General features: G+C 44.6%; 44 protein-coding genes and 4 pseudogenes (1 of these 48 running past the window's edge). 31 read left to right on the top strand and 17 right to left on the bottom strand.

All coding sequences use genetic code 11. From position 1 onward, the window contains the following. From JCM10914_RS05770 to JCM10914_RS05670, 23 genes are all read left to right on the top strand, one after another. Nucleotides 1-4,290: the 3' portion of a phage tail tape measure protein gene (locus tag JCM10914_RS05770; protein ID WP_036717158.1), read on the top strand. It extends 1,734 nt beyond the left edge of the window; 4,290 of the gene's 6,024 nt are visible here — the last part of the coding sequence; its start codon lies off the left edge, out of view; it ends in the stop codon at nucleotides 4,288-4,290. 47 nt (nucleotides 4,291-4,337) lie between these two features. After that, entirely contained in the window at nucleotides 4,338-5,432 is a 1,095-nt protein-coding gene (locus JCM10914_RS29820; protein ID WP_023958467.1) for a phage tail spike protein, read from the top strand. Between the two features lie 5 nt (nucleotides 5,433-5,437). Beyond that, a complete protein-coding gene (locus JCM10914_RS05765; protein ID WP_231638533.1) occupies nucleotides 5,438-7,855 on the top strand; it encodes a phage tail protein in 2,418 nt (805 codons plus the stop codon). Between the two features lie 25 nt (nucleotides 7,856-7,880). Next, a complete protein-coding gene (locus JCM10914_RS28780) occupies nucleotides 7,881-8,315 on the top strand; it encodes a PAAR domain-containing protein (RefSeq protein WP_148300182.1) in 435 nt (144 codons plus the stop codon). A gap of 32 nt (nucleotides 8,316-8,347) precedes the next feature. Then, nucleotides 8,348-8,959, top strand: coding sequence for a phage tail domain-containing protein (locus tag JCM10914_RS05760; RefSeq protein ID WP_023958464.1), 612 nt, complete (start codon nucleotides 8,348-8,350; stop codon nucleotides 8,957-8,959). Between the two features lie 15 nt (nucleotides 8,960-8,974). Then, nucleotides 8,975-9,610 (top strand): hypothetical protein, encoded by a 636-nt coding sequence (locus JCM10914_RS05755; protein ID WP_023958462.1) that lies wholly within the window; start codon nucleotides 8,975-8,977, stop codon nucleotides 9,608-9,610. Nucleotides 9,611-9,621: 11 nt separating this feature from the next. Next, a complete protein-coding gene (locus tag JCM10914_RS05750; RefSeq protein WP_036717156.1) occupies nucleotides 9,622-10,260 on the top strand; it encodes a phage tail domain-containing protein in 639 nt (212 codons plus the stop codon). A 12-nt stretch (nucleotides 10,261-10,272) separates the two neighbouring features. Beyond that, nucleotides 10,273-11,427, top strand: coding sequence for a hypothetical protein (locus JCM10914_RS05745; RefSeq protein ID WP_023958458.1), 1,155 nt, complete (start codon nucleotides 10,273-10,275; stop codon nucleotides 11,425-11,427). Nucleotides 11,428-11,447: 20 nt separating this feature from the next. Then, on the top strand, nucleotides 11,448-11,990 hold the full coding sequence (locus tag JCM10914_RS05740) for a hypothetical protein (RefSeq protein WP_023958456.1): 543 nt from the start codon (nucleotides 11,448-11,450) through the stop codon (nucleotides 11,988-11,990). 83 nt (nucleotides 11,991-12,073) lie between these two features. Beyond that, complete coding sequence (locus JCM10914_RS05735; RefSeq protein WP_023958454.1) at nucleotides 12,074-12,691, top strand: hypothetical protein; 618 nt, start codon at nucleotides 12,074-12,076, stop codon at nucleotides 12,689-12,691. 13 nt (nucleotides 12,692-12,704) lie between these two features. Then, a complete protein-coding gene (locus JCM10914_RS05730; protein ID WP_023958452.1) occupies nucleotides 12,705-13,052 on the top strand; it encodes a hypothetical protein in 348 nt (115 codons plus the stop codon). A gap of 35 nt (nucleotides 13,053-13,087) precedes the next feature. After that, a complete protein-coding gene (locus tag JCM10914_RS05725) occupies nucleotides 13,088-13,660 on the top strand; it encodes a hypothetical protein (protein WP_023958450.1) in 573 nt (190 codons plus the stop codon). Next, on the top strand, nucleotides 13,661-14,326 hold the full coding sequence (locus JCM10914_RS05720) for a hypothetical protein (RefSeq protein ID WP_023958448.1): 666 nt from the start codon (nucleotides 13,661-13,663) through the stop codon (nucleotides 14,324-14,326). 3 nt (nucleotides 14,327-14,329) lie between these two features. Then, nucleotides 14,330-16,573, top strand: coding sequence for a hypothetical protein (locus JCM10914_RS05715; protein ID WP_023958446.1), 2,244 nt, complete (start codon nucleotides 14,330-14,332; stop codon nucleotides 16,571-16,573). 53 nt (nucleotides 16,574-16,626) lie between these two features. Next, complete coding sequence (locus tag JCM10914_RS05710) at nucleotides 16,627-16,935, top strand: hypothetical protein (RefSeq protein WP_052019655.1); 309 nt, start codon at nucleotides 16,627-16,629, stop codon at nucleotides 16,933-16,935. Between the two features lie 137 nt (nucleotides 16,936-17,072). Beyond that, nucleotides 17,073-17,807 (top strand): discoidin domain-containing protein, encoded by a 735-nt coding sequence (locus tag JCM10914_RS05705; protein ID WP_023958444.1) that lies wholly within the window; start codon nucleotides 17,073-17,075, stop codon nucleotides 17,805-17,807. 70 nt (nucleotides 17,808-17,877) lie between these two features. Next, the gene (locus JCM10914_RS28775) at nucleotides 17,878-19,050 is read left to right on the top strand and encodes a hypothetical protein (protein WP_023958442.1); all 1,173 of its coding nucleotides are present in this window, start codon (nucleotides 17,878-17,880) and stop codon (nucleotides 19,048-19,050) included. 30 nt (nucleotides 19,051-19,080) lie between these two features. Continuing rightward, nucleotides 19,081-21,081 (top strand): hypothetical protein, encoded by a 2,001-nt coding sequence (locus tag JCM10914_RS05695; RefSeq protein WP_023958440.1) that lies wholly within the window; start codon nucleotides 19,081-19,083, stop codon nucleotides 21,079-21,081. Between the two features lie 31 nt (nucleotides 21,082-21,112). Then, nucleotides 21,113-22,933 carry a DNRLRE domain-containing protein gene (locus JCM10914_RS05690; RefSeq protein WP_036717152.1) on the top strand — a complete coding sequence of 607 codons (1,821 nt, stop codon included), beginning with the start codon at nucleotides 21,113-21,115 and terminating at the stop codon, nucleotides 22,931-22,933. A gap of 66 nt (nucleotides 22,934-22,999) precedes the next feature. Further along, nucleotides 23,000-23,446, top strand: coding sequence for a holin family protein (locus JCM10914_RS05685; protein ID WP_023958436.1), 447 nt, complete (start codon nucleotides 23,000-23,002; stop codon nucleotides 23,444-23,446). Nucleotides 23,447-23,451: 5 nt separating this feature from the next. Next, on the top strand, nucleotides 23,452-24,423 hold the full coding sequence (locus JCM10914_RS28265) for an N-acetylmuramoyl-L-alanine amidase (RefSeq protein ID WP_023958434.1): 972 nt from the start codon (nucleotides 23,452-23,454) through the stop codon (nucleotides 24,421-24,423). 84 nt (nucleotides 24,424-24,507) lie between these two features. Beyond that, a complete protein-coding gene (locus JCM10914_RS05675; RefSeq protein ID WP_036717150.1) occupies nucleotides 24,508-25,137 on the top strand; it encodes a DUF1796 family putative cysteine peptidase in 630 nt (209 codons plus the stop codon). Between the two features lie 166 nt (nucleotides 25,138-25,303). Beyond that, on the top strand, nucleotides 25,304-26,122 hold the full coding sequence (locus JCM10914_RS05670; RefSeq protein ID WP_023958432.1) for a hypothetical protein: 819 nt from the start codon (nucleotides 25,304-25,306) through the stop codon (nucleotides 26,120-26,122). 13 nt (nucleotides 26,123-26,135) lie between these two features. Here the strand turns inward: JCM10914_RS05670 and JCM10914_RS05665 are convergent, their stop codons facing one another. Beyond that, on the bottom strand, nucleotides 26,136-26,726 hold the full coding sequence (locus JCM10914_RS05665) for a hypothetical protein (RefSeq protein WP_023958430.1): 591 nt from the start codon (nucleotides 26,724-26,726) through the stop codon (nucleotides 26,136-26,138). A 164-nt stretch (nucleotides 26,727-26,890) separates the two neighbouring features. Then, nucleotides 26,891-27,733 (bottom strand): AraC family transcriptional regulator, encoded by an 843-nt coding sequence (locus tag JCM10914_RS05660; protein WP_023958428.1) that lies wholly within the window; start codon nucleotides 27,731-27,733, stop codon nucleotides 26,891-26,893. Between the two features lie 125 nt (nucleotides 27,734-27,858). On the opposite strand from JCM10914_RS05660, the gene JCM10914_RS05655 reads away from it, so the two are divergent. Next, on the top strand, nucleotides 27,859-28,854 hold the full coding sequence (locus tag JCM10914_RS05655; RefSeq protein ID WP_023958426.1) for a Gfo/Idh/MocA family protein: 996 nt from the start codon (nucleotides 27,859-27,861) through the stop codon (nucleotides 28,852-28,854). Between the two features lie 34 nt (nucleotides 28,855-28,888). Next, nucleotides 28,889-29,829: pseudogene (locus tag JCM10914_RS05650) on the top strand (aldo/keto reductase). Between the two features lie 124 nt (nucleotides 29,830-29,953). On the opposite strand, the gene JCM10914_RS05645 reads toward JCM10914_RS05650, so the two are convergent. The 3 genes from JCM10914_RS05645 to JCM10914_RS05635 all read right to left on the bottom strand — a co-directional run bounded on the left by JCM10914_RS05645 (nucleotide 29,954) and on the right by JCM10914_RS05635 (nucleotide 31,537). Next, entirely contained in the window at nucleotides 29,954-30,547 is a 594-nt protein-coding gene (locus JCM10914_RS05645) for a TetR/AcrR family transcriptional regulator (protein ID WP_023958420.1), read from the bottom strand. A gap of 81 nt (nucleotides 30,548-30,628) precedes the next feature. After that, nucleotides 30,629-31,081, bottom strand: coding sequence for a VOC family protein (locus tag JCM10914_RS05640; protein ID WP_023958418.1), 453 nt, complete (start codon nucleotides 31,079-31,081; stop codon nucleotides 30,629-30,631). Between the two features lie 138 nt (nucleotides 31,082-31,219). Then, on the bottom strand, nucleotides 31,220-31,537 hold the full coding sequence (locus tag JCM10914_RS05635) for a hypothetical protein (RefSeq protein WP_023958416.1): 318 nt from the start codon (nucleotides 31,535-31,537) through the stop codon (nucleotides 31,220-31,222). Nucleotides 31,538-31,671: 134 nt separating this feature from the next. Here JCM10914_RS05635 and JCM10914_RS05630 point away from each other — a divergent pair, with 134 nt between their 5' ends. Further along, nucleotides 31,672-31,953 (top strand): GNAT family N-acetyltransferase, encoded by a 282-nt coding sequence (locus tag JCM10914_RS05630; RefSeq protein WP_023958414.1) that lies wholly within the window; start codon nucleotides 31,672-31,674, stop codon nucleotides 31,951-31,953. 166 nt (nucleotides 31,954-32,119) lie between these two features. Further along, the gene (locus JCM10914_RS05625; protein WP_023958412.1) at nucleotides 32,120-35,062 is read left to right on the top strand and encodes a PAS domain-containing protein; all 2,943 of its coding nucleotides are present in this window, start codon (nucleotides 32,120-32,122) and stop codon (nucleotides 35,060-35,062) included. A 135-nt stretch (nucleotides 35,063-35,197) separates the two neighbouring features. Here the strand turns inward: JCM10914_RS05625 and pepF are convergent. Further along, nucleotides 35,198-36,999: pseudogene (pepF, locus tag JCM10914_RS05620) on the bottom strand (oligoendopeptidase F). A 515-nt stretch (nucleotides 37,000-37,514) separates the two neighbouring features. Between pepF and JCM10914_RS05615 the strand changes: the two are divergent. The 4 genes and pseudogenes from JCM10914_RS05615 (at nucleotide 37,515) to JCM10914_RS05600 (ending at nucleotide 41,739) form a co-directional block, all read left to right on the top strand. Then, nucleotides 37,515-39,462 (top strand): annotated as a pseudogene (locus JCM10914_RS05615) (DNA mismatch repair protein MutS). Between the two features lie 44 nt (nucleotides 39,463-39,506). Beyond that, a complete protein-coding gene (locus tag JCM10914_RS05610; protein ID WP_023958406.1) occupies nucleotides 39,507-40,025 on the top strand; it encodes a GNAT family N-acetyltransferase in 519 nt (172 codons plus the stop codon). 123 nt (nucleotides 40,026-40,148) lie between these two features. Then, entirely contained in the window at nucleotides 40,149-41,012 is an 864-nt protein-coding gene (locus JCM10914_RS05605; protein ID WP_023958404.1) for a class I SAM-dependent methyltransferase, read from the top strand. Between the two features lie 4 nt (nucleotides 41,013-41,016). Then, entirely contained in the window at nucleotides 41,017-41,739 is a 723-nt protein-coding gene (locus JCM10914_RS05600) for an RluA family pseudouridine synthase (protein WP_023958402.1), read from the top strand. Nucleotides 41,740-41,899: 160 nt separating this feature from the next. Here the strand turns inward: JCM10914_RS05600 and JCM10914_RS05595 are convergent, their stop codons facing one another. The 11 genes and pseudogenes from JCM10914_RS05595 to JCM10914_RS05545 all read right to left on the bottom strand — a co-directional run. After that, nucleotides 41,900-42,331 carry a MarR family winged helix-turn-helix transcriptional regulator gene (locus tag JCM10914_RS05595; protein WP_023958400.1) on the bottom strand — a complete coding sequence of 144 codons (432 nt, stop codon included), beginning with the start codon at nucleotides 42,329-42,331 and terminating at the stop codon, nucleotides 41,900-41,902. Nucleotides 42,332-42,675: 344 nt separating this feature from the next. Further along, nucleotides 42,676-45,099 (bottom strand): DNA gyrase subunit A, encoded by a 2,424-nt coding sequence (gene gyrA / locus JCM10914_RS05590; RefSeq protein WP_023958398.1) that lies wholly within the window; start codon nucleotides 45,097-45,099, stop codon nucleotides 42,676-42,678. An 11-nt stretch (nucleotides 45,100-45,110) separates the two neighbouring features. Further along, nucleotides 45,111-47,088, bottom strand: a pseudogene (gene parE, locus JCM10914_RS05585) (DNA topoisomerase IV subunit B). Between the two features lie 75 nt (nucleotides 47,089-47,163). Continuing rightward, the gene (locus JCM10914_RS05580) at nucleotides 47,164-48,153 is read right to left on the bottom strand and encodes an ABC transporter permease (protein WP_023958394.1); all 990 of its coding nucleotides are present in this window, start codon (nucleotides 48,151-48,153) and stop codon (nucleotides 47,164-47,166) included. After that, on the bottom strand, nucleotides 48,146-49,114 hold the full coding sequence (locus JCM10914_RS05575; RefSeq protein WP_023958392.1) for an ABC transporter ATP-binding protein: 969 nt from the start codon (nucleotides 49,112-49,114) through the stop codon (nucleotides 48,146-48,148). Before JCM10914_RS05575 ends, JCM10914_RS05580 begins: the two co-directional genes overlap by 8 nt. Before the next feature lie 35 nt (nucleotides 49,115-49,149). Continuing rightward, a complete protein-coding gene (locus JCM10914_RS05570) occupies nucleotides 49,150-50,007 on the bottom strand; it encodes a GDSL-type esterase/lipase family protein (protein WP_023958390.1) in 858 nt (285 codons plus the stop codon). Nucleotides 50,008-50,169: 162 nt separating this feature from the next. After that, the gene (locus JCM10914_RS05565; RefSeq protein WP_023958388.1) at nucleotides 50,170-50,952 is read right to left on the bottom strand and encodes a CAP domain-containing protein; all 783 of its coding nucleotides are present in this window, start codon (nucleotides 50,950-50,952) and stop codon (nucleotides 50,170-50,172) included. A gap of 232 nt (nucleotides 50,953-51,184) precedes the next feature. After that, on the bottom strand, nucleotides 51,185-51,646 hold the full coding sequence (locus JCM10914_RS05560) for a GNAT family N-acetyltransferase (protein ID WP_023958386.1): 462 nt from the start codon (nucleotides 51,644-51,646) through the stop codon (nucleotides 51,185-51,187). A 139-nt stretch (nucleotides 51,647-51,785) separates the two neighbouring features. Next, nucleotides 51,786-53,651 (bottom strand): ABC transporter ATP-binding protein, encoded by a 1,866-nt coding sequence (locus tag JCM10914_RS05555; RefSeq protein ID WP_023958384.1) that lies wholly within the window; start codon nucleotides 53,649-53,651, stop codon nucleotides 51,786-51,788. Next, complete coding sequence (locus tag JCM10914_RS05550) at nucleotides 53,648-55,426, bottom strand: ABC transporter ATP-binding protein (protein WP_023958382.1); 1,779 nt, start codon at nucleotides 55,424-55,426, stop codon at nucleotides 53,648-53,650. Before JCM10914_RS05550 ends, JCM10914_RS05555 begins: the two co-directional genes overlap by 4 nt. A gap of 458 nt (nucleotides 55,427-55,884) precedes the next feature. Next, the coding region (locus JCM10914_RS05545) for a dynamin family protein (RefSeq protein ID WP_036717146.1) at nucleotides 55,885-57,671 on the bottom strand (1,787 nt) is incomplete at its 5' end.

Raw genomic sequence — 57,671 nt, 5'->3', positions numbered from 1 at the left:
AGAGCACTTGGTGTAATCGGCTTAGTACTATCGGCAGGTTCTATGATTTATTCCCTATTTAATCAGGTAAGTAACAGCGCCTCCAAGAGCACGGAGGAATTCGAAAATCTAAATCAAAGTGTCACAGAGTCAGCGCTAAATATAGCACAGCTCCAGAGCTTAAACGAGCAGTATAAAGCGGGGAATCAATCGCAGGAAGAATTGTTATCGATTCGTCAGCAAATGGCTGGTATAATGCCAGGAATAATTTCTCACTATGATAATGAAGGTAATGCTGTTCATAAAACTAGTGAAGAAATCGATAAGTTAATTGAAAGAGAAAAGGAATTACTGGTTGCTAAACAACGAAGTTTGTCTCTTAAAGCATCAGAGGCATTAACTGACCCAGCAAAAGATATTGATATTGCGAATAAATCTATAGAGAAAAATCAAAAGAAATTTCAAATAGCTAGTGCTAATAAACAAGCAGCTGAATATATGAGTTTATTTTTGCATGATAACCAATTACAGTTAGATCAGATGCATTTACAGGAAAATCGAGATAAGTTAAAGGAAATGCAGAATGGTATAATAAATATTTTCAATGAGAATGGTCTTGGCAAAAACGAAACTAACAGTTTTAGACTGGATATTGATTGGGGCAACAATAATATACACGAGTTTGTTGAGCAACTGAATTCAGAATTTGCTTCAATTGATGAAACCATAAATATTAATAAAGCTAAGATTGAAGAATCCAAATTAGAATTCATTGAATCTTTCAGTATCATTAATCAAGATATATTAAATAATCCAGGGATTGATAATCCAGTATTACAGAATCTGCTTAACAAAATTGCAGAGGATTACATAAACTCTGTAGATATATCTGAGAAGAGCAAAGACCAAGTAATAGGAAACTATCGAGCTCTCTCCAAAAATATAGTTGATGCTATTGGCTCTGAGAAAATAGATCTGGACAAGATGATCGAAACAGGAAATTTCGAGGAGCTTAAATCAATACTGAATTCAGTATCAGGTGAACTTTTTGATGTTAATGAAGTAGTTAAGCTTTTTGCCTCCTCTACTGATGACTCAAGTAAAAAGATAGATGTACATAATGATTCTTTGAATCAAGTAAAAGCTGCCTACGATGCGTCCTCTGAGAAAATATCCCTATACAATAAACTCCTTAGAGACAATTCATCCGAGACTGGATTAAATGCTAGAGAAGTAACGGAGCTAATAAACAAAGACCAGTCCTTAATTAAGCTATTTGAAACTGAAAATGGTCATATCAAACTCAATACTTCTTTAGTCAAACTTAAAAAAGACGAAGAATTAAATGCATTTAATAAAATTAGTGAGGCCAGACGAAAAGATTTAGAAAATCAGAATAAAAATCTAAAAGATAAATTGGCAGTCTGGGGCATTGAAGTAGATGCCATAACAACCGTCGCTGAATTAGAAGCAGCTAAAGCTAAATTGCGTGAGAATGAGCCTTCCAATTGGCAAGATGTTCACTCGGATAGTGTAGGAAGAAATATGAGCGAGGACCAATTATCCGCATTTAATAGTAAAAACAGAAATTTTTTCAGGGATGCTGAAAAGTATCTTAATCAAATTTACGAGAAAAATAATTATTTCAAGCTATTGACAGCTTCGCTCGATGACAATGTTGGTTCAAGTTCTAAGAGTGCTGCAACTGGCCTATCAAACGCGAATAAACAATTATCAAATAACAACAAAGAGCTTACTAAAACACAACAAAAGCTAAAAGAAATTGATATTAGTTTCGGTAACATCCACTCAAACAAGAACAAATATAACAAAGGATCCCAAGAATATAGAAATCTTCTGAATAATGAAGTAGCTCAATTAATCAAGCGAAAAGCTCTTTACGACGAAGCGATTAAAAACCCTGGAAAACTTATATCCAACACGGAGCAAGGGTACAAACCGACTAAGGAAGAATTGAGTTCTGCTAAAGACGAAGCAAAGAGCAAATCAAGAGAGTCCTCTGACAACATCTACAAACTACGGACTGAAATCGTAGAAAGTACCATTTCTCAATCTAATAACAAATTAGAAAAAATCGAGAATCGTATCAGCGAGTCCAAGAACAATCAGTCCGGCTATAATAATCTGTCCGTCGAATGGCGAAAAGAAGAAATGTCGCAAATTAGTTATCTTGGACAAAGGAAAAAAGAACTAGCCGCTCAAAATGAAAAAACTGAAAAACTGATTAAGGAATATCAACTTACAGGCGGAGAATTCAACCAACAAATTGATAAAAACAATCTAGAAATAGAAAAAATTGAAACTGAAATTCAAGAAAAACGGTACGCTGTCCTTATAAGCAGCCTTGATCAATATGAACAAAAACGCAATCAGGCTTCACTAAAGATTGATGCATCTCAAACCAGAAGCTCCTTACTCGACTCTGCTTCTCCTGAATTCCGCAAAGAACTTGAGGAGCAGCTCAAATTGAAGCAAGAAATTAATAAGAGTAATGAAGCTGAGATCAAAACCATACAAGAAAAGTTAAAAACCGCCAAGCTTCTCCCTAAGGATGTGGCAGCACTTGAAGAAAGAATGCAGTCACTCGAAGGACACAAACTATCCATTCAAGTCGAAATTGATGATGTTAAGAACGATATCATTTATAGCCAACTTGAAGAATACTCCGATAAGATCAAAGAAAAAGATACGGAACTTAAAGTCATCCAAGATAACCTTCGTAATTTAGAAAAAGGTACGCCTGAATATACACAAGAATTATTAAAGCAAATCCCCCTCATTCAAAATAAAATCAACCTAAATCAAGCCGAGATCACGTATCTAGAAACGCAAGCCAAGCGAACGGATATTAGCATTGCCCAACGAAAAAAATTGAACCAATTGCTAGTTGAGGCCAGAGAAACAAACCGTTCCATGCTGCATGAAGAGAGATCCGTTCGATCAGAGATAACCGATGGAATTATCGAAGACTACAAGAAAGCCATTAATAAACAAAAAGAGTTTGAACTTTCCGCTATAGACGAAAAGATGAAGGCCGAGGAAGAACGCCATAAACAAGCGATTAAACATCTAGATGATGAATATCGAACGTTTGAAAAGCACATTAATGCCAGATTGAAGGCTATGGATCGAGAGAATGCTTCGGACGACTATGAAAAAGAACTGGGTAAGAAACTCAAGGAAAGACAAGAAATTATTGACAAGATCAATGTCCTGCAGCTTGACAATTCAATGGAGGCCAAAGCTAAGCGTAAAGATCTTCAGGGACAACTAGATGCCAAGAACGAGGAAATCGACGAATTTAAATTACAACGAGATCGTGAGACGGCTAAGCAAACCCTTCAAGATTTATTGGATGATCGTAAGGAATATCTGGATCAAGTTCGCAGCCATGAAGATGATCAATACGAACAATCACGCAAGAAAAATGAACAAGAGAAAAAAGATGTTGAACAGAAGTATAACGCCATGCTGAATGACGAGAAGAATTTCTATCGAATTAAGCAAGGACTCCTAAGCGAAGACAAAGCGATTGTCAAATCAACAATTGAGGAAATAAAGCTATTTTATACTGGATTATATGCTGAACTCGAACGGGCACTGGTGAATTACAGGACCATCTCGCAACAAGAGCACAATAATATAAGAAACAGTCTCGATCAAAGTACCGGTAATCTCGATCATTATAATAACGGCAACTCAGGATCGTCTAACAATAAGCCAAGCCCCAGTGATTCTACCATACCCAAAGAGATTTTAAATGACTGGGAAACGTATTTGAAGAATAAAGAAGCGGCATCGAAACACCAGAATGACAGAAAAAAACATACAGCAGGCTCATCCGAGTATGTAAGGTTAACCAATGAAATAAAAAAACTAAGTGAAATAAACCAACGACTGCGGGATAGTCGCAATTTCGTAGATGGCACTTACGATAATTTGAAGGGACTAACAGGATCATCCATTTTCAACGCAGCTACAGGTGGCTTGACCCCTGCCTGGGGTTCGGAAGGTAAGTTCCTGCTAGCGCATGAAAAAGAATTGATATTAAATAAATCCGATACGTCCAATCTTCTGAAAATTGTCGACTTTACTAGGAAGATCATTGACTCCATCAAAGGAAATTTTAATCAAGATGCTATCAAATCAACTTCCACTTCTACTCAAACTGACAACAGCATTAGAATAGATCATGTATCCATTCATGCTGACCAGCAGGATACCGGTAAAAGTCTCCTAGAAAAGTTTGAAACTGCACTTAGTACAAAACTTAAACACAGAACAATCTAAATATCACAAAGCTTCTCCCCTCTTCTTCAAAGAAAGGAGTGTTATCCTTGATAGGCGAAATAGACTATAGTCTAAAACCAGTCAAACCTCAATATTTCATTGCTAAACCTAATCGCGAAATTATTAGCAAGTTAAGCGAAGCTTATAATGTCAATCGAACCAATAAATTAAATGATGTGGATGAGCTCTATCTTACTGTGCCGTATCAATTGGATGTTAATCATAAATTAATTAACAATAAAAATATAAATGATTTAAGAGAACGGTATTTAATAAAAGTAGTTACCGATAACCAGACCGATTGGTTCATAATTAATGAAATCAATGAAAATTCCAGCGATTCAGAAACCTCCAAAACCATTCGCTGCCTTTCCTTAGCGCATGAATTAACAGATAAAGCCATCCGAAGGTATTTAGGCGAGTCTTATCATGCCAGGCAAGTATTGAACGATCTGACAGCTAACACGACCTGGACACCTACCTATATTGATGCCGATTTTCAACTAACCTATAGAACTTTTGATTTTCCTTCTACCAACGTTTTGGATGCCATCTTTTCTGTCGCCGAAACTTACAATGCTATTGTACATTTTGATACGGATAAACGGGAAGTCAGCTTAACTAAACCTGAATTAACCGGCTTAAATCGTGGATTGACCTTTTCTTACGGTAAATACTTAAACAGCCTGGGCAAGACGGTACAAACCGATGAAATGGTTACGAGGTTAACCGCCAATGGAAGTGATGGGTTAGGAATTCAGAAAGTTAACCCCACTGGTCAGAACTATATCGAGAGCTTTGGTTATTTTATGTACCCGTTCGAACGAGATCCCCAGCGTAATGTTCTATCCTCCAGCCATCATATGAGTGATTCGTTGTGTCATGCCCTGCTCGATCACCAAGAACTCGTTGAAGCTAATTCAGGATTGTTCAACACCCATTACACAGAACGCCAAAAACTTCAGAACCAATTACTTCAGCTAGAAAGGGATCTGCAGCGTTTACAAAGAGATGAAGCTAATGTAACCAGCACTATGATCTCCCTTCAATTCGATGGCAAAATGTTCTTCGAGAAATATGTTCATCAAGCTCCAGTCAGAGATCGTTTACGATTGATCAAACCTACGCCTATGCAGTCATGATCAAAGTGGATAACACAACAGGTGTGGCCGTTAGTCTGGATGGACAAGCCAGATCCGTAACTTCAAATCAGTGGGTGCTGCTTGGTAAAATTAAAGATCAATCAAGCTCGCAAGTAATGATTAGCGGTGGTAGTACAGGTGTTTTTATACAGTTGGTTAACATCAGTCTTGGAGAATACAATACGAACAATAATGATGCTGCTATTGTTGATCGATACAGTTTGGATCATAAAGAGAACCAGGTGAAGTTAAAGGAACTTGAGATTAGTGTTATGACCGCATCGATCGAACAGATTAACGATGAAATCGAAAAACTGCAAGAGAGGCTACTTGCTGAGCATAACTTCACCCCAGAACAACTTCAGGAATTGAATTATTTTGTTATTGAGCGAGAGTTTAACGATGATACCTACGTTGACGAACAAGATCTCTATCAGGCAGCATTAGATAAATTCAAAGAAATACAACAGCCTCAACTGTCGATTGATATCGATATTGTCAATTTTCTTGAGATTATCGAAGAACAACGAAACTGGAGCAAACTTCAGCTTGGTGACTTCGTCAACATCAAATATGAGCCTACCAATACTTATGTAACCGCCAGAATAACGGAGATCGCTTACAACTACGAGAATTTTAACATCAATCTGACTCTTTCCAACGCCAAAAGCGTGAATGATGAATCCACCCGAATCGAGAAGTTCCTCAATGATGCCAAGAATACAGCTGTTGTAGTCGATCTCAATAAGACCAAATGGGGTAAGGCTGTCGTCGATACCTCAGAGATGAGTAAGCTATTTGATCACTTTTGGGATAAAGTAACGAATGACATCAATATGGCATCGAATGAATTTGTAACGATCGACCGCAAAGGAATTACGATCATTGATCCCAATGACCCTCTTCGATTCCTTCGCGCTACACATGGTGTGCTTGGTTTAACCCGTTCCGGAGGGCTTCGTTATGAAACTGCCATTACGGCTGACGGATTAATTGCAGAGATGGTGCTCGGCAAAATCATTCTCGGTCAACGCGTAGTCATTGGCGATACCACAGGCGTATTCACGATCGAGGGCTCTAGGCTCATGATCGATGATCGCTGCGGCCGCGAGGTTGTTAAGCTTGGCTTATTATCAGAGCAGCCTGACAAATTCGGATTCTATCTGAACCGATACGAGTCATCCAATTGCAGTGATACAAACAAAGTCAATCGCGTATCCATCACTGCTGACGAAGGCTTTATTATCGAACGATTCAGAAATGGTATTGCAGAGAAAACATTCGGTACTACGCTCGATGGCGATTTATTTATAAAAGCCGGTGTCAATGATCAAGTATTCACGATTGATAAGAACGGATTAGCGTTAGGTCATAGTATATGGGATTATGCTCCTTTCCGTGCGGATTATGACGGGAATGTATGGATGTATAAACTATATGCTGAAGAGGCTGAAATCACAAAAAGTCTATTTAAAGATGGCCATATCGAAGGTTCGTCGCTGACACTCAAGGATAGTAAAGGCGGCATCATTCAAATGTTCCCGGAGTACGGACTGTGGTTCGGAAGCGATAAGTTCGACGATGCCCCTGCCAGCATTAGCATGGATGGTACGGCTAAGTTTAAAAAGGGCCAATTCATTGGCCCTAACGGAAATATACTCATTGATGCTGAAGCTGGTTACATTGACATGGATAATCTCGATATTATCAACATCGGCAAACTCGTTGCAGAAACTTTACAGGTGAATACGATTCTTGCAGACCAGTCTTATATTAATGATCTAACTGTAAACAAGGTGAAGACCCTTCCTAAAGATACAAATATCGGAGAGTATGTTGATTATATCGAGATTGAGGACAACTATATCCGATTCATTACTGCAAAAGTCGATCAGCGTGAACATGCTAAAGACTCTCGGGGCCGAGAACTATATTGGCAAGACAACGAGAAAAAGATACTGACTACAGAAGTAACAGCCATTAAAGCTTATGCCTATAGTTTTAGACCGGATGATATAAAGATTAAGCAAGAGATCAGTTTCACTGATAGTGGTAATGACGCTGAACCTATTCGTAAGCTAGGTACTGGAGACGGTGGTGCCAATGACCGCGCCAAAATGGTTGAAACGAAGTATCGAGGTGGATTCAAACAAGAATATAAAGCGAGTAATAACAGCAGGATGAGAAGCATCGACCTGTCGGATAATGGCATTAAGATTATTTCGGAAGAAAATCCGGTAACGGTAGAATCCAAAGATGTGACGCTGGAAGTCAAAGCTGGTACAGCCAAAATCGTCCATTCTTCAGGCTCATTCATCGAGATCGCTCCTAATGGAGCAATCAACATCAAATCAACAGGTGCCATGAATTTTGAAGCTGGCGGTAACATGAAATTTACTGCGCCGAGAATTGATTTGAACTAATTCAGTAGACGGAGGTGTCAATTATTTGGCAGGAATAGCTACACACGGATCTGCTTCGGCTCCTGTTACAAAAAGGAATTACGTTTCATACGATGTATATAGTTATGATGATTTTTACGGTTGGAATTATAGCTATTCAGGTTATAGCGATGCAAGGATAACTAGCTCAGGAGTAAACGCTAACTCAACGGTTTATATTAATGGACGTTCTATTGCAACTGTTGACAATCCATTATCGGAGAACTGGGTAGCTACTTCTATTCCTTCCAATAATAGCTACACTGAATATCGAAATATCAATCCTAATCGAAGTGGAACTGGCCAAGGTAGAGTAACTACCGGAAGTTCCAATGTTTTCTCAAATCATAAAGCCGTTGCCAAAATCGGCTCCCAAGTGACAACTTGTCTTGGGGAATTAACCACTATAACAACTGGCAGCTCGAATGTATTTACAAGCTGACATTTACAGTCGTTTAAAAGGAGGTGATACATATGACTATACGCGATGCACTCTATTTTTCTTACGCCGGCAAAAAATCAGTAGATTATGGAATTATCAATGTAACGATGAGCTCTGGCATGTATGAGGAGTCTCTGGCACCATCTAGATCCATTCAGGAAGTATCCATCAAGGGGCGTGACCGCCCCTATTTTCAAGGAATCAAAAAAGCCCCCCTCAAATTTAACGTCTCTTTTGCGTTTGAAGATACTTGGGATACCCAGAGAATCAGAGAGGTTACCAGATGGCTAACCGAACAAGACTACTATCAGGAATTATACTTCACGAATGATTGGGGACGTGATCCTGAAAGAATATTTTATGCCTTGTTTGTAGATGATCCTGTACTTATACATAACGGAATTCGTGAAGGCTATGTTAATTTGACTGTGCGCTGTGACAGTCCCTACTCTTATTCCCCCATATTCACTTCCCGTTTATACAAATGGGATCAACAAAAATATAATATAGATGTCAACGAATTCAACGTTGGTGATAGAACCTCAACCATCGTGGATATTGATGATCAGCTTATTTTGAACCCGCACCGTACGAAATGGAGTGACTACGCTCCCACAACGCAATGGTCTGGTTTAAATCCTTAGAGAAAGGAGCCTATCATGTCAACAACAACGAACAAATTAGGCTTAACGAAGCCTGAATTTACAGATGAAATTGAACATACGATACTCGCTCTAGCTAACAATTTTCAAACAATTGATGACGATTCCAAAACCTATGTAGATGCCCCCCCTACTTCTGGGGTATGGCCATCCAAGCATATTTTACATGCCAACCAACTCTCGATTGGTGGTTATCTTGGCTGGGTTAATATTCGATCAGGTACAGCAGCTCCCATCTGGAAAAGCTTGACTTCCTATAGCAACGGCACCGTTATTGTTCCTAACAAGGATAATGGGCATTTCTATACTTGCATACAAACAGGGTACTCCGGTCTAACCGAACCCATCTTCCCTGTCTCTAATAGCGGCGAAGTTCAAGACACGCGAGGAGCGAATCAATGGAATCCCAACCACTACTACAGTATTAATGATATCTCATTCCCAACCACGGATAATGGTCGTTTCTACGTCTGTATCCAAGCGGGAGAATCCGGTGATGTAGAGCCGAATTGGGTCATTGTCGATGGTGCGACAACCTATGACAAAAATGCGGTTTGGGCAAGCTACCGTATCGCCAAATGGAGGGAAAGTGGTACAGCCGTTCTGTATCGCCCCTTTGGAAAGATTGATTAAGGGGTGATGAAATGGCTAATTGGCTTGCGTTAATAAATCTTAAAGGGGACTATACCTCCCCTGCACTTGATCTCCCGTTGCGAGCGGATGGAGTTATTAGCAAAGTTCTTTGGCAATCCGAACAGCCTGCCGGAAGTCAGATCATGGTCCAGACCAGAGTCAAGCTGAACGGACATGACTGGAGCGATTGGAAAACTTGTGTGAATGGTGGGCCCTTCCCCGATTTAAATGATGATAGTCACCTTGACAATCCGCAATACATGTTTCGAATCTTATTCAAGACTGCCTCGTACCAGTTTAAGGCTCGCTTTAAGTCCATTCAATTCGAGTTCGAGCCCGTGCTCGTGTTTAACAACAAAGGTGACTTGGATTGCAGTCCAGAGATTTGGATAACCAAGTATGAGAACGGAGATTTCTCCATACAGAACTTATCGCACCATTTTAATGAATTCAAGTTCACTGAATTAATTGACGGAGAAACATTGTATGTTAACAATGAGACGGAAGACATTGAAACCACACTTCCCGTTACCTATCGCTATCGCAACTTTAATGATAACTATCTCCGTTTTCCGATTGGCAAGAATGTACTCCGCGTTGATGGCAAAGCGGATATCAAATTCAGGTATCAATTCAAAACACTTCAGTGAGGAGGTGATATTTTGCCTGATTTAATCACTCAATTACAGTACAACGATCCTTTAACCATTATCGCTAGAAAAGGGACCATAGAGGATCCTTACGTCGATAGGACTGATTCCCTTCCCGTCATTAATGGTCTTATTACGCTCTTGGAACTGCCTTCCCTCCAGGATCGGGTTAGCATTGCCGGCATGATAGAGGTTGATCAAGAGATTTTTGAACAACGTAAGACAATAGAAAGCCATGAGTTCTTGGTGAACTATGCCAACGGGACGGTTCAGGTTCACCCTTCTATGGAAGGCCGTACCTTGCTATGCCGTTTCAAAGGGCGCGGCTTAATTATGTATCCAGCCAGCAGAATATATGCTTTGGTACGGCGTCATCCGGATGTTGTCGTTACGCTGCAAGACTATATTTCAGAGATCGAGCAGAAGCTTGCCGAGAATCAATCGCTGATCGGTAAGGTAGAACAGCTCATTTCTGAAACCAGAATAATTATCGATGAATCGCGGAAGTCAACGGATAATGCTAACCGGGCTGCAGATGAAGCAGATCGCGCCAGAGACCAGGCGATGGATGCTTATCAAACAACCAGGTTGGTGTTTAAGCCCACGGTGGCAGACATGAAAGAATTACACGCTACTTATCCCTATCCATCCGTTGGCTGGACCGTTCAAACCTATAGCGATGGTGTTCGCTATCGATATGATGGAATCCAATGGGTTCCCATTGATATCTTCGGCGCTAATCTCCTGCCTGTTAATGAATTCAGAGATGGGCTGATGTCGGTTGCGGAGCACGTTAAGTTAAAATCCTTCCCCTATGAGCTCAAAGAACGAATTGTTGTCTTCTGCCTGCCCTCTTATATTTTCCAAGGAATTCAGGACGTTATCGTCCCTTTCCCATTTGATGGTGAGATCACTTCCGTTCATGCTATATGTAAAGTGCATGGCGATACGGAAACTGAAATCAGCATCGAGAAGAGCAGAAACATAGTGGACTGGACCAACATCTTAAGCAATAACTTGCACTTCCGGGCATTAAGCAATTTTGACGATAAGTCGGTCTCTCTCACTTCAAACAAGGTGATACAAGGAGACATGTTCCGTGTAAATGTCTTGAAGCAAGGCGTAAATATTCAAGGAATCACGATTGAATTAAAAATAAAAATATAAATACAGAGGAGTTTTTCACAATGGCTACACCCGTTATTACATGGATGAATAGTACACACACGCAAACCATAACAGCACCATTTGATTTTGGCGTCATTGATGCTGGTGACCTAGGGCCAGCTTACCAATTTAACATATGGAACAATAAGGGCCAAACCACCGATGTTTCAAAAATGGAGGATTGTACCATCACTACCCGCGATATGTCCGGCGGTCTGGGCAATACCATCGGCAACGAAGTCGAGGTTGTTAAGAACAATTGGTTTCACGCTCAAGTAGACTCATTAGGCGAAACAGATTTGGATCAACCGACTTCCATTATCGGTAAGGATGCTTCCAAACCCATTGGAACGACTGGCCAGACAACCAAGGATCATACGGGAGCTACTTATCCAACTCCATTTGTCCCGGCAGCTAGAGAAATTCTAGGTGTAAACAACAATGGTGATCGTGTAGATGCCGCAGGCAACTATGCTACAGTAACCCTGCGAGCAGCCGTTCCGCTCGATGCCAAAAGCGGCAAGCAGCAATTTAAAATTAGGGTCTCCTACCGGTATGTCTAAACCAGCCATACGGTAAATTTGTTGGACAGGTACATTATGTACCTGTCCTTTTCTATACTCACAATACAATGGAGGGTACGTGCATGATTCTAGGCGATCGAAAATATAATCACTCCCCTGTTCCAAACCAATCCTTTATATGGATTGCAGATTATTACGACAACTCATTCTCTTCAGAGTTCGACTTCGAATCGAAAAAACCAAACAACTTCTATGATATTGATAGAGAAAAATTAATCCGATTTGGGCTCATTGGTGAAGGATCTCAGGTGTTCTTTGACGTCGCTAACGGGATCTTCAACATGAATGGACACCGAATTATGATCTCCTATTCAACGGAGACCACAGAGTATCCATTAACAGGTAGAACATTTCTATACAATGATATTATCACCTACAAAGAAGCAGTATCGGATGCCGATCTATTCACAAGAAAGGCCGCCAACGGTAGGTTTAATCATAGCATCACTTCATATAACATCGGCTATAAAAAGAGAATGGAACTCGAAGAAGTTATCATTTGCTTTCAAAATATATTAACGATCCCATTCAATGAAGCATTATATCTCCAAATCAAAATATCAGCCAACCAAGATCTCAAAGGATCCTTAATCATCCGCCGTGACGGACTGATTGCCGATAAGATACCCGCTCCGTTAATCAAGGATATGGCAGGCATAGTTAATTGGGAAATTAAATAACGAGGTGAACATAATGAATTCATTTTATACTGACGAGTACAAGCGTGTCTGGGGGAATCAGACGATCAACGGCGAAGTTGAGATCATTACAGGTGCTAATGACGAACTGAACATTTTTACGGACACCGAATCTTATACGCTTACTCTTCGCCCTGGTAAGTACCATACTGAATATACAACCAATGTTTCAGCACTAGTTGACGAACTCAATCATCAAATCTCAATAAGCACCTTACCCATCGTGGCCTTATTGGGTGGTTATCATAAAGATGAAAAGTACAATATTGTCGTTCTCCAAATGACGAACGGCAAAGAGATCGTGGATGTTACTGGCACATTTTTTGATAGTTATTTTGCTTAAGACAACCAAATTACTTATGAAAGTAGTGAGAAAACATGGCTACTCAAGAAATTGCTATCCCGCTCGATTTTTCCAGAGGTTCGTTCGATAACGTTGTATACGAAAATAATCAGCTGCGTTTGATTCAAGATACTCAAGATGATGCCGGCCATGGCGTTTATCGCAATACGGGTAGTTGGATATCAGAAGTGATTGTCATTAAAGATAAAGTTACTTCATTCAGGCGCATAGCACGAAATGTAGCTACCAAAGGGAGCGGTTCGTATAAAATCTACACCGCCTCTTCTCCTGACCGAGTGACATGGAGCCCATGGACTGAAATCGATTATGCTAACGGCGGAATATTCACACCAGTTGATCAATACGCCAAAGTGAAAATTGAATTGTTCGCAAGTAAGGTATCAAGTCACTTTACAGTTGATGACTTTACTACTCCAGATAAATATACCAATCCGTATGTAAATAGCGCGAATGGAGTTTTGGAGTTAAATCAACAATACTTTCTTATTGGTACAGAAGATATGAATTGGAATGATGAGGGGAAGTTGTTTAGCACGAAGGTTAATAAAAGTAAGTTTAAAGCTATTGATAGAATTGAGGTGGTTTAGATGCCGATACCAGCAACAACAGGAATCTTGCGATCAAGGATTCAAGATTTGTCGATAGGAGATTATATCTATGGCTTTTACGACAAAAGTATATCTACATGGGGAATCGGCGAGGCCAAGGGAGTCGAGTATCCATTGGAAGGTATGCCAGCAACATCTTTTGATACTGGATATTTCTATTACATCAAGGTCGACATCGGTCTTCTAGTAGCTGATCGCATAATTCAGAACACACAATCATGGAACACTCTTAACCAATCAAGTAAAGTAATTCAGGGTAGAACGGAAGTGTTTGGAGGGGTGAAGGGAAGCTTTCGTTCTCTCACAGGAGGAGTTGCTTATTCGGATGTGAATGGTAATTTATCACTGTCGGATATGGGTCTTGGTGGGTGGCCTAGTAACAACGAGTGGGATAAATACATCGTGAATTTCCCAACAGAAAAAATTCAATTTGGGAAAACATTAGATGATGTGTTTAATTGGAGTCCATTGTTTACGTGGACACAAGATACTCCCACAATTGGATTGGTAATAGGGTCTACTACAGTAACGAATGCATTTAGGACGTTTAGAGGAAGAACTACAGTCAATCATTTTAGTGGAAATCTTTCTAATAATTCTGCTTCAGTCGGTTTTCGACCAGTTTTTGAATATAAGGAGGTGTAATTTATGGCTACAATAGGTCAATCTTTAACTGCTCCTGAAAGTGGTTGGAAGCGAATGAACGCCGATCATCAACTATTGTCATATATGGGGACATGGATAACGCAAACTAATCCTGCATATTCAGGTGGAACAAATAAACACTCTAACAATGCAGGTAATAAGATATCTTTCACTTTTAGAGGAACAAAACTGAGATATATCGGACAGTACAACACCACATCTCAAACACCGTCATCTATATCGATAGACGGTGTGACAGAGCAAATCACATTTCTAACCAATACGCTGATTAATTCGGCGCTAGTATATGAGAAAACAGGGCTGAGTGACGACATTCATACAGTTGTAATAACTATAAACTCTCCCAATGAGAATCAGTCAATACAAGGCATTGATATTGACTCTAATGGCCGCCTTCTTCATCCCGACGAAGTAACCAAAATCAAAGACCTTCAAATTGGTAAACGTATCCGTTGCAATTATTCTGTGATCTCTACAAATACAGTAGGCTCTTTTAGTGGACTTGGGCAAGAAACGTCAGATTTCATTCCAGCTACAAGCACATCTATACCTAACGGAGACTTCTACTTGATTATGGTTGAAGACTTCAACAGAAAGAAGATTTTAGTGGCTGATCGTAACATACAGAACTCAATATCGTGGGATACATTGAATAATAATGGACTAGCTACCGGCGCATGTATTAAATTCAATCCAGTTGGTGTATTGTCTGGATATGAGTCTGGCAAAGTGATAATTACTGATAACGGATATGTCACTGGAAGCTATGGTGAATATCAAGGATGGAGAGCGTTCGATAGGAAAAATGGTAATGGCGACAAATGGACGAGGCGAATATCAGCTAACGATCCTGCCGAGCTAATCATCAGATTCAAAGATGATAAGCAGATGATTACTGCTTTATCAATAACTCCTCCACCATCTATATCGTCAAGCCCAACAGAACACCCCAAACATTTTAAACTACAAGGATCAGATGATGGTCATAAGTGGAGAGATATATTCGAAAATAGCAACGGTATCGGTGGCGTGAAAACGAGATTTGCTTTTAGGAATAGTCAAGGATACTCCTACTATCGCTTTTCTGTATTGTCATCGCAAGGTGGAAGTCAAATGCAAATTGGGGAGCTGGAATTCGAAAGCGAATCTATTGGTTACGAAGCATCTATGCGCCTTCTCACTGGTGGTACTTCTGCAACAGATGACAAAAACGAGTGGGATAAGTATATTGTTAATTCAACTTTAAACAGTTCGATTACGGCAGGAGATAATAATGTCTGGAATTGGAGAGGCATATTGTCATGGTCATCTACTACACTAGCGACACATGCAAGCCAGAGAGTTTTAAGAGGCGACAAGACGAACAATTATTATTTCAGTTACAATGCAAACCAAGTATACAATACTTGTGGTTTTCGCCCAGTCGTTGAAATTAAAATATTGCCGCAAATTAAATCTTTTATCTTAGCGAATGGCGAGTATATGAGGTGGGAGCCTGGGAAACCAGAGACAAAGCCGTACAGCCCTGACACTATAATACCTAAGATGACTTCAAACACTGCACCTTATGGTTTGGCATTTGCAGATACAGAGTATGGTACTGGTTCTGCCCCTTGGAAGGCGTTTGATCAGATTGATAACAATGAAGGGTATACAACGAAGAATGGAAGTACCGTTGGCTTTCTAGGGTACATTTTCGACATACCTTTATATATTGGGAAGTACGTCATAAGAAGCGTTACTAGTGCCTACTTGATTAGAATGCCTAAAGTCTGGACATTTGAAGGCTCCAATGATACCACCAATGGAAGAGATGGGACTTGGTTTACGCTGGATACCCGCACGAATCAATCTTGGTCAAGTGGGTTTATGGATATTGAATTTACAATCGATAATCCTCAAAGATTTAAAGCTTATCGTCTGAATTGGACTGAAAATAACGGTAATGCTAGCTTTACAAGCATAAATGAATTAAAGATGTACAGCTATACTCCACCTAAATCAGCAATTCCGCCCAAATGGGAAACAGTATCGACAATATTGCCTAATGTGGACACTTTTATAAGTGAAGGAATGGATGATTTATCAATATTGGATAGGAAGCCAACATCAATCACCATTCCAATGGATGACAACACTTCATCAGGCGAGGTGTTAGGTAGAGGTAAAATGTACAAAGAGCGACTTAATAAATATATTGATATTAAGAAAATTAATGTGAAGTAGGGCTTGCCCCTCTACTTCTTTTTTGTTCTTTCCTAAAAAGGTTCTATCAAGAAATGGATGGTGATGAAATGGCTTACTTGTCTAATGTTAATGCCATACCAGAAATGACAAGTGATACTGCGCCTTCGGGTGGAGCAAGTGCAAGCTCAACTCAAAATCAAGCATGGATTGCTTTTAGTAATGCAAATGATTGGAGAACGGCGAATGGTCAAACTGCGGGTTGGATAAGATATGATTTTACAAGAAAGATCGTCATATCCAAATACTCAATTAAACCTATACAAGCACGGGTGGAGCAAGTGCAAATCCTAAAGACTGGACATTTGAAGGTTCTAACGATAATACAAACTGGGTCATTCTAGACTCTCAGACTAATCAAACAGGATGGGGTTCGAGTGAAAGGGAATATATATTTTCAAACAGCAAAGAGTACGAAAAATACAGATTAAATTTTTCCTCAAACAACGGTCATGCTACTTGGACAGGAATAAATAGACTTATGATGTTTGAATATTTCTATGATCAGAAAATCTTACTTTTAAACGAACATAAATTAAAATCTATTGTTGAGTATAATTATTCAGAGAGCTTAATCCCAGATATGACGGTATATTCAAATGCCATTGGTACAATAAGAGCATCTACAGAGGGTGGTTCTGGTTATGAAGCTTGGAGAGCCTTCACAGACAGCAATCAAAATTGGGGTTCTAGCACTACTGGATACCCTCAATGGATTGGCTTTACATTTAATGATCTAACGAAGGTTAACAAATATGAAGTTACTAATGGTAATGGTACTCTCAGCACCAGATATCCTACATCATGGACATTCGAAGGTTCGTTAGATAACCTTGAATGGACAGTATTAGATAGTAGAAAAGGTGAGTCTTGGACAGGGGAAAAAACAGCACGAGAATTTGAATTTATAAATAGTAAAGCGTTTAAAATTTACCGTTTAAACATCAGCTCTGGAAATAACACAATCTCTATAGGAATAAATCGAATTAAGATGTTTTACAAGCCGCAACCTACTCTAATTACAATCAATAAAATGTCACCTACAGAAAATGAATTTTTATCATATGGTATGGAGTCATCGAATGTCAAAACTCTAATTTCATTCGATACAGTGAGAAGTATAGAATTGGAAACGAGTCAGTTTGGTTCTGGAAAGGTATTTGAACATTCAGTTGATTTATCAAAAAGAAGAACGAAAAAAATATTACTTCTGTAGAATTAAGCTCACTAGTTATTTTTATAATATAAATGCTTGTTTATTCAATCAGGAAGGTAAGTGAAAGTGAATGACAAAGACAAGTTATTCGTCAATATATGGTAGTGGAAATCGAAGATCGCTAATCTATTCGACAAGTACATCAGGGTTACTTAATGCAAACGCACCAGATCCTAACAATCTAATTGACGGAGAAATAGGCACAAGTAATACTAATTCGATTTATTTTATATCGAATGTTTTGAACGGTTCGCAATATATTACTTTTGACTTTAAAGTTCCTATGCTAATTAGCGAAGCAAAAATATACATGAGTAACTTTACACAATGTGGAACATGGCAATGGCAAGGGAGCACTAATGGAGTTAATTATGATGATATTGGAGCAACTTTTGTATGGGGTGGCTCGAATGTGACCACTGTACAAACTTTGAATTCGAATACTACTTGGTATAGGTATTATCGGGCGAAGGGAGTTAGTGGAGTTACTTCTAGTAATCCAAGGACTCAAGAAATTGAATTTAAAGCATATATACCAACTAATAAATTCTTACTTTCGTCAGAAAATAGTAAATACTATTCTTTAACCCCTGAGTACAAAGGAAAAAGTACGGTAATTCCAAATATGACATCTAACAATACGCCAAGAGGCAGAGTGTTTGCAAGTAGTATTAATAGTGTTAATCAAGATGCTTGGTATGCTTTTAGCCAAATAACAGGAGGTTGGTATTCGGCTATTAATTCAACCACTGGATATTTAGGCTATGAGTTTAATGATAGCATAATAATTAATAAATATTCATTGCAATTCAGTACTACGGCAAGACCTGTCAGTTGGTTATTTCAAGGCTCTGATGATGGTGTCATTTGGGTTGATTTAGATTCTAGAGTAGATCAGGCTACATCAACTGGCATTGAATACTTTTACGAGTTTGAGAATATAAACATATACAAATTATACAGAATCAATGTAATGTCTATCAGTTCTGGCTTTTCACAATTTGCCATTCAATATTTCAAAATGTTTGAATATATCCCACCTAAACTAATATTATTGGACGATCTAAGTGAAGAGAATTTTATTAAGTATGGGATGGACAAGGAAACAAGTATCGATACATATAGTCCAATGAATACGCAATCATTTGCGGTTGACCAAAGTGAAACACTAGGATCTGGCAAAGTCTTCAAGCAAACTATCGACAAATCAAAATTGCCGATCAAGAATGTGAGCATTGAGTAAAATAATTGTTTTAGAAAGGAGAGAAAGTCATTGAGATTGGTGTCAATAATTCCAATAATGACCTCTGATTCTCAAGAAGGTTTTGTAGTTACTCCATCAAATGGGCGTAATGCATTTGATGGGAATATACAATCTCCTTATCGATCAGCTATAACACCAACCCTGCCAGGGTATCTAACTATCACTTTTCCGAGAAAGTTTTATGTTTCTCGTTACGAAATTGTTTTGGGTCATTATGATGCATTAAGCCCAAGTATAACTAGTATGAACACTTGGGATTTTGAAGGTCTAGTTAATGGAAGCTGGATAATCCTCCATAGCGGCAGTAACCCTAGTGCGAAAAATAATCTAACTTTCAATATAACACCAACTTTAGTTGAAGCTATACGGATAAAATGCAAAACCAAACATGGAAATAACTCCTGGGGTGTTGATGAACTCATCGTATATCAAGCTGTTTATGACGAAAAAACACTAGTCTTTCATGAGGGTGTTTATAAAACCTATTTGTTTAGTTCCTGGGAGGTTCTAGGCACATCTGTTAGTGAAAGCGATTATCTTTCTAATGGGATGGATGACATTTCTATAATCCCTGAACAAGCATGGGTAACGTTAACAGGGGATGTTGAGCTGTGTCATTGGACTGAAAGCCCTTATAGAACAGAAGCTTTATTTAATGTCGAAACCACTTTTTTTACAATTGCCGAAGAATGGGAAAATCAAACCATTCAAATAATTGAATACACCGACGATCCAAACCAAATGGAATCTTCCATCATGATGGAAACTGAACCATTTGGTTTTTATGATGAATTCAAAGATACAATGGATGTCCTCTACTATACCGACGATCCACGGAAAACCAGTGCTGAATTAGAGCTAAAAGCTAATTACAGCCCACTTGATGAATTAGACGGCGACTTCGACATCGTCACCTGGACCGATCAGGAAGATCTTGATGAACTCCACTTCAATATGACAGCCTCCCCCCTCTCCCAACTCATCATTCAAGATGAGGACTTTCAAATCTACGGGGATCTTCAATCCATCATCATTAATAAAATCTCACAAGAAGGAACGATTAAATTACTACTTTCCTTTGACGAAGGTCGGACCTGGGAATATTTCAAGTTTAATACATGGAGACTTACCGATGTATCCAATATGGAGATGGTTAGAAGACATGCCATGGATATTGGCTCTTTAAACAACATTACAGAAGAAGATTTCTCCTCCAAGGGTAATAAAATCAGGGTTGCCTACTACATCGATGACAATATTCATTGGAATCAACACACACAAGTCGACAACATCAAGATTGTATCCAACGCCCCTGTTGATGATGCCAAATTCTCTAGTGCAGAGTTCTATCTGCTGAATACACTTGCCACCCTTCAGCTTACAGTCGGTGGAAATAAATTGATGGGGCAGTTAGATGACCCTGATAAAGGCAAAGTTCAATATCGCGTCATCCTGAATAACAAGCCCTATTATCCATCCAACGGGAGTTTCACCCCTCTCACTCCGGCTCCGCTTGATATTAATCTCAATATTTCCGAAAGAGAAATATTATTTGGTCAGAACAACTCCCTCACCGTAGAGTTTCAGGATGGCTGGGGGCAACAAGATAGTTGGACTACCACATTTCTCGGTACATACTCTGGATTAATGTTCATGGACGAGAATGGCCAATACTATTCTGATTCATTTGGCGGTTTATTAAAGCACCTGGATTTTGACATTGTCGTAGCAGGACAGACTACGGACTACCAGAAAGTCATCGTCAAGAACCAACTTGGACAAGTCGTACAAAATCTGTTGCTTGAAGTTGCTAAAGACAAGCTGCCATCAGGTGTGACCATTGAACTCTCTTATACGGATCCGTTTATTGCCGAGGATTACTTACTGTTTAATAAATTGATTAACCCCAATGATGAGCTGGTGTTCTATGTTCGGATTGCAACGGCCATTACCGCACCACCCGCTCCTAATGGGCAATTCGAAATTCGGGCGAAAGTGGATCCCGTATAATCTCAATACAATGAGATAGGAAGTGAAACATTTGTATCATGAATATCACGATCTCCATAGTGAGATTTATATAAGGCAGCGTCTTGAGAACAAAGTTTCGGGGCGCTTTATTCTTTTCCGTTCTAATCACAATGATGTAGATTCATCGCTCTTTACCATGATAAGAACTAACAACGATCTGGACGCATTACTTTCAGTCAGGACACTTAAATCCCAAGAAATCACCAGTACACTCGACATCAAATATAGAGGTCATGGGGACATAGAATCTCATATAGAAGCCATAGCAGCATCTTTTCTTGAATGCACATTAGAAATTCTGCCACACAACCGACTATTCGGTAAATTTGAATTACTGGAAGCCCCAAGAAGTGATGTATATTTGCCACCGCTGGCGGATGCAACGACTCGGAGTCGAGACGATCTGCGAACCATTAACTATGGCGATATGAAGAGCATGCTCACAGGGAACAACACAGATGAGGCTTTCGAGGCTTTTGTATCCTTCGGAGAATTAAAAGACCGAATCCCTGATCTCAAAATTCTGGAAAGTGCTAAACTACGACTTTATTATATCAACTTTCCAAGTAACGCAAACCTGGAACTGCATCAGCCGAACACCATCTGGCGTGAACTAGGCGTGACGCATGCAAATAAACCCTATTCACTAGAACTTTTAAGTAATCAATATGTTCATAATACGACGGAAAGATATGTTGAATTTGATGTCCTCGATATTGCCGAACGATGGGAATCCAGTAAACTTCTTAACTATGGCTTTATTATCAAAACGACGAACAATGAAGCTTTAAGCTTCTTCACAAGAGAATCCGGAATCCCCCCTCTTCTCATCGTTCATTATATTACTTCACAAATCTACAGCCCCGGACGCACTGATCTTGAATCCACATTATTTATTAACGGTAAGGGACATAAAGAAATAACAGGTCATTTAACGGTGCATAGTGACGTAGGTTTCACATCATTGGATTGCGCGCTATATGTTCATAGAAAAGAAGATCCTATGTTCACTGAGCTAGCTTCTTCCATTGTTGCTTCACGGCCGGATGTTCATGCTGACTTGACCATTGCTCGACGAAATTATGATCAAATCGAAAGCATTTTAACCGTGTCTAACAAAAGGACAGCGGATTTTGAGTTTAATCTTAGTGCAAGTGTTCCAGACCTTGTTGGTGACATGATTATCGATCCAGATGCATTCTTATCAAGCGTCGTGACAATTGCCAGAGTTGAGAATGAAGAAGCTGAAGCTTCTATCATTGCTTCACAGCGGGATCTATCGGGGGACTTGACAGTCACTTCAATCAAAAAGTCGTTAACTGACATCAATAGCTTCTTGACCGTAAAGAACTCAATCGAAGAAGATATCGTATCTCATATCTCTGTCTCGAAACCTGATATGAATGCGGAGATGGTTATACGGGCTTTAGGCGAAACGGATTTGGAAACGAGTATCGAATTGCCACATTACGAATCACATGAGGCACATCTCGCTTCTTCCATTCCCGACTTAGCTGCAAGCCTTTTACTAAAGGATAAGAATGAGTTCGATGCTGTGTTATGGATCAAAGATCATCATTTCCTTGATGCTGCTATAGATGCTAAACAAATCAATGAATTGGATGCCTCAATCCTAATCAAGCAAATCAGTAACATCGACTCCGAAATCATCGTAAACGTCCCCGACTTAGCAGGATACCTCAGTCCAAGGATTGCCGGTGTCGAAGAATTAATCAGCACGATCAGTATTCGCAAAAGAGACGTAAGTGATATGGATAGTACCCTACTTGTTAAAGGAACCAGTAACAGTGCTTATTATTTCATTATTTAATTCTCTTCAGGACTCCCACCGGGGGTCCTTTTATTTTATATAACATCATCTAATGGAGGAAATTCCGTGTATGAATCAACACTATATAAATTATTATTTTATACCATCGGGGGTTCTGTGATCACATTTTTATTTGGAAGCTGGTCACAGCCCTTAAATGTCCTAGCTACACTGGTAACGCTCGATTATGTAACGGGACTAGCTGCTTCCTACTATGAAGGAAGAAAGAATGTGGAAGACACCTCGAAAGGTTGGAACTCCAATAAAGGGTACTGGGGGATTATCAAAAAAATCTTAATGTTCTCTGTCATTGCTCTCCTATTTCAAATTGATAAGTTGCTCGGCTTAGATGGATCTCTTAGCCTCATGACGGGAGCCATATTCTTCTATATTGGCAATGAGCTAATCAGTCTTATGGAGAACTATGGAAGGCTGGACTTACCTATGCCACCTCAGATGAAAAATGCCATTACCGCATTAAAAAGCAAAGCTTCTGACGAAGGGAAAGGATGACTCGTGTGAAGCACAGTGGCCAATTTATACTTCTAACTCGTCTGGAATTCTATGAATGGTTGAAGACACAGAGTTTCAAAAGGAAAATCTCTATCATTCAAAATCATCATACATGGGCTCCTAATTACACTTCCTTTAACGGTAGTAATCATTTCGCTCGACTTGAGGCCATGAAACGCTTTCATGTCCATACCAACGGATGGTCTGACATTGGACAAAACATCACAACATTCCCTGACGGCTTAATCGCCATTTGCCGTTCATTTGACACAACCCCTGCAGGCATTAAAGGAGCGAACACAGGTGCGTTATGTTTGGAGCATATTGGCAACTTTGATACCAATGGTGATCACATGACCAAAGAGCATAAACACACCATTACCTTCTTGAATGCTGCATTATGCGAAGTTTTCAAACTTCCAGTCGATACAGAGCATATCGTATACCATCACTGGTACAGCCCATCTGGCACTAAAGTATATAATTTCAAAACCGGCGTAAAGCTAAATGGTTTGCCGGCAAAATCTTGCCCGGGATCTACGTTCTTTCTAGGTAATTCCGTCTTACAAGCTCAGAAAAATTTTATTCCTCTCGTTCAAGAGGCTTACCATAACTTAAAAGTAAAGGATGATGACGCTATGACGCCAAGTGAAAGACAACAGTTTGAACAACTTAAACAGACGGTCGCCACATTAAAATCTGAGATTAAAGCCCTCACCAATAGTAAAAATGTATTGAAGAAAGGGGTTCAAGAACAAGGAGCCTCGCTTAAGAAGACAGGTGAGCGAGTTAAGGTTTTAGAGAATAGAGCGAAATTAACGCAAATCCCGTCCTATGCTCAAAGAGCAATCAGCGCCCTTGTTCAACTCCGGGATCAGTATGGCAGCCCGGTCATCGATACACCGCACGGAAGAAGTGCAGACTTTTATTCGCTAATTACTGTACTATATCGTGCAGGATTACTAGTCAAAAAATAAGAATATTGCAGCACCTCCCCATACCAATCCTATCATCTCAACATACGATACTATTGATAGTTTTGGAGTTAGGAGGTAGACCACGTGACGATACCTTCGGCATTTCAGGAGATATACAGTCTCGGTCACAACTGTCAGGTGGCGACACAACTGAGAAAGAACGGCTTACGGCGGGCAGCCGGGCCGTGGGACTGGTTTAATTTTGCTTCGACGAGCGAGTTTTGCAAGGTCATTCGTAACCGGATGGACGATTTTATGCAGCTCCCCAACCTTGAAATCTATGCAAAATCCGTGAACACCTACTATGTACGAGACAGATCCTCTTCCTGTCTCTCTTTTCATGACTTTAAGAATGACCCGCGTAAGGCTCCGCTGTATGATTACCCTATCTTCCGTGAACGGCTGGATCGACGTCTGACACGGTTTCATGACGCATTGGACTCCGATCGATCCGTATTGCTCGTTCGCATGATCCCCCACCGTAAAGACGCGCAAACAATCTATGATACGATACGGGACACCTACTCCAATGCCAATATCACCTATTTATTTGTCATGTTGAGCAGAGATTCACAGATATTCACCTTACCCACGTTTTCAGAGCATGTAAACATTATACAAATCCCCAAAGGCCATACCTGGGAAGGAGATACGGCTTCTTGGAACCAAATACTCAGTCCCTTACAAGCTCCAATAATACGAATATATGTTTGACAATGAGCACCTTCATCCTTTATAGTATAAAAAAGTGAATCGGATTCTTACGAAGGAAGCACCCGTAAGAGAGGCGTATTACCGCCTTTCTATCGGGTGCTTTTTTTTTCGTAAATCCACCACAACACCAGCGCCTGAGCGCTGCTATTCGTGAAGGAGTGATTGTATGCTACGCCGAATTATGTCCGTGTTCCTCATTTGTATCTTGACTGCCTCCCTCTTCCCTGGTTATATCGTGGAGGCCGCCGCCATTGAATTTACCGACGCCATCCAGAAGCAACTGAATGCCACCGCGGAACGAGCAACCGGTTCCAACCAGTCCAAATTAACCAAGCAATTTAACGACTTGAAGTCAGAACAGCAACAGACGATGAGTTGGGATGACAAAATATCTTCCTTGCGTTACGCCAACGAAGCCAAGACATCGGAGACGCGCAAACGGATCAACGACATTGATAAAGACAAAATTCGTCGCCTCGAAGATCAACTCCAATCCGCGAAGAACAAATACCAGCCATTGTTTAATACCTATACAGCCTTGAACAAGCAAATCGCAACGACCAAGAAACTGAAGGACAAGACGCTAGCGAAAATGCTGCAAACCCAAGCCGACAGCATGAAGCTAATGGTTACACTCGGCAAACAAGACATCAAAAACAAACAAAACGCCTTAACCGCGGCCAAGAAAGCCAAAACCAGCAAGGCAACAAAGGTACGTTCTATTCTTGCCGAAATCGAACCTATCAAGAGCCGGATCAAGGCTGACAAAAGCGCAATCTCTAATCCAAATAAATTAATGCAAACCGAGTGGAAGAATTTCAAAGCCGCCATTAAGGCACAAGAGCCAGCCCGCACTGCGGATACTCTGTCTCGTCTCGTAACGTTATCCGGTCAAATACTCTCCAAGAAAAAAAGCATTTATCAATATGAAGTGAAAATTGAGGACATCATCAAGCGAGCTAACACAGAACTAACCCGTTCCTAATGTGTTAGCATCGCTACAGTACGACAGTCTGCATAAGATTAGGCTGATTAGCCAATCTTGTCTGATCCAGTAAGGGATAATCATACAACATGCCTTCGTACACGAGTTCGAGCGAGGGATGTTCAAGGAAATCATTGGGAGTGACAATTGAGGATGGTCGATCCCATAACGAAATGCCACTTTGCTTAATGGCTTCCGCCACGAACTGAGAACAGAAATAGGACCGTTCACGCGTAATATCCAGTCGGACCATCAGCCCGATCATGCCAAGAAGATTATAGCTATACGCGTCTTTCTCATCCTTATAGTGCTGGATGACCCTGCCTGCTGCTTCAACATGATGACGGGATACTTCCATGCGGAGTAGTGCACAGCGGGTGTCAGGAAAATGCCGGTAGGTCCCTTCATATATATCTTCCTGAACAAATCCGCCTACCCATGGATTGTTGGCACATTTCCGACCGAAGCTATACACTTCATTTAAGCCCTCATCTAATGCAAGCGAAGCATGATTATAAGGTGCAGCTGTAATCCGTTTAATCATCTTCGTGAACTTCGTTCCCGTATCGGTTAACATTACATATATCGTGTTAGTTTCGTTCATATCGCTTTCCCCCACGTCGTACACATATTGATCAGGATTTCGTCAAATCCTTCTGTTAATATTATTGTAGTGGGGGCAAGCCATTTCTTTAACCGACCATAGATGTGATTAAAACCTAGACCTAAGTCGGGGTGTTACCTGTCCGGTCGGTCTAATCATCATAGTTATCCGTTCATCCCATATAGTCGTCGGTAAGATGAAGGCGTCATTCCTTCGTGCTCCATGAATCGCTTATTAAAATAACTGACGCTCGGATAACCTGCCTCTACCGCAATCTCCCCGATGGTTTTCTCTTTATGGTCGAGCAGCCATTGCTTCGCCATCTGGAGTCGACAACGGGTTATGAAATCCATCGGTGTCATCTCCATGACATTCCGGAACAGTTTGCAGAAATAATACGTGCTAACCCCCAGCTTATCCGCCCACTCTTCCAGCACGAAAGGCTGTGCTGCATCGTGCTGCATTTCAGGCAACAATTCCAGAATGCGGTTTATGCTGCTGCTCGATTTGTTACCCGACAAGGCTGATGCCTGCTCAACAAATACGGCTAACAAAGCGTAAGTCAACGTTGATAATTGAGCCGGCTTTAGCATACGATGCCGTTCCGCTTCACTTAACAGTGCCTCATGAGCTTCCTCAAACACGGTCGGTTGTCGGATACTCCATAACAGACTTTTGTGAAATCCGCGTTCGATGAAATAATTTTGCAATCCACTTCCATAGAAATGAAACCACCGGACGTCCCATGGATCATCCTGACTGCTATAATAACGCTGAACCTGCATCGGAAAATAGAGCACTGCCTCTCCAGGACCGAGCGTATACACCTGATTATCGATCTCCACATGCCCTTTGCCAGAGGCAACGTAATGAATATTGAAGTTGTTCAACGCCCCTGCTGCACGGGCCACGCTATGTTCCGGGTCGTCTCGATAAATCCCTACGGATTCCGGCAGACAGAAGAACGGCATTTCCGGTAGCGTTAACAAATGCGATTGCCGTTTCATACTGCCCATCTCCTTCATGACAATATTGTTATAATCCAATGCAAAATAATATTATATCAATTTTAATATCTGTCTTTTATAATCGCAATATAATCTTATTTCAAGACAGAGGAGCTGACTTTGATATGACCCAGAAGATTCGTTGGGGCGTCCTTGGTTGTGCCAGCATTGCCAAGCGTTCGGTGATACCCGGCTTGCAACAATCCAAACATAACGAAGTTGTGGCGATTGCCAGCCGGAACGAAGATACCGCCAAACAAACAGCGAATGAGTTGCATATTCCCAAAGCCTACGGGAGCTATGAATCCCTTTTAGCCGATACTTCCATAGATGCAGTCTACATCCCGCTTCCGAACCATCTGCACAAGGAATGGAGCATTCGTGCCGCCGAAGCAGGCAAACATATTCTATGCGAGAAACCACTTGCCCTGACCGAAGCTGAAGCGTCCGAGATGGCAGAAGCAGCCGACCAGGCTGGAGTCTATCTGGCGGAAGCATTTATGTATCGCCACCACCCTCGTTATGACATTTTGAAGGATATGATCGCCGCGGGAGCGATTGGAGACATTCGCGGTATTCGCAGTGCGTTCACCTTCAATAGCTCTTCTAACCACGGTAACGTTCGCTTCCGTAAGGATTGGGGCGGAGGTTCCATCTATGATATCGGCTGTTATCCGATCAATGCGGCACGCCTTTTGCTAGATAAGGAGCCTGAGGCCGTTACGGTTCAAGCTCTTTTCTCGCCTGAGCATGGTCAGGTAGATATGATGGCATCGGGCCTCGTCGAATTCCCGGACTCCGTCTCCCTCACCTTCGATTGCGGCATGTGGGCAGCGTTTCGTAATCCACTGGAAATCTTAGGAACCGATGGACTTATCGAAGTCCCGTATGCCTACAGCTTGCCAGAGGATGGCGGCAATTTCTATTTAACGAATGGCGATGGCCGACAAGAAATCGAAGTACCGGTAGCGAATGCTTACAGTGAACAAGGCGACCAACTAGCAGAAGCCATTCTGAATCGCACGCCGCTTCGTTACTCTGCCGAAGATGCCATCCGGAACATGCGCGTGATTGATGCTTGTCTGTTGTCTGCGGAAGCACGAAAGAGAGTGACATTGTAATCCATTACACATACAGCCCGAGGAGGAATTAAATATGGAGTACATCTCGATTAAAGGGTTAAACAAACCCGTCTCAGCCCTTATGAAGGGAACGGACTACTTTTATCATGATAGTTATGAGAAAGCCGCAGCCAATCTGGACGCCTATCTGCCATTGGCGGCAACTCGGTTGATACCGCGCATATATACTGCGGCGGTCAAAGCGAAGAAGTAATCGGCCGTTATATGAAGGAGCGAGGTAACCGCGAACAGCTCGTCATTCTGACAAAGGGTGCTCACCACGATCAGCATGGACCGCGCGTAAGCAAGAAGGACATCAAGAGCGACATCACAACGAGTCTGGAAAGACTTCAGACGGATTTTATCGATCTGTATGCCCTTCATCGCGACGACCCTGCCGTCCCTGCGGGTGAGGTAGTTGAGATTCTGAATGAATATACCTCGAATGGGACGGTCGGAGCGATCGGCGTATCCAACTGGACCTGGCAGCGCATTCAGGAAGCGAATCAATATGCGAAGGATAACGGATTAGTCGGCTTCTCCTTTAGTTCTCCCAACCTGAGTTTGGCAAAAGCAAACGAACCGTTCTGGGCAGGCTGCGTATCCGCAGATGCCCAGACCATTGCCTGGCATGAATCGGAACAGCTTCCGCTTCTCTCATGGTCTTCTCAGGCAAGAGGTTTCTTCACCGGCCGATTCTCACCGGAAATTCGGGACAACGCGGACTTGGTACGGGTATTCTACAGCGACGAGAACTGGGAGCGCCTGGAGCGTGCCAAACAATTGGCTGCAGCCAAAGGAGTTACTGCAATCCAAATTGCCCTCGCCTATGTGCTGAATCAACCATTCCCGACATGTGCCCTGATCGGTGCGCAATCACCCGAAGAGCTGCAGTCTTGTGATGAAGGATCCAACATCAAGCTTAGTCGGGCAGAGTTAGATTGGCTTGACCTGACGACATCAACATTATCCTAACTACCATAAAGCGCCTTGAGCATTGGATGCTGCCATCCAGTCTCAAGCGCTTTTCTCAATCAATTCCTCAATCATCTTTAACCTTATGATCCATCCCTATGAGCACATGCTTGCCTATCCGGGGCTATAACACGCTTACTTTAAAGCCGTTCAACATCCCCGTAATAACCTCCATGGTCTCTTCAAGACTCCCCGCCGTTTCCGGCAGTTGCGCCACCCATAGCGAGCATTCATTCAAGGCACCCGATATGGCATGCGTCATGGCATCGACAGAGACCGGCTTTATGACTCCCTTCTCCTGCAGCACGACCAGTTGTTCACTCAGATGACTCATCGAATTCTGCTCGTCCATCTCGCGCCAAGCCTCCCAGCCAACGACGCTCGGACCGTCGATGAGCATGATCCGCTTATTCTGCGTTTCTACTACCGCCGCTATAAAGGCACGACAACCAAGCAACAGTTGTTCCCACGGGTCGTCTGAACGATCGGCTTCCTCCTCCACGCGCTGTCCAATTTCCGTTTGCACTAAATCAAGCACGGCTAAGAACAATCCTTGTTTATTCTTAAAATGATGATACAATGCTCCGCGAGTTACATTTGCATGATCGGCCACCTCTTCCAGTGTCGTGTTAGCGAACCCTTTTTCCGTAAAATGGGCTCTGGCCACCTTCAGCAGCAGCTGAATCGTCTCATTCGTTTCACTCTGGTTTCTTCTCATATTCTGCAGCCTCTCTATGCAATCGTTGTAATGTCATTTTATTGGATGTAAAGCTATCCTTCAAGGCCGTAGTTGTGTCCATTATCCATCATTGCGCCCGTCAGAAGTCCAAACCTCTTCTTTATATTGTGCCATAAAAGCCTCTGATGGTGGAATAATTGTAATCATATCAATCATGACCCCAGCCGGATCACTTGTAATAAAATGCCTCTGGCCAAATTCTTCATCACGAATGTCCAAATGAAGAGGTAATTTTTCATCCTGTATGAGTCGATTATACTCTGCATCAACATCATCCACTTCGAAATTAAGGATGAGCCCTTGCGCATTTTGTTGAAATTGAGCGGGAACGGTAGCATGATCCTTGGATAGAATCGCCAGTTCATAACTTTGTAGTTCGGATGTTGCCATCTTCAAGCTTACATACCAATCAGCTTCAAATACAATTTCAAATCCGAAGTAACGGGTATAAAATTGTGCAACCTCACTGATCTTGTCCGTCATTATAACCGGATAAAAGCCTTGGATTTTCATAATGAACACATCTCCTTTAGATCGATGATATGCATTCAATTTAACATACATACCGTATGTATGTAAATAACGATTTCTATTTATAACCAAATCCAAGCAATTAAAGAACCCGCAGAAGGATCTGCAGGTTCCAAGTTTCTACCAGAGCAGGCTAACGGCCAAAAGATTGAACAGTGCCAGCGGGAGTACGACATTAGGGTTAGGACCATATCCATATGGTGGGAATCCCGGATAGAAGCCTCGATTTGCCTGCTCGACCAGAATGTATACGTTTTTGGCATCGATATTAAAAATGACGCCTTCAACAACTTCATCATCTATCGTCTGAATTCTAACCTTGCGATTCATCGCGTTCTTCAGCGCTGCATGTGCATTTTCCCGGTGTTTCTTCATGTGGTGCGCGATTTGATGATCACATTGAAACAGTATTTGCTGTTGATTGGAATACGTAGTCATGTTGCTCCTCCTTCAAATATCTTCTCCCCGTATTGTATGCAGCAGCCTATATAAGGGTGTTGGCCTACCCACAATTTCGTTTAATCCTCTGCAGATGCGGGTATAGTACAACCATGAAAGGAGGACGTAACCACATGGATAAACGAAAATTTCAATCCAGACCGGGAGGCTTCTTTCTCGAGGACAATGGAAAAACCGTTGCCGAAATTTCTTACTCAGCTCAGGGTGAAGATGTCATCAGCATCGATCACACCTATATTTCTCCAGGACTGCGCGGTCAAGGCATCGCAGATGAATTGGTCAGAGCGGTTGTGGCATATGCTCGTGCGGAAGGATTGAAGATAATCCCGGTGTGCTCTTATGCTGGGCATTATTTTGATAAGAATCTGGATGATCGCCCGTTGCTGCACACGTGATTTTCTTCAACAAAACAAGGTATATGCCAGCCAGCCCAAAAGCGAATTGCATTCTTTAGGGTTGGTTTTTGCCTGCCAGCTAATATTAATATGTATTGCGATAGAGTCGTATGATCTACTATGATCAATATAGATATATCTACAAGTTCGGGGAGGCAACAAATTCATGAATGTTAAAGCTGAGAATGGGCTCTGGGAACAAATATTCAACAGACTCCCAGGCGGGTGCATCCTGATTTCTGCGGATATGCAGCATATCATCATGGCAAACGATATGTTTTGTGAGTTAACAGGACATGACCGTTCTGAGTTACTTTCAAGTAAACTCTCTGACATTGCCATATGGAGTAAACTTTCCCTGGAGCAGCTTATTCCAGCTCTTGCTTCTGGTGAGCCGAGCCAATCGGATGCAGGCGTGAACAAGACCATCCAATATACCTATCCAAACGGTCGTAGCAAAGCAACAAACGTCCACCTCTCTTTCATTCACGATCCTGCTGAGGATAAAGCCCCGCATCTTCTTTGCCGTGTAGAGTTGGATCCCAACGAACAGGGGCAAACGCCGGTCATTCGTAACGAAGAGTTACTGTCCTTGATTGCAAAAAATGCACAAGATGTTATCTCCATCAGCAACGCCGATGGCATCATTGAATATGTCTCACCCTCCGTATTTGATATTCTAGGTTACACACCCGAAGAAATGATTGGCATGGCCCGTACAAGCTATTACCATGCTGTTGATTCCGAACAGATGAAACAGCCGGGGAAAATGTATTCGGATGTAGACATATTCAAACGCAGAGTCCGCCATAAAGACGGCCATTATCTATGGTTCGATACTTCATTCCAGATTATCAGGCATGGTGACGGCCAGGTATCCAAAGTCATCTCCATTGGACGTAATATTACCAAACACAAGACGGATCAAGATACACTCATGCAAGCTCAACGTATCGCCAAGGTGGGGTCATGGAGATGGGATATGATCTCGGGATCGATCTCGTTTAGTGAAGAGATGCGGCGAATCTTCGGCTATCAGATCGAAGCATCCGAACCGAGTATTCGCTCCCTGCTCAGGTTGGTACTGCCGGAGGATCGCAAGCGGTTTAAGGTAGCCAAACGACAATTCGAACATGACAAGACGAGCGAGATGATCTACCGCATTGATCTTGGGGATGGCGAAATTCGCACCATTAGAGCACAATGGGAAATATCCGCCACGGCCAATGGCAAGCTGATCGAAATGATCGGAATGGCCCAGGATCTAACAGAGCAAATCCAGTTGGAACAGATCTCACAGGAGAAGGAAAGCCATTATCGATTAATTACAGAGAATTCACTCGATTTTATATCTCGAAACTCAACGCAGGATTGTACTTTTTTATATTGTTCACCCTCCAGCTACGCACTGCTCGGTTATCGGCCAGAAGAATTGGTTGGGACAAGCGCTTTCGATTATGTATATGCAGAGGACGTTACGGCGCTTAGGCAATATTTAAAGGATTGCATCGATGACGCGACACAGTCGCCGATAACCTTTCGTTACATACATAAGGACGGCAGACATATCTGGTTTGAAGTGAACTGTAAATCCATCCTCCAGCCGGACGGCGATACGCAGGAGATGATCTCGATCGCGCGGGATATATCCGAACGCAAACGGATGGAGTTCAAACTTAAAGAGAACGAACAACGGTATCGCTCCCTGTTCGAATATAACCCAACGGCTGTATACTCCATGAATCTGGACGGCGATTATCTCACCGCGAACAAGAACTTACAGGAGATCACAGGCTACTCGCTAGATGAATTGGTTGGTATGTATTTCGGTCCCATTGTCGCCGAGAAAGATCAGGCCCGCACGCTCTATCATTTCAATCTGGCCAAAAAAGGTAAACCGCAAAGCTATGATCTGACCATCATCCACAAAGACGGTCACCCGGTCGAGATCAATTCAGTCAACATTCCCATTATCGTTGACGATGAGGTTGTTGGCGTCTATGGCATCACGCGAGATATAACAGAACGAATACGGTCGATGGAAGAAATCAAGAAACTGGGTCGTGAATTGACGCTGCTGCTCAACACGGTGTCCGAGGGCATTCTCGGGCTCGATATGGAAGGTTGCGTCGCCTTTACGAACCCCGCCGCCGCGGTCATGCTGGATTACCTCCCCGAATCGATGATAGGCAAATCCTGCGAGCTCGTGATGAAGGAGATTCGTCATGACGGGAGCTTTTATCAAGGTGAGGAATCCCCACTATATCAAGCCGTGAAACGAGGAATGCCGCTGCAACGAACCGAAATCGTGCTCTGGCGGTCAGATGGCACCAGCTTCTTAGCTAATTACCAAATTAACCCAATATGGGATCAAGGTGAACGCAAAGGGGCTGTTATCGTGTTCCGGGATATTACGGACGAGAAGGAAATCGTTCGCGCCAAGGAAGCAGCTGAGCGGGCGGACCAAGCCAAGACGGAATTTTTAACGATGATGAGTCACGAATTGCGAACACCGATGAATGGCATTATCGGCATGATCGAGCTACTGCGCACGACTGCACTTGATGAGGATCAAGATAACTATACGAACATTCTCATGGAGAGCAGCAACTCACTACTGCATATTTTGAATGGGATTCTGGATTTCAGCAGGATTGAGACGGGGCATATGATCCTGAACGACGAACCTATCGACCTGCGGTTCCAGTTCGAAAGCGTCATCGACCTTTTTTCGACCAAAGCGCATGAAAAAGGACTGACATTGACATGCCAGATTAATCCGCATACTGTACCTGAAATCGTTACAGGCGATGCCCAGCGTATAAGGCAAGTATTAATTAATCTGATCAGTAATGCGATTAAATTTACCGAGAACGGCAGCATTACGCTATCGGTGGATGCCCTGCATCGTGCTGGCACCGAGGAGTACACGCTCTCTTTCCAGGTGCAAGACACCGGAATCGGTATCCCTGCCAAACTGCAAGACAAACTGTTTCTCTCGTTCTCCCAGCTACATCCATCTTTAAACCGTAAATACGGGGGAACCGGATTGGGATTAGCGATCTGCAAGAAACTGGTTGAACTCATGGGGGGCACGATTGGTCGATAGTCAGGAGCATTGTGGATCCACCTTCTACTTTACGGTGCCTTCGCGCAGAATAACAGCTGATACATTCGAATGAAGGATGAGAAAGGGTGATTCCCAGCCACGGCTGTGGAATCACCCTTTTTCGTTAATCCGTAGTTACTCTGCGTATAATAATTCCAATTCATCAACAAGCGAACCAACGTAAGCCACAGCTTTGGAGATCGGCTCCTTGGTCGACATATCTACCCCGCCATCGCCATCAACTCCAGCGGACTAAGGTTACCGCCTTCCTTAAGCACATTTAACCACCGGTCAACAGCAGGTTGTCCTTCTTCCTTAATCAGCTGTGCCACGGCCGTGGATGCGGTTAATCCGGCAGCATACGTATACGGGTACAGCCCCATGTAATAGTGAGGTTGTCTCATCCAGGTAAGTTTTGCATCGTCATCAAGATCCAATGCATCGCCCCAGAAATCGGACAATACCTCACCTTTAAGCTCCGACAATCGATCAGCCGTAATCGGTTCATCCGCCATCGCATGACGATACACTCTTCGCTGCATCTCGGCTTCAAGCAGATGCGTGACATAATTATGGTAATATGTGCTGAGCAACTGCAGCATGATCCAGCGCCGCATTCGATTGTCCTCGGATTTCGCCATCAGGTGATCGGCCAGCAGCAATTCATTCATCGTCGATGGCGCTTCAATGAAATACAAGGAAGGACGGGCGTTCGTAATCGTTTGGTATCGGGCGGCCAGCATAAGATGGCCTGCATGTCCGACTTCATGCGCGAGGGTAAACGCATTGCGCATATTGTCTGCCCATGCCATAAGGATGTAGGAATGCAAGCCGTATACAGATGCGCAGAACGCCCCGGTTGATTTGCCGATGTTGTCGGCGTAATCCACCCAGCGCTGGGAGAATGATGACGTCACAATCTCTCCGTATTCTGGTCCTAATATGGATAACGCCTCACTTATCGTAGTACAAGCTTCTTCATACGTTATGCTCGGATTAAAATCGGGATCCATTGGCGCTTTCAGATCACAGAATTGCATTTGATCCAATCCCAGCACCCTTTTCTTAAGTTTCATTAACTTCCGCATAGGTGGGGCCAGTTCGGTTAGCAGTGTATCATGTATATTATTATACATCTCCATGGTCACTTGCTGCGGTTTCAGCAGCATGTCGGTCACGGAATCATACCCGCGCAGTCTCGAGAGAACGACCTGCTTCTTGACCTCTGTTGCATACGCTTCGGCGATGGTATGGCGCGAGCCATGCAGCGATTTGGAGAATGAAGCAAATGATTTCCGGCGAAGTTCGGCATCTTCCGAGACTTCATACGAATTCTCATATAAGCGGAACGACACCGGCAGCGTCTGCTCACGTACCTGTATATCGTCAAAAGTCATGTCGGACAGCTTGCTGCGCAAATAAATCCGATACGGGGAACTTTGCAATTCGCCAAGCGATGCCAGAACGCCCTCGGTCTCCGGACTCAAACGGTGCGGCTTCGTGTCCATCAGCAGCTTCAAACTGCGAGCGAACGGCGCAAGGCCCGCTTCCTCTGCTATGTATGACTCCAATACACCATCTTCAAGTTCCAGAAGCTGAGAATCAATAAAGCTTAGCGAAGATTGGATACGTGAGAATACATCGCCAGCCTTGGCTGTGTTTGCCAGGTTGACCGGATTCGTTCCATCCTCGGATTGACGCAGCGTTGCGTAAGCCCGGACCTTGCCAATATGCTCATCTAATGCTTCTTGTTCTTTCAAACATTCCAACAACACGTGCGCTCCCTCAGCAAACCTTCCCTTGAAGCGAGTCAGCTTAGCTGCCTGCGATTCGACCGACTGCAGGCCGGCCAGATAGTCCTCTTGCGATACAAATAGGTCGTCCAGATTCCAGGTAGACTCTACCGGTACTTCACTACGTTTTAACATTTTCCCCATGAGTACATCTCCTTTTTCGCAAACTTGCATGTTTTGAGCACGCAACATTATTGGCTGATTCATTTTTATCATAGCATATTTTTCCGCTGATCGAATCCCTCTCTCAGCGCTTGACTTTTTGCTTTCGATTTGTTTATAGTTAGGTCATACTCTTACTCAAAGGAGAGATTTTGATGTCGGTGGTTATTCTTAACTAAAGCAATTTCATATCATGAATGGAAATGTACAACGACTTGTTTGATGTACACCTCTGGTTCATGTCCCTGTTAGGGGCATGTCTGTTTCTTGTTGCTTCCATTCATTGTTTGAATTAGTTAAGAACTGCGGATATCATAAAACCCCCACTACGTAGGTGTATTCAATGATGATATAGTCATATCCGTGCTGAGTTCAGCACGGATTTTTTGGCTCTATCTTTTTGAATGCTTTCTCTGGGCGGCAAGTGAACCTGTGTTCACTTGCCGCCTTTTTTGCGTTAGATCACAACCATACGAACGACAAAGGAGAATCGAATCATGAACCCCACTGCATTAACGAAACTTGAATACGAGAAGATACGAACAGAACTCGGACACTTCACAGCCTCTTACCTTGGCTTGTCGCATGTCCACAAGATGGCGCCGTCGACCCAGATTAAAGCGATCCGGCACCAGCTCAACGAGACGGAAGAGGCTAAGCAGCTGCTTCAGACCGGGGCAAGCGTTCCCATTCCATCGCTTGAAGGATTAGAGCTCATTCTGGACTTGTTAGGAACTGGTTATGTGCTGTCCGAGCGAGAATTCGGGCATCTGGTGCAATTTCTGCGCAGCTGCCGACAATTGATTCAGTATATGAACACCAAAGGGTCGATCGCCCCCACGATAAGCTCCTATGCCTCCTCTCTAAGTGAACTGCGTCCACTGCTGACCGCCATCGAACAACGTATTTATAATGGACGAATCGTGGATGGAGCCAGCAAGGAACTAAGCAAGATCCGGAAGAAGTTAGGCGTTATGGAGGATCGCATCAAACGTAAACTTGACAGTCTGGTATCTCGCTACAAAGGAATTTTGCAAGAGCATGTTGTGAGCAAGCGAGATGGCAGGTACGTCCTGCCCATCAAGAAAGAACATCGCAAGGTTGTGCCAGGATCCATTCTGGACGAATCGGCCAGCGGCCAAACCGTATTCATTGAACCTGCTGATCTTCAAAGTCTTCAGATGGAGCTTCATTATTTGCGTGCTGATGAAATAAAGGAAGAGACGAAGGTTCTTAGTGAATTAACGGCGCTTACGGAACAACACGAACAAGAATTACGAACCAATACGGATATCGTCGGTATTTACGATTACATTATTGCCAAAGGTAAATACGCGGTTTCCATCAAGGGACGCAATGTAACGTTGAACCAGGAGGGATTCATCCATCTTAAATCTGCGGTACACCCTTTACTTGGTGCCTCTATGGTCCCGCTTGATTTCAGCATTGGCCGTGATTACAGCACACTGATTATTACAGGTCCCAACACGGGGGGGAAAACATCTGCCTTGAAGACGGTTGGACTCATAACAGTCATGGTACAATCAGGCCTGCTAGTACCTGTTGCTGAGGGCAGCCATTGTGCGATATTTGACGAAGTGTCGGTAGACATCGGTGACGGACAGAGTCTGGAGCATGCGCTGAGTACCTTCTCTGCCCATATTCGAAATATTCGTGATATCTTGCAGACAGCAGGCCGTTCCAGTCTCGTATTGCTTGACGAAATGGCGTCCGGAACCGATCCGGGTGAAGGAGTGGGTCTATCCATTGCCATTTTGGAGGAGCTGCACAGACGCCGAGCAACGGTCGTGGTAACGACCCATTTTACCGAAATCAAGAATTTTGCCAATCATAGGCCCGGATTCGAGAACGCTCGGATGGAATTTGACGAGGAAACGCTTGAGCCTCTCTATCGGCTGAGAATCGGTGAAGCGGGAAACAGTTATGCCTTTGTCATTGCTGCCAAGTTAGGCATACCTGCAGCCATTATTAGCAGATCACGGGAAATCACCAATAACGGAGCAGATCGGATTCTTGAGGTACCCGCGGATACTCCTGTTAAAACATCAACTGAACCAAATGCCGCGGATCGTTCAAACAAAATCAAGGCATCTAAGCAAACTGAATCGGTACCTTCCCTAGAAGAAGACTCTTCATCTCAGCCAAAATTCAACATAGGCGATCGAGTCTATATTCCCTATCTCGGGCGGAGCGCAACAGTCTATGAAGTGAAAGATCAGATGGGAAACGTCGGCGTCATGATTCAGAAAGAGAAACTCAAGATCAATCATAAACGGATCAACTTACATTGCGGCCGAGAATCTCTATCCGGAGGATTATGATATGGACATCGTATTCGAGTCCAAGGAGAACCGTAAGAAGCGCAATCTCATGCAGCGGAAACATATTGAAGGTCTGCAGATCGAGATCAAGCCCGAAGACTGATTCTATTTATGATCTTTATGATGATACGAGGAGAGATGTAGCAGATGAATATTCGTACTGAGACAAATCAAGATATGGAGAGGGTCCAGCACCTTCTCCTCCAGGCGTTTCCTGGTCAAGCAGAAGCACGGTTGGTGGAAGAGCTGAGAAAGGACCCTCAGTTCGTTCCCGAATTATCAATCGTTGCAGAAGAGAACGGAATCATAAAGGGCCATATTCTGTTGAGCCAGGGCCAGCTTCTTGATGGCCATCAAACCCATGCCGTTGCGGCATTGGCTCCGTTGGCCGTATTGCCAAAATACCAGCGCCAAGGCATTGGCGGGCTATTAGTGGAGGAAGGAAAAAGAAGATGTGCTTCCCTTGGCTATCCGCTTGTATTTCTGTTCGGACACCCTACTTATTATCCACGCTTTGGGTTCGAACAGGCTAGAAGGTATGGACTCGATATCAAGCAGTTCACCGTATCTGATGAAGTATTCATGGTAGCTGAGCTAAAATCCGGTGCGCTGGAGAAGCTTCAAGGAGAATTTAGATATCCACCTGCCTTTGAAAATCTGGAATAGAGTCTTGTGACTTAGCCTTCCATTGTACGATATGTCAGACGAATGGCGCAGAGTTGGTGGCTTTTATCTTCAAAAATGTTGTACAATGAAAGCTAAATGACTATTTGAAGGATGGTTTTCAACATGTATGTAGCTAATGGCTGGCAAGACTATGAAGTTATTGATACCGGAGGCGGAGAGAAGCTGGAGCGCTGGGGTGACGTTATTCTCCGCCGTCCGGATCCGCAAATTATATGGCCGATCGCACAAGAGGACGGTCAGTGGCGCAGTGTCCATGGACACTACCATCGCAGTTCGTCCGGAGGGGGTCAGTGGGATATGAAAAAACCGCTCCCTGATCGCTGGACCATCTCATATAACCAATTGAAATTTCATATTAAGCCCACCAATTTCAAGCATACCGGCTTATTCCCGGAACAAGCAGCCAACTGGTCCTGGATGATGGACAAGATTGCCGCGGCCGGACGTCCTATTCGCGTGCTGAATCTGTTCGCTTATACAGGCGGTGCAACGGTTGCCGCAGCTTCAGCTGGAGCAGAGGTTGTGCATGTCGATGCTGCCAAGGGTATGGTGCAATGGGCTAAAGAGAACGCGGCCTTGTCCGGTCTCTCCAATCATCCGATTCGTTACATCACGGATGATGTATTCAAATTCGTACAGCGTGAGCAGCGCCGCGGCAACAAGTATGATGCCATCATCATGGATCCGCCCTCATACGGACGTGGACCAAGCGGCGAAACTTGGAAGCTGGAACAGAGCTTGTATCCGTTCCTAGAGAGCTGCCTGGAGATCGTCTCTGATCAACCGCTATTCATGCTGATTAATTCATATACAACCGGGATCTCACCTACCGTACTGAATAATATGCTAACGATGACCATGAAACCGAAATACGGCGGCAGCATTAGTGCCGGTGAAATCGGATTGCCGATTACCCGCACGGGGATGACCTTACCATGCGGTATCCTTGGTCGATGGGAGTCTTGATCGCATGAGCGAGCGGAAGACTGCCGAAACTCCGGAAGTACCGATCCTTTTTGAAGATAATCATGTACTAGGTGTCGCCAAACCGGTTAATATCCCCTCCCAGGAAGATGCGACCGGTGATCCCGACATGCTGACGATTCTGAAGCAAGACATTAAGGAGCGGTATAACAAGCCGGGTAACGTATATCTGGGCTTGGTTCACCGGTTGGATCGCCCAGTAGGCGGAGCCATGGTATTCGCGAAGACATCCAAAGCGGCATCTCGGTTATCCGAAGCTGTGCGCAGTCGAAATTTTCGCAAATTGTACACCGCAGTCGTACACGGAGTTCCTGCTGGCAAGACGGGAACCCTGATCAATATGCTCCATAAAGATACGCGTACTAACACTGTGCAAGTAGTTCCAAAGGGCACGGATGGAGCCAAGGAAGCCATTCTGGACTACACTGTCATTCAAAGTGAACAAGGCTACAGCTTGCTGCTGATTGAACTGCACACCGGCAGACCGCATCAAATCCGGGTTCAACTCAGTCATGCAGGTCATCCACTCTATGGTGATCAGAAATATGGGAGCAGTGTTAACAAAGCCGGGCAACAGATCGCCCTGTGGTCGATTTTGGTCGGATTTCCTCATCCCGTATCCAAAGAAGACGTTACGCTTCATTCCCTGCCCCCGGCTTTGCATCCATGGACGTTATTTAACATGAACAAGCTGGAGCCCTGGTTATAGCGTAAGACTTATCATCGCAATAGACTCTTAAGAGACAGCCTATGTCGTAGCGGCTGTCTCTTTGTCATGTTAAACGCAATCTGTTCTTCCGGGAGGGGATACCAACATACCTCCGCCTCACACGCTTATCAGTCCAGAGAAGCAAAAGCGTGAAGAGAAACTACACTTCCACAAGAGCCTCTTGCGGAACCGTGCTAATCTTCCCTAATAGGTAGACCAGCAGCTGTTGATTATGCGAGGAAATTCGATTGAGGACCTGACCTAGATACTCTTCTCGTACGCACACCCCTCTGATTCGTTCATCCTCACCCTTAGGAGAAATCGTAACCCACACGATACGCCTGTCATGAACATCCCGTTCCCGCTTGATTAATTCATTCTTCTCCATCCGATCAAGCAGCATGGTTACAGCCGCAGGACTTGTCGCCATATATGGAATGAAATCGGAAGGCTTCATTCGCTGCTGCTCTTGAAGTACCTCCAGCACCGTTAATTGCGACTCCGTTAATGTTGGCGCTAATCCGGCTTCCATATGAAGTTTATAATCCTTGGCTAGCTTGGACCACACTTTGGCAAAATCGGCAGTATGCATGATTATCCCTTCCTTTCTTCTATATCAATATAAAGACGATGCGTCTGGAGCAATCCCAATGATGAGCACATATGAATAGTTTATTAGGTTAACTATTTCGTGAACACCATAGCATTTTCCTTCTTTTTTCGTTAAAAAATATAATTTCCGAGCATACGACAAAACCCGCCAGCCCAGTTGTGACGCAGGATCTCTTGATTCTCCCTCTGTCGACAGCGTAAGACATATGTCAATTAGTATAAGCCGAAGTAGATATAAAAAAAGCGTCCAGCATGGACGCTTTTTCCCTGATTCTATTAAAAAAATGGATCAGCCCTCTTTGGACTGCTCACCTTGCGGCAGATTCACCAGATGAACGATTTGGCCCTTCTTGCGACATCAGCCAGAAGCTTGCCTATGGATTTACGGTCAGAGATCGTAACTTGTTCCGTTGCAATTGGATACGCCGTGCCTTCATTGCTGTAAGCTACAATCTGAAGCGGCTCCTTACAATAGAAGGCACCAACAATGGCACTTCCATTCGGTTTCACACGCTTGCCTTCCTTAAACTCAAAGGTAGCCATGCCTTTGCCGCCCCGGCTCTGAATCGGATAATCCAGCAGCAGTGAGCGTTTACCGTATCCAAGATCCGTTATCGTTAATATTTCGCCTTCATCGTTCTCTACCCATAGCGCAGCGACCACTTCGTCGCCTTCGCGCAGCTGAATCCCCCGAACACCGCCAGAGACGCGCCCCATGGCGTTGACTTCCTGTTCCTTAAATCGAATGCTCATTCCGTCTTTGGATACAAGCAGAATTTCTTGTGTTCCATCACTTAGAACAACTTGAACGACACTGTCATCAGCAGCTATTTTGGCAGCAGCGACGGCACCCGCGCGTTTGGTGATATACTCCTTGAGCTCGGTTCGCTTCACTTGTCCCTTGCGCGTGACAAATACCAACGATTTATCGCTTTGTTCGAAATTGGATACAGGAATAACGGAGACGATCTGATCCTCCTTCGGCACTTGTATGACGTTGACGATCGCGGTCCCGGCGTCTTTCCACTTGTATTCTGGAATCTGGTGAACCGGCAGTAGGAAATACTGGCCGCGACTCGTAAAGATCAACAGATTCTCCAGCGTATTGACCTGGAACAATCGCGTAATGTAATCACCTTCTTTGACACCTGAGCTTCCTAGCTCTCCGCCACTGCGGGTGAATGACATCATGCTGGTACGCTTAATGTATCCATCATTGGATAACGTAACAACCACATCTTCAGCATTAACCAGCACTTCAAGATTAACCTTGATCTCTTCTACTTCTTCCTGGATCACCGATCTGCGATCAACCCCATACTTCTCGCGAATCTCCAGCAGTTCTTTGCGGATGACACCGATCAACTTCTTATCACTGTCTAGAATGGACCGAAGACCTTCAATCTTCTTCGACAATTCATCCAATTCTTTCTGCAGGGAGTTAATCTCAAGGTTTGTCAAACGGTATAATTGCAGTGTAAGAATGGAGTCCGCCTGGCGCTCGGTAAATCCGAACATCCACTGCAGATTGTTCTGGGCATCCTGCCGATTCTTGGAGGCTTTAATGGCGGCGATAACTTCATCCAGGATGTTCAACGCCTTGACCAAGCCCTCCAATACATGAGCCCGATCCTCTGCTTTCTCCAATTCGAATTTCGTTCGGTGTGTGACCACTTCACGCTGATGCTCGATATAAGCCTCCAGCATCGCTTTGAGTCCAAGCTGCTGTGGTGTCTTATTAACGATGGCCACCATATTCGAGTTGTACGTAACCTGCAAATCCGTCTTCTTGAACAAGTAAGCCAAAATTCCGTTGGCATCCGCATCTTTCTTCAATTCAACGACGATACGCATTCCATCCCGGCCGCTCTCGTCACGCACTTCAGCAATGCCCTCGACTTTTTTCTCAAGCCGTATGTTCTCCATAGCGGTTACAAGACGGGATTTGACGACTTGGTAAGGGATTTCAGTAATGACGATCTGCTGTTTACCCCCGCGCAAGGACTCAATATCCGTCTTGGAGCGCAGATAAACACGTCCTTTACCGGTGCGGTAAGCATCCAGAATCCCTTCGCCGCCCATAATAATGCCGCTTGTCGGAAAGTCTGGTCCTTTAATAAAGGTCATAATCTCTTCAAGCTCAATATCCGGTTTCTGCATAACGGCGATACAGGCATCGATCACTTCACGCAGATTATGCGGAGGAATTTCCGTTGCAAATCCTGCCGAGATACCACTGGCCCCGTTAACAAGCAAGTTCGGATAACGAGAAGGCAGTACAACCGGTTCCTTTGCCGTATTATCAAAATTGTCCTTGAACAGTACGGTCCGCTTCTCAATATCCCGAAGCAGTTCCATGGCGATTGGCGATAATCTCGCCTCAGTATAACGCATTGCTGCAGCCGGATCATCATCCTGGGAGCCCCAATTGCCGTGCCCGTCCACAAGTACATGCCCCATCTTCCAAGGCTGAGCCATTCGGACCATGCCTTCGTAGATCGAAGAGTCTCCATGTGGATGATAGTTACCCATGACATCCCCAACCGTTTTGGCTGATTTGCGGTAAGGCTTATCCGGTGTGTTACCGGAATCGTACATTGCATACAATATGCGCCGTTGAACGGGTTTTAATCCGTCACGTACATCCGGAATGGCCCGATCCTGAATAATATACTTGGAATACCGGCCGAAACGGTCACCTACAACCTCTTCCAGATAAGCCGGCAAAAATTGTTCCGATAAACTCATGCATTCACCTTCTATTCCTCAAACTCCGCAAAATTAACGTTATCTACAATCCATCGTTTACGTGGGTCTACCTTATCGCCCATCAGTTGATACCCGGCGCTCTGCCTTGGCAGCATCTTCAATCTGTACCTGTAGTAACGTCCGTGTTTCCGGGTTCATCGTTGTTTCCCATAGCTGATCGGGATTCATCTCGCCAAGACCCTTGTAACGCTGCAATTCAAAGCTCTTAAATTCCTTCAGGTAATTATTCAACTGCTCATCCGTCCAGGCATACCGGATCGTCTCCAGTTTACCTGACTTGCTGGCGATTTTATATAGTGGCGGCTGAGCAATGTAGACGCGTCCCGCATCAATAAGCGGCTTCATGTACCGGTAAAAGAACGTTAGCAGCAGCACCTGAATATGTGCGCCATCCGTATCAGCGTCCGTCATGATGATGATTTTGGAATAATTGCTATCCGACCCGGTAAACTCCGTACCGATCCCGGCGCCGATAGCGGAAACGATCGCTCGATACTCCTCATTCTTCAGGATATCCGCAAGTTTCGACTTCTCTGGGTTCATCGGCTTACCTTTGAGCGGCAGAATCGCTTGAATCTTGGAATCTCTCCCTTGCTTCGCCGAACCTCCAGCTGAGTCTCCTTCAACGATAAACAGTTCGGTTCGCGAGAAATCCTTGGATTGTGCCGGTGTTAGCTTACCGCCGAGATTGGAGCTCTCACTGCGTTTCTTCCCACTACGCATCTCATCGCGTGCCTTACGCGCAGCCTCTCGCGCCTTCGAGGCTTGGATCGCCTTCTTCAGCAGCGTCTGGGCAACCTGGGGATTCTCTTCCAGAAAAATCTGCATCTTCTCCGTCACGATGCTGTCCACTGCACTTCGTGCCGAAGCGCTGCCGAGTTGATCCTTCGTCTGACCTACGAATTCGACCTCAGCCATCTTCACGCTGATGACCGTCATCATCCCTTCACGAAGATCGTTCCCCTCGAGATTCTTATCCTTCTCCTTGAGTAGGTTATTCTTGCGGGCATAGTCGTTCATCACCCGGGTATAAGCAGTCTTAAATCCGGTTTCGTGTGTTCCTCCGCCGCGCGTAGGAATAGAGTTGACGAAGGAAGCCAGCGTTTCGGTGTAACCGCCGTTATATTGCAGAGCGATCTCGACCTCAATTTCGTCCTTCTCCGCATAGAAATGAATCACGTCATGCAGAACATCCTTGCCTTCGTTCAGGAACTGAACGAATTGACTTGCCCCGCCCTCATAAAAGAACTCGTCCCCGCTACCGCTACGCTCATCTTTCAATACGATGCGCAAGCCGGAATTGAGAAAGGCGATTTCTTGAAGACGTTCAGCTAAAGTGTCATAGTTCAGATGCGTTCCGCTCGTAAAGACACGCTTATCGGGCTTGAATGTAATCTTCGAACCGGTCTTGTTGGTGTTGCCTAGCGTTTCAAGACCTGTCACGGGCTCACCCACATGCTCCTTGCCATCCGGATCCTGCCAATACTCGAAGCGCTGACGATGAATTTTACCCTCGCGGTAAATCTCAACTTCGAGCCATTCGGACAAGGCATTCGTTACCGAAGCCCCTACGCCATGCAACCCGCCCGACTTCTTATATCCGGAACCGCCGAACTTACCACCGGCATGCAAAATAGTGAAGACGACCTGTGGTGTTGGAATTCCGGTCTTATGCATCCCTGTCGGGATGCCCCGTCCATTATCGTATACCGTTGCAGATCCGTCTTTATGCAAAGTAATTTCAATTCTCGAGCAGTACTTGGCCAAATGCTCGTCAACAGCGTTGTCCACGATTTCCCACATCAGATGATGCAAGCCTGACGAACTTGTGCTACCTATGTACATGCCTGGCCGTTTGCGTACTGCAACAAGGCCTTCGAGCACTTGAATGTCGTCAGCATCGTATCCTGAACGGTTAGTACCACCGCTCTTTGATGACTCTGCAAACATATCGATCTGTTCGACCATTCATGCTCCTCCTTCAATTCCACGTTTCATTCTAATTTTATAAAATGCAAACAAATGTTTCATACTTTGTCCATTTTAATTCAAAATATCCCTTTTCGTAAAGACACTGAATGAAATGATCACCGCGCAAGCAGCCCAGAGGGCTAATATGGCAAGTGAAAAATTCAATGTCATTCCTTCAATCGGTGGCAGATTCCCAGCCAGATAGCCGGTCAAATTCAGATTGACCATGAATAAATACTTCGCGCTGCTCCAAGCGGACGCCATATTCGTAAGAATGTTTCCAGCGATGAGGGCTGCCATCATAATTACGATGCTAGCCGCTGTACTGCGAACAAGCACCGACACCATAAACGCGAGCATCCCCACACAAATTCCGACAAACCAGACCAATCCACCCTGCATCAATAAGTACTTCCATTGGGGTACGGCGTGGACTCCTGACAAATCCACGTCAGAGCCAACAATTTCAAATCCCGTGAAGACGGGAATATTAAATCCCTTGTAACCAAAGGCAACACCAGATACCAGATACGCTATGACATAGGCGGACACCACAATTAACGAGGTGAACATGATTAATGTGATCAGCTTGCTCAGCAGCACCTTCCAGCGCTTGACCGGCCGTGTGAGCAGCATTTTAATGGTACCCGTCGTACGCTCTCCGGAAACAATATCCGAGGCAATTGCCATGATCAATAGCGGAATAAACAAGGAAATCGCATTGTTCATAAATTCACGCGTAAACGTAACACCATTTGGTTCATTAGGATTAACATCATGCTCTAAATAATACTGCATCTGCTGAATAAAGATTTGACGGTATCTTTTCCACTCATCTGGCACACGATCACTGCTGAGCGAAGTTTCGTTATCAGTAATCCGCTGCTGCAACTCAAGCCGCCAGTCGCTGCCAAATTTCTCCTGACTACGTTCAGCCGACTTCATCTGAGCATAAGTGAACATCGGCACAAGTGCAAGCAAAACCAACAGAACAACGAAAAATCGTTTGCGCTTAATAATCTTGATGCACTCGTTCTGAATCAACGGGACCAGATTACTCAATGCTCTCACCTTCTGTCATCTGCAGGAACAGTTGCTCCAGCGTTGGATTAATGCGATGCACCTCGAGTACTTGGACACCAGCGGCAACAAGCCGTTCAACGGCGCGGGAAGTATGGGTCTTGCTTATCCGGGTTACGACCGCTTCCGGTGAAAGGCCAGCAAGTAAATTGTCATCCAATACCGTATCCGGTTGATCCACAATTTCACAATAATCCAGCTTCTGCAATATTCGCTTGCCTTGAACGGCCGGATTGAGCCCCCACACAACATGTTCACTATTACCGGCAATCAATTCATCGACTTCGCCAACGGCCAACACACGACCACTGCTGATAATAGCCACCCGATCACATAGCAACTGTATCTCACTTAACAAATGACTCGATACGAACACAGCCAATCCTTCAGCCGCAAGCTGATGAATGAATTGTCGCATCTCCTTGATTCCTTTCGGATCCAGACCGTTGGTCGGCTCATCCAGAATCAACAGACGCGGTCTTCCCAGAAGTGCCTGTGCAATACCGAGACGTTGGCGCATTCCAAGCGAGTACGTACTGACCTTATCATGAATCCTGCGGTCCAGCCGCACGATGTTAACCACTTCCTGTATGCGAGCTTGATCGATGCCCGATTGCATCCGGGCGAAATGCTCGAGATTCTCCCATCCCGTCAAATAAGAATACATTTCAGGATTTTCCACAATCGAACCTATGTACTGAAGCGCCTGCTCTTGTTGCCGATTCACATCAAATCCACAAACTTTAATCACACCGGATGTTGGCTTGATCAGATCGACCAGCATGCGGATCGTTGTCGTCTTCCCGGCTCCATTCGGTCCAAGAAAGCCGAACACCTCACCTGTACGTACTTCGAAGGATACGTCGTGTATGATCCATTTTCGACCGATTCGCTTCGTAATATGCTCGACGGACAACACCGTCTCCTGCACCACTTCGTTCATGTATCACTCCCCCTAAACATCGCTTCCATGATAAATTAGAGCATCCCTTCCACGATCCGGTCGGCAATCGCTTGATAACCGTCACCATTGGGATGAAAATGATCGGACGACAAATATTCCCCCAGCTTGTGCTGAAATAGGTCAAACGTCGGGACTAAAGTCATGTTCGGGTCCCTGCTAACGATCTCCATCACAGCATAATTCCATGCGGTTACTACGATATTGCCCGGAATCAGCAAATCTTCCAAGTCTGCAAACGGATGATATAAGCCGATATATATAATCCTGGCGTTCGGATTGATGGTCCGCAGCTTCTCGAGAATAAGCTGCAAGCGCTCGGAAGCCTGAGGCAGCGCTCCCATGAGTTTCGCCGGATCAAGCTCGGACCCTTCTTCATCCATTATCCCTTCCATCAGTCCACTACCCTGAAATAGATCATTACCGCCAATGGACAGCATGATGACATTCGCTTCTTGAAGTGCATACTGCAGCCCTTTCTCCTCCAGCTTAGGCAGCAAGCCTTCCGTAGTAAGTCCATTGATCGCTAAATTGGCCAATAATTTGGCTGTGTGCCCCTCTTTACCATGCAGTTGGTCAATACTGCGACGGACAAATCCGCTCCCCGTCTTATCGCCCGTTCCCCGAGCAAGAGAATCGCCAATGACCGTAACTTTAATATCGGTTGGCAGAGCAGCAGCACTCTGGCTGTCTTCCGCCCCTGTCGGCCCCTCTTCGATATCTTCGACCATTTCGGATTCCGCTCCAGGAAGCAGCGGTTGTCCTTGTGGATCGTTAATATCATCGTAAGCATACATAAAACCCAATATGAGTACAACGGTTGCAGCAACCGACACGGAGGCGGTCAGGCGCCAAATCCATGCTGAAGATCTCATTTCATTCCCCCTACTTCATGTGCTTTTGTACATTAACCTTAAAACTTCCAAGATTATTTTGCAAATCCGAACAGCTTAAAAAATAAAACTGCCCCGCGCACGGCTTTAACCGTACTCGGAGCAGTCATCTTAGAAGTTTATAATGGCTACTGCATCTTGCACTTATTGGCTAATGAATTCTTGCACCCAATGCCCGTTATAATATCCAACGCCAATCATCGTGAAGTTCGGAGACAGGATATTCTCACGATGACCTTGGCTGTTCATCCAGGCTGTCATCACTTCTTGCGGCGTGCGTTGACCTTTGGCAATATTCTCACCAGCGTATCCGTAAGAGATGCCATAAGCTTTCATCATATCGAACGGAGACCCATGAGTTGGTGAAGTATGGCTGAAGTAATTGTTGTCGTTCATATCCTTCGCCTTGTCAAGTGCCATCGTGGTAAGCTGACCGTGAACGGTTAACGGCTTAAGACCCGCATTGGCACGTTCTTTATTAACCAACGTCACAACTTCGGATGCAAAATTCGATTGCTCCGTATTGCCGGTCGATCCGGATGGCTGGGAAGGCTGAGACGGTGTGGTTGGGTTACTTGTCTCCGGCTTGCTTGCTTCTGGTTTACTAGGTTCCGGTTTGCTTGTTTCCGGTTTGCTGGCCTCTGGCTTACTTGCTTCTGGCTTGCTAGCCTCTGGTTTGCTGGTTTCTGGTTTGCTAGGCTGCGGTTTTTCAGCGGGATTATCCGCTTGAGGCTTTTGGATCACCCATTTAAACTCGGAGTCCCATCCTTTACTCTCCAGGAACTGTTGAATCTTTTGCTGCCAATTCGCGTACTGATTATTATCTTGAGCAGGAGCAGCAGAAGCCGAAGCTGGCAGCATAATACCTACAGCCATAACAGCGGCGATACTACCGCCTGCGATTTTCTTCATCCATTTGTTGTTCATTCCTTATTCATCTCCCTATGACTTTAGTTGTGATGTTCGCCGGGCTGCTTCTTCTCTGATGTAGGATCTAGGACGTATAACAATCTCGAAAAAACAGCCCGGCAATAGTTACATTTTTGTAATCACCTACGCAAACATTGTAACACATTTGATACTTTCGGCAATCCTACAAATGCTGGAAAAGAAAAAACCCACCCCGGAACCGGGATGGGTTCAATGAAAAGCCTACGGGCTATAGCGCTTTGTTAAACTGATAGCCTGACTTCTCAAATCCAATGTGTTCATAAAATGCATGTGCGGGAGCAAGTTCTTCCCGGTTGCCGCTTGTGAGAAACAAGAGTTGGCTTCCATGCTGTCTTCCCCATGTCTCTGCACCGCGAATTAATCTTTTGCCAATTCCATGGCCGCGGCAGCTTGAGGTTACAATAACCGAAGTGATTTGAGTGACCGGTTCGGTCATAACGAAAGATTTGACTTGACGGAGCATAATCATGCCGACCACAACACCGTCCAATTCTGCAACCAGATTGCCATACAACGGGTTGTCGTTCATGGCATCCATCCGATCACGCATGACGTTCAGCGTTGTCGGATAATTCAATTCTCGCAGCAAAGATGTGACAGCTTCCAAATCGTTCATCTCAAAGTTTCGAATCAGCAGTGCAGGCGCAGACAATACGCTTTCGATGCTCATTATACCCTCATGCTTCCCTTCTTCTATGAATTCTGATCCACTCTATTCTATTTTGTAAGTTTATGAAGAAGATTGCAAGTATCAAGCGACAATTTTTTTACATTTGTGTCTGATTTGTTAAACCTATGTTAAGCCGAATTTACAAAAATCGGTATTGAGCTTCGACCAGACCGTGATACGTGCCCTGCTTTTGCATAAGCTGGGCGTGATTTCCTTCTTCTATGATCTCACCATGATCCAGTACAACGATATGGTCCGCATGTCTAATCGTCGACAATCGATGTGCCACGATAAAAGAAGTTCGACCTTGCAGCAGCACTTTGAGCGCGTTCTGGATCTTCAGCTCCGTCTCTGTATCAATGCTGGCCGTTGCTTCGTCCAGTATTAGAATCCGCGGATCTGCCAGCAGCGCTCTTGCAAAAGACAAGAGCTGGCGTTGGCCCATCGACAGCATGTTCCCGCGTTCTTCCACTTCCGTATCGTATCCGCCCGGCATCTGAACGATGAAATCATGCGCACCGACTGCCTTGGCTACTTCCTCGATCTCCTCATTGGTCGCATCCAGACGACCGAACCGGATATTATCACGGATCGTACCGGAGAAGATGAACGTATCTTGAAGCACGATCCCGATCTGATTCCGCAGGCTTTCAACGGTTACCGACCTGATATCATAACCATCGATCGTTAAGGTACCGCCGGTTATATCATAAAAACGGCTCAGCAGGTTAATAATCGTACTCTTTCCCGATCCCGTATGACCGACCAGGGCGATGGACTGGCCGGCCTTGACGTCAAGATCTATGCCCTTAAGCGCTTGACGCCCCTTCTCATATTCGAATACGACATTGTCAAGCTTGATATTCCCCTTAATGGTAGGAAGCTTCTTCGCATCGGGCTTGTCATCGATGCTTGGCTTCTCGTCGATGAATTCGAAGATACGCTCTGAGGAAGCCATCGCTACAAGCAATTGGTTATACATCTGGCCGAGCCGGTTGATCGGTTCCCAGAAGTTACCCACATACTGGGTAAAGGCAATCAGCAAACCGATCGTAAGCGCTTCTTGCTGAATAAGGGTTGCTCCCAGCCAGAACAGGATCAGCGTTCCGAAGCCGCCGGTAATTTCGATCAGCGGTCCGAAGGCTTGGTTCATCGCCGAAGCTTTATCCCATGATTTCTTGCTGTCCATGTTCATGTTGTCGAAGAACTTCATGTTCTCTTCTTCTTGGGTGTAGGCTTGTGTCACGCGGATCCCTTGAATCGATTCATTGAGATGGGAGTTGATGCGCGAGTTGCGGATCCGTACATCCTGCCAGGCCCGGCGAATTCTAATCCGAAGCTTCGTGGAGATGAAGAACATGATCGGTACGGTCACAATGACAGCCAGACCCAGCTTCCAGTTAATTAACAGCAGAATGACCACGATTCCGACCAGCTGCACACAGTCAATGATCAAGTTGACCACGCCGTTGGTGAACAAATCCTGCAACGAGTTCACATCATTCGTCACTCGAACCAGCACCGATCCCGCCGGCCGCTTGTCAAAAAAGTTGAACGATAGCTTCTGAATGCGCTTGAACAAATCCGCACGCAGGTCATATATGACGCGCTGACCAATGATGTTCGTATACTTAATCCGGAATATGCCGGCGATCCACTGAATGATATACATCACCAGTACAGCGATCGTAATTTGATACAGAAGGGTTAGACTAGGATTACCTCCCTTCGGATCGATAGCACGGTCAATCGCCAAACTTGTCAGAAACGGTATCGACAACTTGGTGACCGTCCCGATGATCATCATCAGTCCGATCAATGGAAGAATCTGTTTGGCATAAGGCTTCATATATGCAATCAGCCGCGTCAACTGCATCCAGTTAAACGGTTTCTCGATGGCATCATCATCCTTGTAGACAAAACGTTCGCTCGGTTCCTCGGTGGACTTGCCGGGCCGCGGAATTTTAGCTTTGCGATTCGGCTCCGTATTCACGTTGGCGTTCATGCTTGCACCTGCCCTTGCGTCCCCTCTGTTTCCGCCTGTTTGGCGATAAGGTCCGCATATTGTATTTTGTACACATCCTGATATGGCCCCGGCGTCGCAATAAGATCGTTATGCTTGCCACGCTGAACCACTTTCCCCTCATCCAGTACGAGAATTTCGTCGGCATGACGTAAAGAGGAGATTCGGTGCGCAATAATGAACGTCGTTCTTCCCTCCATAACTTCCTGGAATCCGGATTGGATCTCATGCTCGGTCTCCATATCCACCGCGCTTGTTGCGTCATCAAGAATCAGAATCTTCGGATCTTTCAACAGCGCGCGTGCGATCGCAATCCGCTGCTTCTGCCCTCCGGACAATCCCATCCCACGCTCACCGACGACCGTATCGTATCCATCCTTCATTTCCATGATGAACTCATGGGCTTTCGCAAGCTTCGCTACTCGGATAATCTCATCCATACCGACATTCTTCATCCCGTACGAAATGTTGTTCCGAATGCTGGAAGAGAACAGGAACGTCTCCTGGAACACCGTCGCGATTTGGCTCCGAAGGCTGCGGACTTTAATATCGTTAATATTGACGCCGTCCAGCTTGATGCTGCCCTGGTTCACGTTATAGGCGTGCATCAGGAGCTGGATGATCGTGGATTTACCTGAACCGGTTCCACCCAGAAAACCTATGACGGAGCCTGGTTTAGCATCCAGGTTAATATCCTTGACAGCAGCCAGTTTGTTGCCGTAAGCAAAGGTAACGTTATCAAATACTACATGTCCCTTCACTTGGCTTGGCACTAAATCTTCCGCACGATCACGGTCTTTAACATCGATCGGTTGATTCAACAGTTCAAGCACCCGTTCGCCGGACGCTTTGGATTGCGTATAGTTATTAATGTGGAAGCCAATGCCCCAAAGCGGTCCGATTATGTACCAGATAAGCGTAAAGAAAGCGGCCAGCTCACCAACCGTCATCGATTGATTAATAACCATGGTGCCACCTACCGCAAGCAGAATGACGACACTCACGTTGGCGAACAGCTCCATCATCGGGAAGTAGCGCGCCCATAGCGATGAAGCAAAGATTTGGTTTGTTTTGTAACGTTCATTCCGTTCTGAGAACTTATCTACCTCATGCGGTTCACGTGCAAAGGATTTGACGGTACGCACCCCGGTGATATTCTCCTGAACCGCCGTCGTCAGCGAGCTTAGCGCCAGACGCATCTCCTGGAACGCCGGATGAATTCGGGATTCGAACCGGAGTGCCGTGATGACCAGAAACGGCATCGCCACAAGCGTAATCAGCGTCAACTGCCAGCTAATCGTGAACATCATGATTGAGCCAAATGTAACCATTAATACAAGATTGAGAAGCTGGGCGAATCCGAAACCGATAAACATCCGGATTGCCTCTAAATCCCCCGTGAGACGTGACATCAGATCCCCTGTCCGAGCCGTGTCATAATAACGAAATGATAGAAATTGCAGTTTTTCATAGCAGGCGTTCCGCATCGAATAGGCGAGGTAGTTCCCCAGCCTCCCTCCGAAAAAGCCATGCAAGAATTGCATAAAGGCTTTCAGGATGACCACGCCAAGCACAGTCAGGGCCAGTTGTGGTACAATGCCGTAATTCTCCAGCTTGATTGCATCGTCAATCAGCACTTTTAACATTTGCGGATAGACCAAACCTAAAGCGGTTGCAATCGCCAGACACAGAATGGAAAGAAAGAGATAACTTCGTTTCTCCCAAAAGAAGCCCTGCAGTTGCCTGAGAACATTCATGTTTATCCTCCTTTGGATTATTTACGATCAGTTATGTAGCATTTATGAAGTTTATCACCGACCCGAACCCGCGGCAAAGAGGGAAAACCGTCATAAATGAGCCAAAAGGACCTAATGCGGTCAAATAGTTTAACTTATCCTGTTTTCATGATTAAATAATCGGGAATTCTCATAAATACTAGGCATATTCATCACATTATCAATCCCTGTAGCGATCCGGGATCATCATCTGAAAACACCTTTTTCAAAAGCGGATTGTAAACCCTTCCGTTTTCACACTTCCCGGGCTGTGCTGCAAACGTTTGAACTGATATTTATGCAAACATATATGTTAAATTCTTCATATTGAACGATTTTGGCGATGCAGCATTAGGAAAAAAGACGCCCCAGCCGCATATTGGCTGCAGGGCGTCTTTCGTGAATCATATGGAAGGGTTACTCTTGACCCCTAGTTATCCTTAATCAGACGAAACGTGTCGTTCCAATTCATCGGCAAGCTGTCTCCACATGAGCGGTGACTGCCCGTCTTGAAGGGAACTCACAATTGCATCTACGGACTCCATAAGCTGCTCTTTCAGCACCTCGTGATGGTATCGCAGGGATTGCTGACTTCGTGCGGTATAATGGTCGGTCAACTGCTCTTCGCGGCGAGCGGCCGTGGCCCCAATAGCTTCCTTCACATTCGATTCAGCCGCCTCACGCAACTTGGCACTGCCCGTGCCTTCAAAGAAATGCTTCGGATTCTTGAAATACGACCAGTACGATAGCCAATCACCTTGGATCTGCAGATCACTCTCTTCCAGCTCCGGTGCCTCCCAGTCTGAGTCACGCCGGGTTGCTAACGATAATCCTTCTGCGAGCGTATTAAGCTCTGCTGCGATCTTCGTTGCTGCGCCTTCGGTCCACTTCCGGCCAGACTGCTCCAGTCGCAGGGTCGTTGCCCACAGCTCCTGATCCAGCTCCAGCGACAACGTGCGCATCAGATCGCGTCCACAGTCCGCGAATACCTTTTTCAGTTGACCCGCGTCTTCCCGCAGAACGGATGGATTGAACGATTCCTGGAAGAACCGATTCATGGCGTAGTCTAATCGCTGCCGCACATGGAATAACAATTCGCTGCTTTCCTGTGCAATATCACGACGTGGCTGGCGTTCCAATAATTCATCCAACTTGGCCAGCGCCACGGATCGAACTTGTTCCATCTCCGTGATCTGTCTTGCCCGGGTTGTTTCATCCTGTGCCGCCATATCTGCCCACACGCGGATTCGGTCCCTGACAACACCCATTTCATCATAGACTGCTCGCAGCGAAAGCCTTGGAAGCTCCTCCACTGCAAACGTTCCAAGCGCTTCTTCGAACCGAGCGAACCCGGACTGCTTCAGCAGCACCTCATCGTCCAACTGCTTGCCTTCCAGCGCGGACAGACTCGATACCGGGAAGATATGCGGACTTCCTACACCGCTCGATGCCAGATTACTGCGCACATGTTTTACGACATCGTCCAGTTCCTCTTCGGATTGCGCCAGGTCAGCGGCATTGACGATGAAGAACATTTTATCGAGTGCAAAGCTGTCCTTTACCCGGCCCAGCTGGGATAGAAATTGCCGATCTGCCTTCGAGAAAGCATGATTATAGTAAGTGACATACACGATCGCATCCGCGTTCTTGATATAACTGAAGGTTACGCCCGTGTGACGAGCGTGCAAGGAATCCGCGCCAGGCGTATCTACCAGTACGATTCCCTGATCGGTTAACGGACAGCTGTAATACAGATCGATGCCGTCCACATAACAGGATTTGGTCTCATCCGCTACATACCCCCGGTACGCCTGCAGTTCCACCATTTCGGTCGTTCCCAATTTCTGCTCCATCTCATCCCAACCAGCCGCAGCCGCCTTCAGAAATCCGTAATGCGGCAGTCCGGCCGGATGTATCCCCGATGGGGTCATCCCTTCTGCCACACGGCGCCATTGATCCGGCGCCGGCTCCTTCAGACCCAAGACACTGAAAGAGTACAACAGATCATCCCACCACATCGCATACGTCTTCATCCGGACGGCTGCGCTTCCATGCGGCTTGCCTTCTGCCGGAGCCAGAATCCGGTTCACCGCCGCCGTTGTCGGATGCGGAGATACCGGCAAGACCGATTCGCCGAGCAAAGCGTTGGCGAATGAGGATTTTCCGGCGCTGAAAGCCCCGAACAGCGCCATAGTGAACGTGCCGCCCGCGAGCGCATCGGCGCGGG

Source organism: Paenibacillus sp. JCM 10914 (assembly GCF_001315105.1).
Classification (GTDB): domain Bacteria; phylum Bacillota; class Bacilli; order Paenibacillales; family Paenibacillaceae; genus Paenibacillus_AQ.
Note: the sequence above shows the minus strand (reverse complement) of the source record. Positions and strands in the feature narration are given on the sequence as shown.

Excerpts from the sequence above, each read along its gene's own strand:
- JCM10914_RS05715 (WP_023958446.1), top strand. The coding sequence starts at position 14,330 with ATGGCTACAATAGGTCAATCTTTAACTGCTCCTGAAAGTGGTTGGAAG.
- gyrA (WP_023958398.1), bottom strand. The coding sequence starts at position 45,099 with ATGAGTTTATCGGAACAATTTTTGCCGGCTTATCTGGAAGAGGTTGTA.
- JCM10914_RS05630 (WP_023958414.1), top strand. The coding sequence starts at position 31,672 with ATGGATAAACGAAAATTTCAATCCAGACCGGGAGGCTTCTTTCTCGAG.
- JCM10914_RS05600 (WP_023958402.1), top strand. The coding sequence starts at position 41,017 with ATGAGCGAGCGGAAGACTGCCGAAACTCCGGAAGTACCGATCCTTTTT.
- JCM10914_RS05555 (WP_023958384.1), bottom strand. The coding sequence starts at position 53,651 with ATGAACGCCAACGTGAATACGGAGCCGAATCGCAAAGCTAAAATTCCG.
- JCM10914_RS05705 (WP_023958444.1), top strand. The coding sequence starts at position 17,073 with ATGATGTTTGAATATTTCTATGATCAGAAAATCTTACTTTTAAACGAA.
- JCM10914_RS05640 (WP_023958418.1), bottom strand. The coding sequence starts at position 31,081 with ATGAAAATCCAAGGCTTTTATCCGGTTATAATGACGGACAAGATCAGT.
- JCM10914_RS05575 (WP_023958392.1), bottom strand. The coding sequence starts at position 49,114 with ATGAACGAAGTGGTGCAGGAGACGGTGTTGTCCGTCGAGCATATTACG.
- JCM10914_RS05560 (WP_023958386.1), bottom strand. The coding sequence starts at position 51,646 with ATGAGCATCGAAAGCGTATTGTCTGCGCCTGCACTGCTGATTCGAAAC.
- JCM10914_RS28775 (WP_023958442.1), top strand. The coding sequence starts at position 17,878 with ATGACAAAGACAAGTTATTCGTCAATATATGGTAGTGGAAATCGAAGA.
- JCM10914_RS05595 (WP_023958400.1), bottom strand. The coding sequence starts at position 42,331 with ATGCATACTGCCGATTTTGCCAAAGTGTGGTCCAAGCTAGCCAAGGAT.
- JCM10914_RS05665 (WP_023958430.1), bottom strand. The coding sequence starts at position 26,726 with ATGAACGAAACTAACACGATATATGTAATGTTAACCGATACGGGAACG.
- JCM10914_RS05750 (WP_036717156.1), top strand. The coding sequence starts at position 9,622 with ATGGCTAATTGGCTTGCGTTAATAAATCTTAAAGGGGACTATACCTCC.
- JCM10914_RS05740 (WP_023958456.1), top strand. The coding sequence starts at position 11,448 with ATGGCTACACCCGTTATTACATGGATGAATAGTACACACACGCAAACC.
- JCM10914_RS05635 (WP_023958416.1), bottom strand. The coding sequence starts at position 31,537 with ATGACTACGTATTCCAATCAACAGCAAATACTGTTTCAATGTGATCAT.
- JCM10914_RS05655 (WP_023958426.1), top strand. The coding sequence starts at position 27,859 with ATGACCCAGAAGATTCGTTGGGGCGTCCTTGGTTGTGCCAGCATTGCC.
- JCM10914_RS05645 (WP_023958420.1), bottom strand. The coding sequence starts at position 30,547 with ATGAGAAGAAACCAGAGTGAAACGAATGAGACGATTCAGCTGCTGCTG.
- JCM10914_RS05755 (WP_023958462.1), top strand. The coding sequence starts at position 8,975 with ATGTCAACAACAACGAACAAATTAGGCTTAACGAAGCCTGAATTTACA.
- JCM10914_RS05670 (WP_023958432.1), top strand. The coding sequence starts at position 25,304 with ATGCTACGCCGAATTATGTCCGTGTTCCTCATTTGTATCTTGACTGCC.
- JCM10914_RS05605 (WP_023958404.1), top strand. The coding sequence starts at position 40,149 with ATGTATGTAGCTAATGGCTGGCAAGACTATGAAGTTATTGATACCGGA.
- JCM10914_RS05730 (WP_023958452.1), top strand. The coding sequence starts at position 12,705 with ATGAATTCATTTTATACTGACGAGTACAAGCGTGTCTGGGGGAATCAG.
- JCM10914_RS05720 (WP_023958448.1), top strand. The coding sequence starts at position 13,661 with ATGCCGATACCAGCAACAACAGGAATCTTGCGATCAAGGATTCAAGAT.
- JCM10914_RS05610 (WP_023958406.1), top strand. The coding sequence starts at position 39,507 with ATGAATATTCGTACTGAGACAAATCAAGATATGGAGAGGGTCCAGCAC.
- JCM10914_RS05565 (WP_023958388.1), bottom strand. The coding sequence starts at position 50,952 with ATGAACAACAAATGGATGAAGAAAATCGCAGGCGGTAGTATCGCCGCT.
- JCM10914_RS05570 (WP_023958390.1), bottom strand. The coding sequence starts at position 50,007 with ATGAGATCTTCAGCATGGATTTGGCGCCTGACCGCCTCCGTGTCGGTT.
- JCM10914_RS05550 (WP_023958382.1), bottom strand. The coding sequence starts at position 55,426 with ATGAATGTTCTCAGGCAACTGCAGGGCTTCTTTTGGGAGAAACGAAGT.
- JCM10914_RS05625 (WP_023958412.1), top strand. The coding sequence starts at position 32,120 with ATGAATGTTAAAGCTGAGAATGGGCTCTGGGAACAAATATTCAACAGA.
- JCM10914_RS05735 (WP_023958454.1), top strand. The coding sequence starts at position 12,074 with ATGATTCTAGGCGATCGAAAATATAATCACTCCCCTGTTCCAAACCAA.
- JCM10914_RS05760 (WP_023958464.1), top strand. The coding sequence starts at position 8,348 with ATGACTATACGCGATGCACTCTATTTTTCTTACGCCGGCAAAAAATCA.
- JCM10914_RS05710 (WP_052019655.1), top strand. The coding sequence starts at position 16,627 with ATGGATGGTGATGAAATGGCTTACTTGTCTAATGTTAATGCCATACCA.
- JCM10914_RS05725 (WP_023958450.1), top strand. The coding sequence starts at position 13,088 with ATGGCTACTCAAGAAATTGCTATCCCGCTCGATTTTTCCAGAGGTTCG.
- JCM10914_RS05660 (WP_023958428.1), bottom strand. The coding sequence starts at position 27,733 with ATGAAACGGCAATCGCATTTGTTAACGCTACCGGAAATGCCGTTCTTC.